The following is a 57,362-nucleotide window of genomic DNA, read 5'->3' as shown; positions in this document are numbered from 1 at the left end:
CCCGCGAGCTCACCGCGCAGTGACTCCGAGAACGTGTTGACGAAGGCCTTCGTCGCGGCGTAGGTCGCGTTGTTGGGGATGGCCATGTTGCCCGCCGCAGAACCGGTGATGAGGATGCCGCCTGCTCCGCGGCCGATCATGCCGGGCATGACCGCCAACGTGAGGTCGTGTACGGCAACGGCATTGAGCTCCACCTGATCGCGCTCGTACGCGGGATCGAGCCCGGCCACTGGTCCGAACGTCGCGATGCCTGCGTTGTTGCACAGGATCGAGATCTCACGCTCGGAGAGCTCGGTGACCAGCTCCTGGCGCTGCTCGCGGTTGGACAGATCCGACGCCCGCACCTCGACGGTGACGCCGTGCTCGGCGGTGAGCTTCGAGGCCAGCGCCTCGAGCAGTTCGCCGCGTCGGGCCACGACGATCAACGAGTGACCACGGGTGGCGAGTTCGGTGGCCAGGGCTTCACCGATACCGGAGGAGGCTCCGGTGACGACGGCGCGGGCATCGGGGCTGGGCTTGGGCAGGCTCACGGTGAGACAGGCTAGCGGACAGATCAGATCGTGGCCGCGAGCCGGGTGCCCTGCTCTATCGCCCGTTTCGCGTCCAACTCTGCCGCCACGTCCGCACCGCCGATGATGTGTGTGGTGGTGCCCGCGGCCTTCAGCTCGTCGACCAGATCGCGGACCGACTCCTGGCCCGCGCAGATCACGATGGTGTCGACCTCGAGCAAGCGTGGGCGTTCGTGCTTCTCGCCGAACGAGATGTGCAGGCCCGCACCGTCGATCTTCTCGTAGTTCACCCCCGAAAGCTGATGCACGCCTTTGGCTTTCAATGCTGCGCGGTGGACCCACCCGGTGGTCTTCGCGAGACCGGCCCCGATACGTCCCGGCTTGCGTTGCAGGAGGTAGACCTCCCGAGGAGATGCGGCAGGCACCGGGGTGGTCAACGCGCCCGGCGCGGCCTCGGGCTCGGTGACTCCCCACTCCTGCTTCCATTCCTTCAGATCCAGCGTGGGGGAGGCGTCGGTGGTGAGGAACTCGGAGATGTCGATGCCGATACCGCCGGCACCGATGACCGCGACCCGGTCGCCGACGGCCCTACCGTCGCGTACCAGTTCCGCGTACGAGAGCACGGACGGGTGATCGATACCTGGGATCTGCGGCATTCGGGGAGTGACACCGGTGGCCAGGACCACCTCGTCGAATTCGCCCGCGGCGAGTTCTGCGGCGGTAACCCGAGTATCGAGGTGTACCGCAACATCCGCGTCGCGCAGAGCGGTGGAGAAGTAGCGAATGGTCTCGGCGAACTCTTCCTTGCCGGGAATCAGACGGGCGATACCGAATTGGCCGCCGATCTCGCTCCTGGCCTCGAACAGGCTGACGGCGTGTCCGCGTTGCGCAAGGGTGAGCGCCGCAGACAGTCCGGCGGGCCCGGCCCCGACGACCGCCACCTTCTTGGTCTTCTTAGTCGGCAACAACTGCAGGTCGATCTCGCGACCGGCGCGAGGGTTGACCAGGCACGAGACCTTCTTGTGTACGAAGGCATGGTCGAGGCAGGCCTGATTGCAGGCGATGCAGGTGTTGATTCGATCCGCGGAATCGGAAGCAGCCTTCTCGACCCAGAACGGATCGGCGAGCATCGGCCTGGCCATCGCGATCAGCTGCGCGTCGCCGCGGGCGAGGATGTTCTCGGCGATCTCGGGCATGTTGATGCGGTTGGACGCGGCGACGGGGATGCTCACGTATTTTTCGAGCTTGCCGGTGATGTCGGCGAACGCCGCCCTGGGGACGGAGGTGACGATGGTCGGCACCCGCGATTCGTGCCAGCCGATGTCGGTGTTGATGATGTTCGCGCCTGCGGCCTCGACGTCCTCGGCGAGGGCAACGATGTCGTTCCAACTCTGGCCCTCCTCGACGAGGTCGGCCATCGACAGCCGGAACACGATGAGGAAGTCCGGGCCAACCGCAGCCCGAGTCTGTCGCACGATCTCGACTGCCATTCGGCGACGGTTCTCCGCAGAACCACCCCATTCGTCGCGTCGCTTGTTGGTGCGCTCGGAGAGGAACTGGTTGATGAAGTAGCCTTCGCCGCCCATGATTTCGACGCCGTCGTAGCCGGCGCTCTGTGCGAGTCGGGCGCACCGCACGAAGTTTCTGATCTGCCAGCGAACGCCCCTCGAGGTCAATCGCCTGGGCCGAAAAGGATTGATGGGAGCCTTGATCGACGATGCCGACACACTCAGCGGCTGGTAGGAATAGCGTCCGGCATGGAGGATCTGGAGCGCGATCTTGCCGCCTTCGCGGTGCACGGCAGTGGTGATCCTGCGGTGCCGACGGGCCTCGATGCGGTTGGTCAGCTTGGCCCCGAACGGCAACAGCCACCCGGTGCGATTGGGGGCGTAACCCCCGGTGATGATGAGTGCGACTCCGCCGCGGGCACGCTCGGCGAAGTAGGCTGCGAGGCGGCCGGTGTCGCGGGCGCGATCTTCGAGGCCGGTGTGAATCGATCCCATGATCACGCGGTTCTTCAGCGTGGTTGCGCCGACGTCCAACGGCGACAACAGAATCGGGTACGGACCAGTGGTCTGCTCGGTCTTCACAGTTTCTCCAATACCTCGGTGCACCATTCGGTGAATCCTTCTTCGACACGAATCCCGCCGCGGAGCACCAGGTATTGATGCAGCGCGGTACCGGTCAGGGCAGCGGGGGCCGGAAAGTCCTGCTTCTCGATCAGTCGATACACGTCGAGACGGGTGGCATGTACGTCGCGGTGGCGGGCGACTTCGACTTTCAACGCTTCGATGTCACCGTTGGCGGCACCGCGAATCTTCACTGCGAGTTCCTCGCGAAGCTGCGAGGGATCGGTCGGCGCAGCAATCCACCGATCGAGCTCGGCGCGGCCCGCAGCGCTGACCGAATAGACCTTCTTGTCGGGTCGGCCGTCCTGCGCGACTGCCTCGCCGGTGATCCAGCCCGCTCCATCCATCCGCGTCAGAGTGCGGTAGATCTGCTGATGAGTTGCACTCCAGAAGAAGCCGATGGACTTGTCGAACCGTCGGGCGAGCTCGTACCCCGAGCCGCTCAGCTCCGTGAGGGAGACCAGAATCGCGTGTTCCAAAGCCACACCCGAGAGTATGTATGCAACGTGGTGACTATGCAACTAGGTGCACCCAAACGTGGGCCCGTCGCGGGCTAGTGTTGGCAACCATGGGAACCCAGCCGGAGGCCGCTGTCGTCGGAGTCGCCACAACGCGTAAGCAGGTCACCGCCTGGGGGTTCTGGGACTGGGGATCGGCCGCGTTCAATGCCGTCATTCTCACGTTCGTGTTCTCGGTGTATCTCACCGATGCCGTAGGTGACGACCTACCCGGATCCATCTCGGCGACCACGTGGTTCAGCTGGTCCATCGCGCTGTCGAGCGTCGTCATCGCACTGCTGGCACCGGTGTGCGGGCAGTGCTTCGACGCCCGCGGCAAGAGAAAATGGCTGCTGGGGCTATTGACCGCGTTGACGGTCGTGGCCATGGCCGGCTTGTTCTTCGTACAGGACGACTACCACTATCTGTGGCTCGGGCTGCTGCTGCTCGGTCTCGGATCCATCATGTTCGAGCTGGCCAGTATTCCGTACAACTCGATGCTGCGGCAGGTCTCCACCCCGGCCAATATCGGACGTGTGTCCGGATTCGGTTGGGCGATGGGCTATTTCGGTGGCATCGTCCTATTGCTTCTGTGCTACCTCGGTTTCATCGTCGGGGACGGCGACACTCGGGGCCTGCTGGGGCTGAGCACCGACGGAGGGCTCAACATCAGGCTCGTCGCCGTGCTGGCGGCCGTCTGGTTCGCGGTCTCGGCCATCCCGGTGATGTTCGCAGTTCCCGAAGTACCCAGGGCCATCGCCGACCCCGAGGCGGCACAGGCCGGCTTCGCGGAGTCCTATCGCGTTCTCTTTCGTGATGTGCGCGAGTTGTGGAGCGCAGACCGGCGTGCCGTCTACTACCTGATCGCCAGCGCACTGTTCCGAGACGGACTGGCGGGCGTGTTCACTTTCGGAGCCGTTCTCGCCGTCAGCGTCTACGGCATCGGCGCGGCGGACGTACTGCTGTTCGGCGTCGCCGCCAATGTCATCGCAGGCCTCGGTGCCATCGTCGCCGGGCGGTTCGACGACAGAATCGGACCCAAGAAGGTCATCGTCTTCTCGCTCACGTCCATGATCGGTGCCGGAACCATTCTGCTGTTCGTGTCGGGACCGACGATGTTCTGGATCTTCGGGCTGATCCTGTGCCTGTTCGTGGGGCCCGCGCAATCGTCTGCGCGTACCTTCCTGGCCCGACTGGCACCGCCCGGGCGCGAGGGTCAGTTCTTCGGACTGTTCGCGACGACGGGTCGGGCCGCGTCGTTTCTCGCGCCCTCGCTGTTCGGGCTGTTCGTGTGGATGTTCGACGCCGACCGCGCGGGTATCGCCGGGCTGATCATCGTTCTCGCCGCCGGGCTGCTGGCACTGCTCAAAGTTCGCGCCCCGGAACAGGTTTAGACCGACCCGATACGATCCAAGATCTCGGCTGCGAGTCTGTCGGGGGCTACCTCGGGGATCCAATGGGAGATGCCGTCGAGTTCGACGAATCGGTACGGCGCATCGACGAACTCGCCACAGCGCTCCGCGCCGGCTCGACCGATGGCGGTATCGCCGTTGCTCCACAAGTAGGTGGTCGGCACCGTCACCGCAGGTAGGTTCGCGAACTCCCGCGTCATCGCGGCATACCAACTCGACGCAGCGGTCAGTGCTCCCGGCACCGTCAGATGGCGAACGTATTCGTCGTTGAGGCTCTCGGCTCCGAACATCGCGCGGAGCCGTTGGGCGTCGTTCTCGGTCAGTACTCGTTCGGCCTTCTCGGGTTCGCGAAGCAAACCGAAGTACTGTGACCGCTGTTGCTGGTCCGGGTCCTCGCGAATGGCCCAGTTGAACGCCGCGGAATGCGGAACGGATGCGGCAGTGAGGCTTCGGACGCGGTCGGGATGTTCGGCAGCGACATGCCAGGCGACCACAGCACCCCAGTCGTGACCCACCAGGTGCGCCGAGTTCAGGTCGAAGGCGTCGAGCAGGCCGAGGACGTCCTCGGTGAGACGCTCGATGCGGTAGTGCTCGACGCCGATCGGTCGGGCACCGGGGGAGTAGCCCCGCTGGTTGGGGGCCAGGACGCGGCAACCCGCGGCCGTCAATTCGGGGGTCACCCGCGACCACGACGCGTTGGTCTGTGGAAAGCCGTGCAGCGCAACGACGGGTACGCCGTCGACGGGACCTGCCTGCGCCAGCTCGAACGTGTACTCGCCGATGTGTACCTCGGTGGTCATGATGCTCCTTCGCGGCTCGCGTTCGTGCCCGACGGTCAGGCCCGTCGCGGTTCCCATTTGCTCATCCCCAGCATGATCATCCGGATCTGCTTCTCGGTGCGTTCGATGAGGTCTTTCTCGTTCTGACTACCCGGTCGGTCGATTTCCAACAGACCGACCACCGCCGTCAGCATCGTCGAGACCAGGAGGTCGGCCGTCATCTCGAGATCGGAGACGTCCCATCGTTCGAGACCGGGCATGCGAGAGAGGTCGATGGTCAGCTCGCTGACGAACAGCCGGAGCTCGGTGGCGAACGCGCGACGTACCTCGGTGACTCCGCCGTAGCGCTCGCGACTGAGGAAGCGGAACTGATCCTCGTGGCTGCGGACCTGACGAACCAGGATGCCGAAGGATTCGGTGGCCGTCTTGGTACTCGGGTTGCGTCTGGCGTCGCGCAGCATCTGGCGCAGCATGCGCATGCTGTCCTCGACCAACGCGACCCCGAGGTCTTCCATGGACGCGAAGTGTCGATAGAACGCGGTGGGGACGATGCCGGCGGACCGCGCGACCTCACGCAGGCTCACGCTCGCGAACGACCGTTCGCGAAGCAGATCGAGTGTGCCGTCGATCAAGGCCTGCCGCGTGCGCTCCTTGCGCTCCGCGCGGGTACCCGGTTCTGTCACGGCGTCCAGTTTATGGGCGGGCACTCTGTGATCTCCCCTCCGGTTGCTTCCGCGGTCCCCGTGAACTTCACATGAGGTCTGTAATGGCGGTCACATAAACGTTGACAGGTACCGGTGTCGCTCTGTCACACTCATGTTAGTGCACAATCGTTCACTGAATGGGTCGTAGGGTTCGATCCGGTTAGGGAGGATGGAATGACGCTTCAAGAACGTCCGACGCGACCCACGGGTTCGCGCAAGTTCTCGCTTCTTTCCCTGTTCGAGGCCATGGCCACGCCCCACGCGCTCGATCGGTACCTGGAGCTGGTCGACCCCATGACGACCGTTCGTGATCTGCGCGGCGAAGTGACCGAGATACACCGGTCCACCGAAGATTCGCTGACGCTCACCATCCGCCCCACCCGACAGTGGAAGGGCTTTCAGGCCGGCCAGTTCGTTCAGGTCGGGGTGGTCATCGACGGCGTACGTCAGACTCGCTGCTACTCGCCGGCCTGTTCGCAGTACCGCAAGGACGGCCGAATCGAGCTGACGATCAAGGCGCACCCCGAGGGGCTGGTCTCGCAGTATCTGCACAAGAACGCCCACGTCGGCCTCGTCGTCAGCCTGTCGCAGGCGGACGGCACGTTCAAGCTTCCCCAGCCACGCCCGGCGCGCACGCTGTTGATCAGCGGCGGCAGCGGCATCACGCCCGTGCTGTCCATGCTCAGGTCGCTGCTGGACGAGGGGTACAGCAGCGACCTGACCTTCCTGCACTACGCGTACACCGAGAACGACGTCGCGTACAAGCAGGAGCTCGAGAAGATCGCCGCCGAGCACGACAACGTGAACCTCGTCTTCGCGTACACCGAGCAGACGACCGGCGGGGACCTGCACGGGTTCTTCGGCAAAGAGCATCTCGACGCCGTGGCGCCGTGGTTCGCAGACGCGGACACCTTCCTGTGCGGTCCACCCGGGCTGATGAAGGGCGTGACGTCGTTCTTCGACGACGCAGGGCTCGGCGACCGACTGCACCTCGAGGAATTCACACCGTCCTTCGCCACCGTGAGCGACGACGTCACGGGAACCACCACGTTCTCCGGAAGTGACGTCGCCGCCGAGAACGACGGTGCAACGTTGCTCGAACAAGCCGAGGGAGCCGGTCTGTCGCCGGCCAACGGGTGCCGAATGGGCATCTGCTTCACGTGCACCTCGGTGAAGAAGTCCGGCTGCACCAAGAACATCAAGACCGGTGAGACCGACACCGAATCCGACAAGAAGATCCAGCTCTGTGTGTCCGTTGCCGTCGGCGACGTCGACATCGACATCTAGTCCCGGAGCTCCCGCCCACCACCCGATCGAATTGGAGATCAGCAGATGCTCGGAACGATTCTCTCGATCCTGCCCACCGCCGTCATTCCCTTCCGACGCAACGAAACGCTGCCCGACGAGCCGACCGTACTGACGTACGAACAGGTCGAAGAGCTCGGCCGCGAACTCGACGACCTGCGGGCCCGCACCGTCGCCAAACTGGGCGACGAGGACCGCGAATACATCTACAAGATCATCAAGGCGCAGCGCGGGCTCGAGATCACCGGACGCGCACTGATGTACCTGCCTTTCGTCCCGCCGGCATGGCTCGCCGGTGTCGGCGCACTCGGCGTCGCGAAGATCCTCGACAACATGGAGATCGGCCACAACGTCATGCACGGCCAGTACGACTGGATGCGTGAGCCGGGTCTGAACTCCGAGGTGTTCGAGTGGGACACCGTCTGCCCGGCAGACCAGTGGAAGCACTCGCACAACTACATGCACCACACGTTCACCAACATCGTCGGCATGGACCGCGACATCGGGTACGGAATCCTGCGCATGGATCAGGACCAGAAGTGGAACCCGTACTACCTGGGCAACCCCGTCTACGCATTCCTGCTCATGACGTTCTTCGAGTGGGGCGTCATGCTGCACGACCTCGAGACCGAGAACATCGTCGCCGGCAAGAGGAAGTGGCACGACGTCAAGCCGTTGCTGCAGGGAATGTGGCGCAAGGCGGGCAAGCAGGCTCTCAAGGATTACGTCATCTTTCCCGCTCTGACCGGGCCGTTCTTCGCCTCGACCGTGGTCGGCAACGTTGCTGCGAACCTGATCCGCAACGTGTGGACGTACTCGATAATCTTCTGCGGCCACTTCCCGACGGGGGTGCAGACCTTCAGTCAGGAAGAGACCGCCGACGAGAGCCGGGGCGAATGGTACGTCCGTCAGATGCTCGGATCGGCCAACATCGAGGGTTCGCCGCTGTTCCACATCATGTCCGGCAACCTCTCGCACCAGATCGAGCACCACCTCTTCCCGGATCTTCCCGCGCACCGCTACCCGCAGATCGCACCCGAGGTCAAGGCTCTGTGCCAGAAGTACGACCTGCCGTACAACACCGGCGGCTTCTTCCACCAGATCGGCACCGTGTGGGGCAAGATCTTCAAGCTCGCTCTGCCCAACTCGCTCACCGGATCGGCTGCGCCGGCCAGTGTTATCGTCGAGCGTAAGAAGACCGACGCAGCGTGACGACTTCGAAGGGGGCGGTCCTGGTGGTGGGAAGGTTCGAGCGCAACAAGGACACCGTGCAGGATTTCACCGAGTCTGCGGCGACACACGTCGGCAGAATCGTGGTGATCATCGCCGGAGCGGTCCGTGACGTCACTCGCGAGATCGGTGATCTGATCACCGATGGAATCGAAATGCGTGAGGCCGCGAAGAAGGCCGAGCGTGATGCGCCGCTGGGCACCGTGATCAACGGGGAGTTCGAGACCCGCGACCGGCACTGACTCACCGCACGATCGACGAAGCCGCCCGAGCATTGCTCGGGCGGCTTTCTCGTGTCGGGCGTGGATGGCTAGCGGCGGCGCAGTCTCCACAGTGACGTGGTCTCGCGCGACCGAGCTTCGTGCAGAACATCGGAGGCGTCGGTCGCTCGAGAATGCGATGGCACGGTGTCCATCCGGTCGACGACGGTCAGGCCGGCCTTGTCGATCGACGCGAGAAGGTCTGTGCGCGTGACCAATCCGAGCAACTCGGCGAGGTCGGACAACACCAACCAGGCCTCGCCGTCGGGCGTCAGATGCCCGCCGAGGCGGCTGAGGAACGATTTGAGCATGCGAGAACCGGGATCGTAGACGGCATGCTCGATCCCCGACGTCGGCTTGGTGGGGATCCACGGCGGGTTGCAGACGATCAATCCCGCGCGGCCGCTCGGGAAGATGTCGGTCTGCACCACCTCGACCCGATCGCTGTACCCGAGTGCGTCGAGATTGGCGCGGGCGCACGCGACCGATCGGAGGTCCTTGTCGGTCGCCACCACCGCAGGTACGCCCCGGCGCGCGAGTACCGCAGCCAGCACACCCGAGCCCGTCCCGATGTCGAAAGCCCGGTCCGTGGCAGGTAGCGGTGCGTCGGCGACGAGCTGGATGTACTCACCGCGGACAGGCGAGAACACTCCGTAGTGGGGATGAACGGACGCGTCCAGCGCCGGCACGAACACTCCCTTGCGGCGCCACTCGTGTGCGCCGATGATCCCGAGCAGTTCCCGTAGTGACAGGACGCAGGCCGAGGCATCGGGACCCAGTGCTTCCGCTACGGCCGATCGCACCTCCGGCGCTCGGCCGAGATCGAGCCGTAGGTCCGAATCGAGTTGCACCAGAAGCATTCCCAATACCCGTGCGCGCCGCGCCTGGTACTGACGATGCAGGTGGAACCGCTCGGCGGGCGACGCGTTCTCGGGCTGTGTGGCCGGTGGTACCCGCCGCGTCATGGCCGACAGGAGCTGGCGAGCGTTGTTGTAATCGCCACGCCACAGCAGAGACTCGCCGATCGTCGCCAGCTTGTAGGCCACGTCCGCCGTCGTCGCGTCGTCGACGATCCGCACCACCCGTGGTGGCGGCGCACCGTTCTCCGACTGCCATCGCGCGGACCGTTCGATGCCGTCCTCGACCCACGTGACGCTCATGCTGCAGTGTGCGGGTACTCCGCACTGCGATGTTGGAAGGCAAGGATATTGGGGTTGACGATGACACCCTCCCTGATTTCGATGGAACGCTCGATGGTGACGTCCTCGCTCCACGCTGCGGGCCCGTCGAGAACCACGCGAAGGTAAGGCAGCAACGATTCGCTGATCTCCCACGTCGCCGAATTCCACAGATAGGACGGGCTGTGGTCGACGGCGTAGTAGTGCACGTTGTCACCGACGGTGAACATCGGGTCGGCGAACGACGTGGGCCGAGCCCATTCGAATCCCATTCCCTCGTCACACGAGACGTCCACGACCAGGGTGCCCGGAGTCAATGTGGGCAGGTCCTCGTTCGTCAGGAACGTCAGTGGTGAGTTCGTATCCTGCAGTACGCAATTGACGATCACATCGTGGTCGGACAGAAACTGCGAGAGTGGGATTCGACCGTCGGGAGTCAGAGCTCGGCTCTGGCGGGGATCGGCGTCGTCGAGATCGAAATTGACGATGTTGGCCGAGTGGATCGGCGAACCCACCGCCGTGACCCCACGCTGAGTGAGGACATCGACGTCGTGAATCCCGTGTGCACTGAGCGCGGTGACCGCGCCGCGAGCCGTGGCTCCGAAACCGATGACAGCGGCCCGCAACCTGCGGCCGTAGTCCCCGGTGGAACCGATCAGCTGCAATGCGTGCAGCACCGAGCAGTACCCGGCCAATTCGTTGTTCTTGTGGAACACATGAAGATTGAACCAGCCGTCCTGCGTCCAGTGGTTCATGGCCTCGAAGGCGATCAGCGTGAGTTTGCGATCGACAGCGATCTGGGTGAGCCTTTCGTCCTGCACACAGTGCGGCCAACCCCAGAGCGTCTGGCCGGGTCGAAGAGACTCGAGATCTTCGGCCTGAGGCTTCGGCAGCAGAATCACGTCGCATAGAGCAATGAGCTCGGCGCGGGTGCCGATACCCGCGACCTGCGTGGCCAGGTGCTCGTCGGAGATTCCGAACGGTTCGCCGTAGCCGGATTCGAGGAACATTCGGCCTCGAATGTCGGCGTCGATGCGATCGAAATGAAGAGGATGAATCGGTAGTCGACGCTCATCGGGCTTGCGCGAACGTGAGAGGACTCCGAGAGTGAGCTGATGCACGTGTAACCCTTCGTTACGCGAAGTCAACCACAGTAACGCGAGTCGGCCAGCGTTCGCGCTGGTCAGAGGGTGCCCCCGGCAGGATTCGAACCTGCGACCAAGGGATTAGAAGGCCCTTGCTCTATCCCCTGAGCTACGGAGGCTGGCACGCGCGGACAGGCCCGCTCGAGCACGGTTGACGAGTGTACCTTTCCGCCTACGGCGATCACACCGGCATGGGTTGAGGGAGCAGTGCAGGGGGAAGCCTGTGATGTCGTAGACGTTCCGGCCGGCACCCGAAGGAGGTTCGATGCACGACATTCTGGACGAGCTGCTGTACGCCTGGCAGACCGGCGACGCGGCCGCGGTGGCAACGGTCGTGCAGACATTCGACTCCGCGCCGCGTCCTGTGGGTGCGTCGATGATGGTCGGCCAGGACGGTGCGGTCGCCGGTTCGGTGTCCGGCGGCTGCGTCGAGGGTGCCGTGTACGAGTCGGCGCAGGACGTGATGCAGTCCGGTACCCCGATACTCACTCGATACGGGGTGTCGGACGACGACGCATTCGCAGTCGGGCTCACGTGTGGGGGAACGCTGGATGTGTTCGTGCAGGCGGTGTCGAAGCACACCTTTCCCGAGTTCGGTGACGTCGTGGCGAACGTGCGCCGCAACGTCCCGGTTGCAGTGGCCACCGTGATCGCTCATGCCGACGCAACACGGGTCGGTCGGAGAGCAGTTCTGACGGAGTCGGGTATTCGCGGTTCCCTCGGCAGCTCGCGGGCCGACGCCGCCATTGCCGACGACGCGAAAGGGCTACTTGCAGCGGGACGTTCGACTGTTCTGACGTATGGAACCGACGGCCAGCGCCGCGGTCGGGGAATGCAGGTGTTCGTGTCCAGTCATGCGCCGTCGCCGAGAATGCTCGTGTTCGGTGCCATCGACTTCGCTGCGGCGGTTGCGCAGCAGGGTGCCTTTCTGGGCTACCGCGTCACCGTCTGCGACGCCCGATCCGTGTTTGCGACCCCGCAGCGCTTTCCCGCTGCCGAGCAGGTGGTGGTCGCGTGGCCGCACGACTACCTGAACCAACAGTGGGCGGCGGGGGAGTTGGACGAGAGGACCGTGGTCTGTGTGTTGACTCACGACCCGAAGTTCGATGTGCCACTGCTCGAAGTGGCGTTGCGGATTCCGGCCCTGGCGTTCGTCGGAGCGATGGGCTCGCGGCGAACCCATGACGACCGCATCGCCCGGTTACGGGCGGCAGGAGTGACCGAGACCGAACTCGCGCGATTGTCGAGCCCGATCGGACTCGACCTGGGTGCACGCACGCCGCAGGAGACCGCGGTGTCCATTGCGGCGGAGATCATCGCCCAGAGATGGGGCGGGAGCGGCACGCCTCTCCGGCAGCAGCACGGACGCATCCACCACGACTCGCTGGACGCCGAGGACGGGGCAAAGTACGACGCTGTGTAGGACTCGCGTTTCGAGTACTGCCGAACACCTCTTACTCTGGTGGTATGGCCACACCGGATCTCGACAAGACCGACCCGTCGCACGCCGGGGACTCCACCGGCGATGTGCGGTCGGACGAGGGTACGGGCAGTGCAGATCCCCGCTCGACAACCACGTCGGTGTTCGTCACTGCCGGCGTCATCGCCGGTGTCGTCGCTGCCCTGATCGTCATGCTGTCCGCGTCGGACGCGTTGGTCCTGCTCGGTATCCCTGATCCCGGCCCGGCCACCACCTACGGACTGCCCGCCCTGCGTGCGATCGGTGAGATCGCAGCGGTCATCGCGGTCGGCTCGTTCCTGCTGGCGGCGTTCCTGGTTCCGCCGCAGAAGAACGGCGTGCTCGACGTGGACGGTTACCGGGCGGTTCGCACCGGCTCGGTCGCATCCATCGTCTGGGCCGTATGTGCGCTTCTCCTCGTGCCGTTGACGCTGTCCGACACCTCCGGCCAGCCGTTCGCCGAGGCCGTGAAGCCGGCGAATCTGTGGATCGCGCTGGATCAGGTGGAGATCGCCAGTGCATGGCGGTGGACGGCCATCATGGCCGTCGTCGTCGCCATTGCATCGAGGACGGTACTGCGGTGGTCCTGGACGCCTGCGCTGCTCGGATTCTCGCTGGCCACCCTGCTGCCCATTGCGCTCAGTGGTCATTCCTCGGCGGGCGGATCGCACGACATCGCGACCAACTCGCTGATCCTGCACCTCGGTGCCGCGTCGTTGTGGGCGGGCGGGCTGTTCGCACTGCTTGCACATATTCGCAGACGCGGCGCGCACACCGACGTCGCTGCTCGGCGGTTCTCCACGATCGCCGGCGTCTGCTTCGTCGTCATGGGCATCAGCGGAGTCATCAACGCCCTGGTTCGGGTGTCTCTCGCCGACCTGTTCACCACGACGTACGGCCTGCTGATCGTGGGCAAGATTCTCGCGTTGATCGTGCTCGGCGGATTCGGCTGGATGCAGCGGCGTCGCGCTCTGCCCGCACTGATCGCCGATCCCACCGCCCGTGGACCGCTGCTCCGGTTCGCCGGGGCCGAGGTGCTCGTTCTCGCCGCGACCGTCGGTCTGGCCGTCGGGCTCGGGCGAACACCTCCGCCCGCCGAGATCGACCCGAACCTGACGCCGACCGAGGCCGCGCTCGGATACGACCTCAGCGGACCGCCGACGTTCGCTCGTATGGCTTTCGATTGGCGCTTCGACCTGATCTTCGGCACCGCCGCGATCGTGATGGCCGTGGTGTATCTGATCGGGGTCCGTCGGCTGCGACTGCGCGGCGACGCGTGGCCCGTCGGTCGCACCGTCGCCTGGGTCCTGGGCTGCCTCACACTGCTGATCAGTACGTCTTCGGGCATCGGACGGTATTCCACGGCAGTGTTCAGCGTGCACATGACCGGACACATGATGCTGTCGATGCTTGCGCCGGTTCTGCTCGCGCTCGGTGGTGCACTGACGTTGGCGTTGCGTGTCCTGCCCGCGGCAGGCAAGGACGGCGTCCCGGGGATGCGCGAGTGGTTGCTGATGGGCCTGCACAGTCGACTGTCGCAGTTCGTCACCCACCCGCTCGTCGCGGCGCTGATCTTCGTGGGCGGCTTCTACGTGCTCTATCTCGGCGGAATCTTCGGGGCCGTACTGGACAGTCACGGAGCTCATCTGTTGATGAACCTGCACTTCGTGCTCAGCGGATACCTGTTCTACTGGACGGTCATCGGCGTCGATCCGTCTCCGCGCAAGATTGCTCCGGTCACCAAACTCGCCGTGGTGTTCGGCTCACTGCCGTTTCATGCGTTCTTCGGTGTGGCGCTGATGAGCATGAACACCGTCATGGGTGCCTGGTTCTACCGCACGCTCGGCCTCGACTGGAACTCCGACCTACTGGGGGACCAGAAGCTCGGTGGCGGCATCGCGTGGGCAACCGGCGAGGTGCCTCTGGTGCTGGTCATGCTCGCACTGCTGATCCAGTGGTCCCGCAGCGACGATCGCGATGCCAGGCGCGGCGACAGAGCCGCCGAGCGTGACCACGACGCCGACCTGGCCGCGCACAACGCGATGTTCGCCGAGCTGGCCCGTCGTGATCGGGACGGCAGGCAGTAGCTTCGTTTCAGTCGCTGCCGGCGATCTTGTGCAGAAGCCGGTCGAGTTCGGTGCGTTCGGCCGGCTCGAGGCCGTCGAACATGTCCGCGGACACCTGACGTCGTGCCTCGTCGACGCGGTCGAGCAGGGCGCGGCCGGCGTCGGTCAGCTCGACCAGGACAGCGCGTCGATCACTCGGGTCCGGCGCTCGCGTCACCAGTTCTGCCGCTTCGAGCGAGTCGACGATGTCGGTGGCCGATCGCGCGACGATGCGGAGGTGCTCGGCCAGATCACGCAATCGGACCGATTCTCGTTCGCGCGCCAAGACGTGCATGGCCCTGCTCTGCGACGGGTTGAGTCCGAACGGTTCCAGCGCAGTCATGTGGCTTCGCCGAATTCTTCGGGCAACGGCCATGAACGAATCGCTCAGGTTGGGCGAGTGTCCGGTGTCCATACGACGGATCATAGCGAGGCTTGCTCGCAACCTCATAGTGAGGTAACCTCTGCATATTACTTCAGCTACCACGGAGGTCTACTTGGAAAGCCGTCCCGAACGCGTACCACTCGCTTCCGATCCAGCGCCCGTCCGGCGAGTCCTGGCTTTGTTCACGCCCTACCGGCGCAAGATCGCTGTCGTCAGCGCGATCATCGTGGCCAGCGCCATCATTGCGCTCGCCTCACCTCTACTTCTTCGCGAACTCCTCGATCATGCAATTCCCGACCGCGACGTCACGCTCGTCAGCCTCATCGCGGTCGGCATGATCGCTGTTGCAGTCGCCACCAACACTCTCGGCGTGGTGCAGACCTGGATGTCCAACGGCGTCGGTCAGCAACTCATGCACGATCTGCGCGTGCAGGTCTATTCGCACCTGCAGAGACAGTCCCTCGGATTCTTCGCGCGAACGCGCACCGGTGAGGTGCAATCGCGTATCGCGAACGACATCGGCGGCATGCAATCCGTCGTCACCAACACCGCGACGTCCATCGCGCAGAACGCCACGACGGTCGCTGCGACCGTGGTCGCGCTCTTCCTGCTCGATTGGAAGCTCGCCACGTTCTCGCTGATCATCCTGCCGATCTTCGTGCGAGTCGCTCGACGTATCGGCGACGAGCGTCGCAAGATCTCGACCAAGCGGCAGAAATTGCTCAGCGATCTGTCCGTCCAGATCGAGGAATCACTGTCCGTCAGTGGAATTCTTCTGGGCAAGACCACCGGTTCCGCCCAGGCGCTGACCGACAAATTCGCCGACCGATCGCACGAGGTGGCCGGTGTCGAACTGGCCGCGATGATGGCGGGCAAGTGGCGGATGGCGACAATTCAGATCAGCTTCGCCGTGATGCCCGCTCTGGTGTACTGGTTCGCCGGCATCACCATCGGTCAGGGGAGTGCGTTGACGATCGGCACCCTGGTCGCGTTCACCGCATTGCAGACCCAATTGTTCCGGCCCACCATGCAATTGCTCAACACCGGCGTCGAAGTACAGGCATCCTTGGCGTTGTTCGGCAGAGTCTTCGAGTATCTCGATCTGCCCATCGATGTCGCCGAACCCGAGCACCCGGTCACACTCTCGCGAGAGAGCGTGCGCGGCGATGTCGCATTCCGCGGCGTCGACTTCACCTATGCCGCCGCGACTGTCCCGACGTTGTGCAACATCGATCTCGACGTACCGGCCGGGAGCACGCTCGCGCTCGTCGGCGCAACCGGATCGGGCAAGACCACGCTGGGATACCTCGTTGCCCGCCTGCATGATCCGACAGCCGGCTCGGTGACCATCGACGGTGTCGACTTGCGGCATCTGGCGTCGGAGAACATTGCCGACCTGGTGGGCGTCGTCTCTCAGGAGACCTACCTGTTCCACGCCACCATCAGGGAGAACCTGCGGTTCGCCAAACCCGACGCCACCGACGACGAGATCGTGGCTGCCGCTCGGACGGCCCAGATTCACGACTTCATCGACGGCCTCGACGACGGTTACGACACGATGGTCGGCGAGCGCGGCTACCGATTCTCCGGCGGTGAGAAGCAGCGCATCGCAATCGCCCGAACTGTCCTGCGCAACCCGCCGATTCTGGTGCTCGACGAAGCGACGAGCGCCCTGGACAATCGCACCGAACGCGCAGTGCAGACAGCGCTCGACGGTTTGATGCACGGCCGTACCACCATTCTGATCGCCCATCGCCTGTCCACCGTGCGTGCAGCAGACGCCATCGCGGTACTCGACCACGGCATCGTGCGCGAGGTCGGAAACCACGAGGCTCTGCTCGCCGAAGACGGTATGTACGCCCAATTGGTCCGTGCCGCAGATGATGTCGTGGACAGCGTTGCTGCATGATCAGGGTTGTTGCATGATCAGGGTTGTTGCATGATCAGGGTTGTTGCATGAGTTGGGCTGCCGCGTGAGCGAGCTTCGAACTATCGCCGGCCGGGTTGTGTGCGAGACCGAGGTCAAGAGATCGCGGTTCGTCACCGTGGTGGACAGGGCGAGCACCGAGGCCGACGCTCGCGCGGTCATCGCTGCGGCACGTAAAGCGGATCCGACTGCCGGACATCACTGTTCGGCATTCATCGTCGAATCCTCGGCTGCAGGCATCGTTGTCGTCCACGAAGACTCGACCCACCGCATCGAGCGATCCAACGACGACGGCGAACCGAGCGGCACGGCAGGAACGCCGATGCTCGAGGTGTTGCGCGGTCATGGGCTGACCAACGTGGTCGCGGTGGTCGGCAGATATTTCGGCGGCACCAAGCTCGGTACCGGCGGATTGGCCCGCGCGTACGGCGGTGCGGTCACCGAGGCACTTGCCCAGGCTCGGTTTCTCACCCGAGAGCGACGCGACGTGCTGACCCTCGAACTCGACCACGCCGAGGTGGGACGGGTCGAATCGGAGTTACGCGGACACGGGGCCTTGGTGCTCGATACCGCCTACGACACTCGAGCCGTGCTCACCGTCGCCGTCGCAGACGCCGATTCGACTGCAGCGCTGTTGGCGTCGCTCACCGCCGGACGGGTGGTGCCGGCTCTCGGTGGGCACGTTTACGTAGAAACAACCGAGTAGCACACCGGTCCGACACGAGTGGCGTCATGACCAGCCGATCCTGGACGTTCATCCACAGGCTCAGCGGTTGTCCACATTTCGCGAACACGTCCGTCACGGGCGGCTCCGGCGTAGCAGTGTCGATCTCGATCGCAATCACGCGACATTCATCGAGAGGAAGACACCATGTACGAAGCTCAGTGCGCTGTTGTGGGCACCGTCATCACCAATCCCGTCAAGCGCTCCACGCCCACCGGCGACGAGGTCCTCAGCTTCCGGATGGCGAGCAATGCCCGACGGCAGGACCGCAACACCGGTGAATGGACCGACGGCGGCACCCTCTATCTCACGGTCACGTGCTGGCGTCGACTCGTGCGCGGCGTCGGCGCATCGTTGATGAAGGGCGATCCGATCATCGCCTACGGACAGCTGCGCACCAACGAATACACCAATCGCGACGGCGTCGAACGATCCGACCTCGAGATGCGGGCCAGCGCCGTCGGGCCGGACCTTGCGCGCTGCAACGTGGCAATCCATCGGACCAGGACGGTCGCGCCCGAAGTACCTGCAGACGAGGCACTCACCGACGACGATCGGGGTGCCGCCGAACCACCGGAGGACGAGCCGGATCGCGATCGAATCGGTGACGACGTCCGCGAGGCGGTACCCGCCTGACGGCCCGCCGACGTCCGTCGTCCCCGGTGGATGCAACCCGCGCACGACCGCGGACGACGGATGTGGGCTCGGCGCGGACTCGGTCGATGGTGTTCCGACGCGGCCGCACCGATAAGCTGGGCGGCATGGCTGAATTCATTTACACCATGAAGAAGGTGCGCAAGGCGCACGGCGACAAAGTCATCCTCGACGACGTGACGATGAGCTTCTACCCGGGAGCGAAGATCGGCGTCGTCGGCCCGAACGGCGCCGGTAAGTCGAGCATCCTCAAGATCATGGCGGGAATCGATCAGCCCGGAAACGGTGAGGCGTTTCTCGATCCCGGTGCCTCGGTCGGCATCCTCATGCAGGAGCCGATTCTCGACGACACCAAGACCGTTCGCGAGAACGTCGAGGACGGTCTCGGCGAGACGATGGTCCAGCTCAAGCGCTACAACGAGATCGCCGAGCTGATGGCAACCGACTACTCCGACGAGCTCATGGAAGAGATGGGCGAGCTGCAGGAAAAGCTCGACCACGCCGACGCCTGGGAGATCGACTCCCAGCTCGAGCAGGCGATGGACGCGCTGCGCTGCCCGCCGCCCGAGTCCCCGGTCACCAACCTCTCCGGTGGTGAGAAGCGTCGCGTGGCCCTGTGCAAGCTGCTGCTCAGCAAGCCCGACCTGCTGCTGCTCGACGAGCCGACCAACCACCTCGACGCCGAGAGTGTGCTGTGGCTCGAGCAGCACTTGGCCGCCTACGCCGGTGCCATTCTCGCCGTGACTCACGATCGATACTTCCTCGATCACGTCGCGCAGTGGATTTGCGAGGTCGACCGCGGTCGACTGCACGCGTACGAGGGCAACTACTCGACTTACCTGGAGCAGAAGGCAGCGCGCCTCGAGGTCTCGGGCAAGAAGGACCAGAAGCTGCAGAAGAGGCTCAAGGACGAACTCGCCTGGGTTCGCTCCGGTGCCAAGGCTCGTCAAGCCAAGAGCAAGTCTCGTCTCGCGCGCTACGACGAGATGGTGGCCGAGGCCGAGAAGACCAGGAAGCTCGACTTCGACGAGATCCAGATCCCCAACCCGCCGCGCCTCGGCGATGTCGTGGTCGAGGTCAAGAGCCTGGACAAGGGCTTCGACGGCCGCGTGCTGATCAAGGATCTGTCGTTCACGTTGCCGCGCAACGGAATCGTCGGCGTCATCGGACCCAACGGTGTCGGCAAGACGACGCTGTTCAAGACCATCGTCGGGCTCGAGGAGCCGGACGGCGGCGAGGTGAAGATCGGGCAGACCGTCAAGCTCAGCTACGTCGACCAGAACCGCTCGGGCATCGACTCGAAGAAGACGGTCTGGGAAACGGTCTCCGACGGCCTGGACTTCATCACCGTGGGCAACTCGGAATTCCCGTCGCGCGCGTACATCAGCTCGTTCGGATTCAAGGGCCACGATCAGCAGAAGCCCGCCGGAGTTCTCTCCGGCGGTGAGCGCAACCGTCTCAACCTGGCAATGACGCTCAAGCAGGGCGGCAACCTGATCCTGCTCGACGAGCCGACCAACGACCTCGACGTCGAGACACTCGGATCGCTCGAGAACGCGCTCGAGGAATTCCCCGGTTGCGCCGTGGTCATCTCGCACGACCGGTGGTTCCTGGACCGCACCTGCACCCACATCCTGGCGTGGGAAGGCGGCTTCGGAGACAACGAGGCTGCCTGGTACTGGTACGAGGGCAACTTCGAGGGCTACGAGGCCAACAAGGTCGAGCGGCTCGGCCCCGACGCGGCGCGTCCCCACCGCGTCACGCACCGGAAGCTGACCCGAGACTGACATGTCGGCACAGACCTTCACCTGCACACTTCAGGTGCGGTGGGGTGATTCCGACCGCCTCGGGCACGTCAACAACACCCGGTTCGTCGAGTACCTCCAGGAAGGCCGCGTTCAGTTTCTGAACGCGGTCCTGGGGGGCTCGAAAGGTCGCGGCGCGGTGGTGGTTCGTACGTTGACCACCAACTTCCTGCACCCGATCCTGGACGACTCCGGCCCGCTGGTGATCGAGCTGTGGATCACTCGTATCGGAACCACCTCGTACGGCGTCCGGCACGTCGTCACCGATCGAAACGGAACGGTGTGTGCAGACGCGGAGGCACTGATGGTGGCCTTCGACCTCGACACCTCCTCGTCCAGGCCGCTGCGCGAACACGAACGAACTGCACTGAGCGAGTATCTCCACAGCGATTCGTCGTGACTGCCGGATCGGCCTGACGCGCTGGTTCCCGAGATCTCTGCGGTTGCGGGGTCACCCGCACTAGGGTCGAGGGGTCATCGACGACCGGCGATCGGCGGGCGTCGGGAAATCCTCACGAAGGAGTACTCGAAAACAATGTCACGCTCGCTTGACCTGACCGACGACGACTGGGCCGACGGGCTCGACGACAGGCTTGTGGCCGAGTTGGCGACATTGCGTACGGAGTATTTCGAGCACACCGACGCCACTGCGGTCGCAGTGTCCGCGCATACCCCCGACATCACCTCTTTTCGGCGGCACGTTCGGCTCGCCGCAGAGCGGCTGCCGGGGACGGCGAATGTGGCGGTCCACCGACCGAACGAGTCTGCAGCACAGCAGGGTGCGGGAAGCTACCTACAAATCGTCACCGACGATATGCCGTTGCTGGTCGAATCGATCATGTCGCTGCTCTCGCGTCTCGGCATCGAATACACCGACGTGGTCCATCCCATTCTCTCCGTCGATCGGAACGCAGAAGGAGTGCTCGTCGGGCTGAGCTCGGCCGGCATCGCCGAGTCCTGGATACACGTGCAGCTGCACCCGTCCACCTCCGACGATGCCGTCGCGCAGTTGGAAGAGGAGACGAGTCGAGTACTCGCCGATGTGCGTCAGGTCGTCGGCGACACCGACGAGATGCGTCGCGTGCAGGCTGCCGTGGCCGATCGGTTGGACGGTGTCGCCGCAGCGTCCGGCGACACCGACTCCGAACCAGCCGTCGCACACCGGGATGCGGCTGCCTTGCTGCGTTGGCTGGGCGACGGCCATTACACCTTGCTGGGTTACCGCAGATACACGATCGACGGTAGCGACGGCGACCGAACCGCAACCGGTGTGGAATCGAGCAGCCTGGGTGTGCTGCGCGATGCCGGTCAACATGGAGACGGACCCGAACCGGTCGGTGAGCGCGATCTGGTTGCTCTGACGCAGGGGCCGAACCCCGCCACGGTCCATCGTGCTGTCTACCCCTATTTCGTCAGTGTGATCGACGCCGACGACTCCGCCGAGCATCGATTCGTCGGTGTCTTCACCGTCACCGCGCTGCACGAGAACGTCCTCGACATTCCGGTGATCGAGCGTCGAGTGCGGTCGGTGATCGCCAAGGCCGGCCATGATCTCGGGTCCTTCTCCGGCCAGGCCATGCTCGAGGTGCTGCAGTCGATGCCGCGGTCGGAACTGTTCGCGACCTCTGCTTCGTGGCTGTTCGAAACGGCGAGTGCTGTTCTGGCGCTGGGTCGCCGGCGCAAGGTCAAGCTGTTCGTGCGACCCGATGCGAGTGGGTCCTTCGTCAGTGCTCTGGTGTACCTGCCGCGAGATCGCTACACCACTCGCGTCCGACTCGCGATCCAGGACCGACTGCTCCGAGAGCTCGGTGGTACCTCGCTCGACTACACCGCACGCGTCACCGAATCGGATCTCGCGCTGCTGCACGTGACGGTGCGCCGCGCACCGGGCACCGTCTCTCCCCACCTGTCCGCCGACGACATCACCCGGATCGAAGCGGCGCTGACCGAGACCACCCGGACGTGGGAGGACTCGTTGGGTGACGCCGTGTCCCTCGACCGAGCCGTCGACCCGGCGCGCATTCAGCGCTACACCGAGGCTTTTCCCGAGGCGTACAAGCAGGACTTCAGTCCGGCCAGGGCCGTCACGGACATTGCCCGCCTCGAAGCACTCGGCGACGAAGCGATCGACATGCAGCTCTACCGAAACGAGCGTTCGGCCGTGGGGAGTTGGCGCTTCTCGCTGTACATCGGCGGTGCGGGCGTATCACTGTCCCAGGTGTTGCCCATTCTGCAGAGTCTCGGTGTGGAGGTCGACGACGAGCGGCCGTACCCGGTGGTGCGTCCGGACGGAATGTCTTGCTGGATATACGATTTCGGTCTCTCTGCCTCGCGTGAGATGTTGCGCTCGGCCATCGACGGGGACCTCGACGCCGAGCTGTCCGAGGCAGGCACGGCCGATCGCGAGAGCCGGGTCCAGCATCGATTCACCGACGCATTCGCGGCCGTGTGGAGCGGCGCGGCAGAAGCGGATCGTTTCAACGAACTGGTGATGCGTGCAGGTCTGCACTGGCGGCAGGCCGTGGTGTTGCGTGCATACGCCAAGTACCTGCGGCAGGCGGGTTTTCCCTACAGTCAGTTCAACATCGAGGGCGTCCTCCTGGCGCATCCGCGTACCGCGCGGCTGCTCGTCGGACTGTTCGAGGCGCAGTTCGACCCCGAGACCAGTGCCGAGGCGGACGCGCAGGCCATCGGAACCCAGCTCGGCGAGCTGATCGACGAGGTCGTCAGCCTCGATGCCGACCGCATTCTGCGCAGCATGTTCGAGCTCATTCGAGCGACGTTGCGCACCAACCACTTCGTGGTGGGATCCGACGGTGCACATCGCCCGTACCTCTCGCTCAAGTTCGACCCGCAATCCATCGCAGAGCTGCCCAAACCGAAGCCCACGTTCGAGATCTTCGTGTACTCCCCGCGCGTCGAGGGGGTGCATCTGAGGTTCGGTGCGGTGGCCCGAGGCGGGTTGCGCTGGTCCGATCGACGGGAGGACTTCCGGACGGAGATTCTCGGGCTCGCCAAGGCTCAGATGGTCAAGAACGCAGTCATCGTGCCCGTCGGGGCCAAGGGTGGATTCGTCGTCAAGCGTCCTCCGGTGACCACCGGTGAAGCCGACCGAGATCGACAGGCATACGCCGAGGAAGGCAAAGCCTGCTACCGACTGTTCATCGCCGGGTTGCTCGACATCACCGACAATCTCGACCGCGCTACCGGGTCGGTATCGGTACCTACCGGGGTGGTGCGCCGCGACGGAGACGACACCTACCTCGTCGTCGCGGCGGACAAGGGCACCGCGACCTTCTCCGACATGGCCAACGGCATCGCTGCCGAGTACGGATTCTGGCTCGGTGACGCCTTCGCGTCCGGTGGATCCGCCGGATACGACCACAAAGCCATGGGAATCACCGCCAAGGGTGCGTGGGAGAGCGTCAAGCGGCACTTCCGTGAGCTCGGGATCGACACTCAGAGTCAGGATTTCACGGTCGTCGGCGTCGGCGACATGAGCGGAGACGTATTCGGTAACGGCATGCTGCTGAGCCGACACATTCGATTGCTCGCGGCGTTCGACCACCGGCACATCTTTCTCGACCCCGACCCCGATCGGGAGTCGTCGTTCGCCGAGCGGGAGCGCTTGTTCGCCCTGCCGCGGTCGTCGTGGGCGGACTACGACACCTCGCTCATCAGTGCCGGCGGAGGGGTGTGGGAGCGGACCCGCAAATCCGTACCCATCAGCGCCGCAGCACGTTCGGCCCTCGGGTTGGACGAATCGGTTGCTGCACTGTCACCACCAGAGTTGGTGAACGCGATCCTGAAGGCTCCCGCGGATCTGCTGTGGAACGGCGGAATCGGCACCTACATCAAGGCATCCAGTGAGAGCAACGCCGAAGTCGGCGACAAGGCTAACGACGCAGTGCGGGTCGACGGCGTGGATGTGCGGGCGGCCGTGGTGGGGGAGGGCGGAAACCTCGGTGCCACCGCACTGGGCAGGATCGAGTACGCCGCAGCCGGCGGCAAGATCAACACCGACGCCGTCGACAACTCGGCGGGCGTCGACTGTTCCGATCACGAAGTCAACATCAAGATCCTGCTCGAGACTGCCATCACCAACGGAAACCTGGCGCGCGAAGACCGCGATGAGCTGCTTGCGTCCATGACCGACGAGGTCGGGCGATTGGTGTTGTGGGACAACATCATGCAGAACGAGTTGCTCGGTACGTCCAGATTCGACGCACCCCATCTGGTGACGGTGCACAGCCGAGTGATCGAGGATCTGGAGACGCGTCGAGGGCTCGATCGGGAGCTCGAGGCTCTGCCCACCGAGGCCGATCTCCGTCGTCGCAAGCAAGACGGGCGTGGACTGACGTCGCCGGAACTCGCGACGTTGATGGCGCACGTGAAATTGGCACTGGAAGCTGAACTGCTCGACAGCGAGCTTCCCGACAGCGACGTCTTCGCCCCCCGGCTACCCAAGTATTTCCCCGAGCCACTGCGGGATCCGTACGCAGATGCCATCAAGGCGCATCCGCTACGGCGTCAACTGGTGGCGACGACGCTGGCCAACGAGGCCATCGACTGTGGCGGAATCACCTACCCGTATCGGTTGACCGAGGACTCCGGTGCCGCAGGCACCGACGCCATCCGGGCATTCGCCGCGGCCACCGAAATCTTCGGCCTCGACGAGGTGTGGGATTCGATTCGCGCGGCAGACGTACCCACCGCAGTGTCGGCCGAGCTGCTGCTCGAATCGCGTCGCATGCTCGATCGAGTATCCCGGTGGCTGTTGGCCAATCGGCCGCAGCCGTTGGCGGTCGGGGCCGAGATCAGTCGCTATGCCGGGCAGGTTCGCGCTCTGCAGCCGCGGGTCGCGTCGTGGATCTCCGGTCACCAGGCGGTCGATTTGGACCGGCGTTCGGGGGCCGCGATGGAACGAGGTGCTCCGGCCGAGCTGGCACGTCGGATCTACGGCTTGCTCGACGTGTATTGCCTGCTCGACATCATCGATATCGCCGACATCGTCGACCGGGACGGGGCGGAGGTGGCCGAGCTCTACTTCGCGCTCGACGCACACATCGGCATCGACTGGTTGCTCACCGCGGTCTCGAAGCTTGCCCGCGGCGATCGATGGCATTCGTTGGCGCGCTTGGCTCTTCGTGACGACCTGTACGCCTCCCTTCGCGGAATCACCAAGGCCGTGTTGGCCGCGGGCGAACCGGACGAGTCGGTCACGGAGAAGATCGCCGAATGGGAATCGACCAATTCGTCGCGGTTGGCCCGCTCGCGTGCAGCGCTCACCGAGATCGCCGAGACGGGGACGCTGGACCTGGCCACACTCTCGGTTGCCGCCCGACAGGTGAGAAACATGGTTCCCTGACAGCATGGAACTTTCGTTCGATCGAGAAGAGGTAGTAAGCGCGTGAGTGTGCCCGACGACCATCTGTCCGACAAGCGACCCGCCACCGAGCGGGTGGGCTTTCACGCCGCTGTGGATGTGCGGTGGTCGGATATGGATGTGTATCAACACATCAACCACGCGCGAATGGTGACGTTGCTCGAAGAGGCGCGGATCCCGTGGCTGCTGGTGGACGGCAGGCCGACTGCGAATCTGCGTCACGGTGCCGTCATTGCCGATCTGCACGTGAAGTATCGCGGGCAGCTGCGACACGAGGACGGACCCCTCGACGTCTTCATGTGGATCGATGCGGTCCGCGCGGTGGACTTCGTCGTGGGGTACGAGGTGCGGGCACGCGGGGCGTCGCTGGATACGCCGGCAGCGGTGGTGGCGTCGACGCAGATCGCGGCGTTCGACATCGATGCGCAGCGACTGCGTCGGCTCACTCCCGCCGAGCGCGAGTTCCTGGTGAGTTGGCAGCGTGTATGAGCGCGTTCTGACCGTTCCCGATGCGGTCGAGCGGGAGAACCTCCAGACGTTCTGCAGCAGGGCATTGCGCTTGGACGAGGCTGCTGTCGTTCGGTTGCGCACTCGGGCCGGCGGGGGCGTGTCGTGTTGGGCGGCAACCGGTTTCGATGCGCTGGCCGCGCGGGTGATTGCGGGAACCATCGTGCCCGACGACACCAGTGCGGGTGCCGATGTGTTGGTGTCCGCTCTGCAGAACGCGGACGACGGCGTGATCGACCCGGGTTTCTCGATGGACTCCGCCTGGCGTGGCACCCTTCCTCCCGACGGCGGATTCGAGCATCTCGACGACGTCCCCGCGCGGGTGCTCATCGGACTCGCACAGCGCGGTGCCGCACTGGCGAAGGAACACGGCAGCAGTCACGGGCCGCCGAGCTCGTTGCTCGAACAGCAGGTGTTGCACGTGACGGGTGACGGCGACGACGTCTCGGTCACGATGCGCACTGTATTCGCTTTGACTGCAATGGGTTTCGTGCCGCACGACGGTAACGATCCGTTGACGATCGACGTCGACCCGGAGAGGATCGCCGCCGCAGAGGTGGTGCGAGTACGCGCCACCAAGGTGTGGTTGCGCCTCGATGCCAGGTTCGGGTCGGTGTTCGTTCGCCGCCCGGGCCAACAGTTGTCGCTCACCGTCGAACGCTGAGCGTGGCCGGTCGGCCGGTTCGGATGAGCCGGCCGGCCGGCCGGCTCAGACGAGCCAGGCGGCCGCGTTCGCGGGAAGCATCCCGTCGACCAGCGGAGTGCTGGTCAGCAACACTTCGCCGGGTGGGAGTGGGATCGACTCGTCGGAGGCGTTGAGGGCGCAGATCAAGCCCCCGCGGCGCCGGAAGGCCAGGCACCCGGGAGGGGCACCGTACCAATCGATTCCGCCGCCGGTGAACTCCGGCCGCAGGGTGCGCAATTCGAACGCCGTGCGGTACAGGCTGAGCATCGAATCGACCTCTTCGAGCTGCGCCTCGGCGGTCAGCCCCTTCCACTCCGGCGGCATCGGCAACCAGGTGCGATCGGTGGTGGAGAACCCGAACGGAGGGGCATCACCCTCCCACGGCATGGGGACTCGGCAGCCGTCGCGTCCGCGCTCGGTGTGCCCGGACCGCTCCCACACCGGGTCCTGCAGGGCGCTGTCGGGCAGCTGCACGTTCGGTAGCCCGAGCTCGGCACCGTTGTATACGAAAATTGTTCCAGGAAGGGCCAATTCGACGAGAATCATGGCCCGGGCCCGGTGGTAGCCCAGGTCTCCGTCGCCGTATCTGGTGACCTCGCGTTCGACGTCGTGGTTCGACAGTGTCCACGTCGGGGTGCCGCCGACCAGTTCGACGGCCGCGAGCGAGTTGGAGATCGCATCGCGGATGGTCTCGGCGTCGAAATCGACACTGGCCAAGCGGAAGTTGAAGCCCAGGTGCAGCTCGTCGGGGCGGATGTATTCGGAGAACCGGACGTTGTCCTGGACCCAGATCTCGCCGACCGTCACCGCGTGGGGGTATTCGTTCATGACGGCTCTGATGCGGCGGTGCAGTTCGTGGACTCGGGGGTTGTTGAACCGGGGATCGTCGTCGTCGTTCTTCATCAGTGCGTTGAACTCGAGGCTCATGTCGGCCAACTCGGCAGGTTTTGCCATGCCGTGGGCGACGTCGAGTCGAAATCCGTCGACGCCTCGGTCCAGCCAGAATCGAAGTGTGCGCGCGAAGTCGTCGAAGACCTCGGGGTTGTCCCAGTTCAGGTCCGGTTGTTCGGGCGCGAAGATGTGCAGGTACCACTGACCGGGGGAGCCGTCATTCTCGTCGACTCGCGTCCAGGCGGGACCCCCGAAGATGCTCGGCCAGTTGTTCGGCGGCTGCGAACCGTCGTCGCCGAGCCCGTCGCGAAAGATGTAGCGCGCTCGCTCGGCGCTGCCACGAGGGGCGTTCAGAGCCGCCTGGAACCACCGGTGTTGGTCACTGGTGTGATTGGGCACCAGATCCATCGTGACCTTGATGTCGCGGGCGTGCGCCTCGTCGAGCAACGCGTCGAAGATCTCGAGACTGCCGAACATGGGGTCGATGTCTCGGGGGTCGGAAACGTCGTAGCCGTGATCGGCCATGGGCGACCGCGTGATCGGTCCGATCCAGATGGCGTCGATACCGAGCAATTCGAGGTAGCCGAGCTTGTCTCTGATGCCGTCGAGATCACCGATTCCGTCACCGTTCGCATCTGCGAACGACCGGGGATAGATCTGGTAGAAGACGGCGTCCTGCCACCACGACAACTCGGTGCTTTCGATCGGATCGGTCACAACTGGCAATAGTGCCAAACGAATGGGCTGCGAACGATTCGAGGGCGCTGAGGTGCTACCTGCACCCGGTCGAGGCGGACCATCCGAAAGTAAAGGATTGTGCTCATTCACATGACCGACACGTATCCCCACGTTTGGAAAGTGTTGTATGTTCTGCAACGTGAAACGTGTCGCGGCCGGTGCCGCGCCCGACGGTGAGGACGCGACGACACCATGAGAACCTCGACCATTGCTGTGCGGCTGGAAGATATTTCGCTCTCCGACAGTCCCATCGAACCCACGTGGATCCTCGAGGGAAACCCGCGGGCGCGCGTCGCGGAGTGGTCCAGAAGCACCGACGGCACCACGACCACCAATGTGTGGGATTGCACGGCCGGTCGCTTTCGGTGGTACTTCGCAGTCGACGAGATCATCCACATCATGGACGGGTCGGTCGTGGTGTCCAGCGAAGACCACGCGCCCCGGACTCTGGTCGCCGGCGACGCAGCGTTGTTCCGGGCCGGCACATGGTCGGAGTGGCACGTCGAGAACTACGTGCGCAAGCACGCCATCTTGCGGCAGCACCTGCCCGCGCCGCTGAGCTTCGTGCTCGGGGTAGCCGACTCGCTCCGCCGCCGGCTCGGCCGCCTCCGAGGTGGCGCAGCGGGCCTGCGGCGAGGCGCATCGCTGTAGTTCGTGACGCTGTAGTTCGTGACGCCGTAGTTCGTGACGCCGTAGCTCTCAGATTGCCGAGTTCATCATCGAATTGGCGGCCATCTCCATGTAGTCGACGAGTTGCGTTCGGTGCGCAGAATCCAGGACGGCTGGGTCGATCGAGGCGATCGCGATGTGCATGCATCGAAGCCAGGCGTCACGTTCGAGCGGCCCGATCCGAAACGGGTTGTGCCGCATCCGCAGTCGTGGATGACCACGTTCGTCGGAGTACGTACGAGGCCCGCCCCAGTACTGCTCGAGGAACATTCGCATCCGCCGTTCGGCCGGTGCCAGGTCCTCCTCTGGATACAGGGGCCGCACGATCTCGTCCTTGGCCACTTCCTCGTAGAACTTCGCCGTGAGCAACCGGAACGTCTCCGCACCGCCGACCGCGTCGTAGAACGTCTGCTGCGGTTCGGTCATCACACTCTCTCTGTTCGTTCCTCGTCGGCGTCGGTCACGCTCATTGTCCCTCAGCTGCTGCTCTCGACTGCAACCCCACCCGGACGGCCCAGCGCGTACGGGGCTTTGATACCGGCATCGTCGAACGACTGCAGGATGTCGCGGTGGAGGCGACGCTGCACCGCCCATTGGCGGCCGGGTCGGGTCTTGATCGTGATTCGGATGGTCACGGTATCGGCGCTGACGGCATTGACGCCGAGCATCTCCGGGGGTTCGAGGATGTCACTGTCGAAGTCGCCGGAGTCCACGACCTCGTTGGTGGTTCTCTCGGCCACCGCGCAGGCCTCGTCGATGTTGGCCGTGTGGGAGACGGGGAGGTCGAGGACAGCTACCGCGAACCCTTGGCTCATGTTGCCCACCCGCAGAACTTCACCGTTTCGGCAGTACCACACGGTGCCGTTGACATCTCTGATCGTGGTGACGCGCAATCCCACGCTTTCGACGGTGCCGATCGCCTCACCGAGATCGACGACGTCGCCGACCCCGTACTGATCCTCGAGAAGCATGAAGATTCCGGACAGGAAGTCGCGGACGAGGTTCTGCGCACCGAAACCGAGGGCGACACCGACGATCCCCGCCGACGCGATGAACGGGGCGACGTTCACACCCACGACGTCGAGCACCGACAGCACGAACCAGGTCAGGATCATGACCGACACCGCAGATCGGAGTACCGAACCGATCGTGTTGGCCCGCTGTCTGCGCCGTTCGTTGAGTATCTCGCCCTTCACCGTTCCCGAGGACCGGTCGCGTAACGGCCGGAGAAGTGCAGGTGATCGGCCGGCGTCGTGTCGAGTGAAGCGGTCGATCATTCGGTGCAACACGAGCCTGAGCACGATCGCCAGAACCAGATAGCCGAGGATCTGCAACGGACGGTCGACCAGCCAGTCGCGTCCGGTGTCGGTCAGTTCGAATGCTCGGGTGTCGAGCTCTCGCAGCAGCGAAGGTTCGGGTAACGGCGATACGGACAGAAGGGTTGATACAGCCACCCGAAAAGTCTACGGAGACACAGAAATCTTGCCAGTCGCGCAGCGCATAGCGGTATCGATCCTCGAACTCGCCGATCGGAAACCGGAATGTTCACCGATCGGCAACAGAAAATGCGCAGAAAAAGGCTGTGCGCGGGCGGTGTATTCGTGTTCCACTGTGAACCGTGTTCCACGCAAGCCATGCGCGGGCGCCGACACTCCCTGGAGTAATGCATGAAGAACTCTCAACACCGCCACCGACAACTCCCGCCCACTGAGGGCCGCACCACGCACGACCAGCGTGAGACGGCCTCGGGGGCTTCTCCGCTGCGCGTGGTGCCGACGGCCCACAACGCCACGGGCGACGACGCCGTGCCGGCGTGGGTCAAGCGCCGTGTGCTGCTCCTCAACGCAACTTTCGAACCACTGACCGCGCTTCCGATGCGCCGGGCGGTGGTTCTTCTCGTTTGCGGCAAGGCCGACGTGATCCACGACGATCCGGAGGGGCCTTTCATCCGGTCGGCCGATTACTCCGTCCAGGTGCCGTCGGTGATTCGATTGCGCACGTTCGTCCGAGTTCCCTATCGAGCGCGGGTGCCGATGACGCGCGCGGCACTGATGCATCGCGACAGATTCCGCTGCGCCTATTGCGGCAGCAAGGCCGAGACCGTCGATCACGTCGTGCCTCGCAGCCGCGGCGGCGGCCACTCGTGGGAGAACTGCGTGGCGTGCTGCGCCTCCTGCAATCACCGCAAGGCGGACAAGCTGCTCAGTGAGATCGGGTGGACGTTGCGAGCCCAGCTCGTGCCGCCGAAGGGCCCGCATTGGCGTCTGCTGGCGACTACGAAGGAGTTGGACCCGAGCTGGTTGGCATACCTCGGTGAAGGTGCTGCCTGACTGTCGGCCGTTGGCTCTTTTCGGTCACAACACCGGCCCCGACGTGGTCCGACGGGCAATTGTCGACTAACGTCACACCCCGTGAGCATTTTGGAGACCACGCTGATATTCGGGGTGATTCCGGTTGCGGTGATCGGAATCGTCGGCGCGCTGTCCTACTTGACCGATAAGCAGCCGGGGATGGACGTCGCTCCGTACCGGCTGACGGACGAGTGGACGCGCGAGCCATTGCTGTGGAGCGCTACGGACGAGGTGACTCCGTTCGGAGGCCACGGATCGCACGACGCGGACACAGCCGATTCGATCGGAGGTGCTGCAAGTGGCAAGTGGTGAACTGGTACGTGGCGGTGACATCCGAGAAGAGGACCTGCCGTTCGGGGCTGCGCTGACGGCGAGTGGTCGCGTATCGGTGGCACACGAGTTCGGCACGCCGAGCCCGGAGCACCTGCCTTTCGCGACGCAGGATCTGGTCGCGCTCGACGACGCACTGAGCGAGGCGACCCGGAAGACGAAGATTCGGTTCAACATCTACGTCGGTGACCTGGGAGTCGATCCGGCTGCGGGAGCGGATTCGGTCTTCCCCGGCACCCCCGATGCGATTCGTTCGGTTCTGATCGCTGTCGACCCCAACCGGCACGCGCTCGAGATCCGCACCGGAAAGCGGGTCTCGAACCGTGCTACCGATCGGGTTGCTCAGCTCGGCGTCACCGCTGCGCTCGGCCCGTTCCGCGACGGCAACCTCATCGACGGTCTCGTGACCTCGGTCCGCGTGATGGCAGCATCCATCCTCGCGCCGTAGCTCGTCGCGCTCCATCCCCGTAGTTCTCGGCCGGCGGTCCCGGCGACGACGAGGGCCGGTTGCATCTCACCTTCGCGGGTGAGACGCAACCGGCCCTCGTCGTATGTGTACCTGCGATCAGCCGGCGTCGTATGCCCGGGCCGCGAGTGCCCGAACGACTCCGGCGCGGCCTTCGACCACCAGTCGGCGCAGAGCGGGTGGAAGGTCGCCATCGAGGAATCTGTCGGCTGCGGCCAACGACTGCTCGCTGATCGACCACGATGGGTAGAGGCCCACCACGACGGTCTGTGCGACTTCACTCGATCGACGAGCCCACACGCCGTCGATCGCCTCGAAGTAGCGGTCGACGTACGGCTCGAGCAGTTCGCCCTGGCCGGGGCCCGCGAAACCACCGATGATCGACCGCGCCGTGATGTTCGGAACCGCGTCGTCGTCGACGACGGTCGTCCATGCCCGCTCCTTCACCTCGGCACTGGGACGCGCAGCTCGTGCCGCGGCAGCCGACCGCGCTCCGGCGGCGGTGTTGTCCTTCTCGGCTTCCGCATCGATGACCGGCGAATCGAGCCCCTCGGCATCGATGGCTCCGGCCGCCGCAAGAGCGGTGACGATGCGCCACCGCAGATCCGTATCGATGTCGAGTCCGGCCAAGGACTGCCCCTGGGCGTCACCGTCCAGGAGAGCGCGCAATACGTCGACATGGCGCTCGCTGAGTTCGGTACCGGTGAGGGCGTTGACGAACGCCAACTGGTGATCCGAGCCCGACTCGGCACCGCGGGCCAGCTCGAGCACTGCGTCGGCGAACTCCGGGACTCCGTGTTCTGCCGCCCACGCCGGATCGGCGTAGCTGGTGACAGCCGTCTGCGCCTGGAGCAGAAGGCGTTGCACCACACCCACTTCGGTCTCGCTACCGATTCCGCGCTGGACCAGAGCCACGAAGTCGCGTGCCTTCATCTCGGCGGACCGAGTCATTTCCCATGCGGCCGACCAGGCGAGAGTGCGGGGGAGCGACTCGGCGATGTCGCCGATCCGATCGACGAGAACACCGAGCGAATCCGGATCGAGCCGCACTGCGCAATACGTCAGGTCGTCGTCGTTGACCAGCACGAGCTTGCCGCGCGATACACCTACGAGCGCTTCGACATTCGTCGATTCGGCAGCATCGAGGTCCAGCTCGACGCGGTCGGTACGCACCAACTTGCCGTCGACGTCGTCGTAGATGCCGATCGCGATGCGGTGTACGCGATGCTCGCCCGCGCCCGGTGCTGCCCCGGTCTGCGACACTGCGAACCGGGTGAACCTGCCCTCCGAGTCCACATCGAAATCGGGGCTCAGAGTGTTCAGGCCGGTGGTCCGCAGCCACTGCGCACCCCAATCGGAGAGATCGCGACCCGATGACTTCTCCAGTGCCGCAAGCAGATCCGAGAACGTTGCGTTGGCGAACGCGTGATCGACGAAGTAGGCCCGCAACCCGGCCAGGAAGTCTTCCTTACCGACGTACGCAACCAGCTGCTTGAGCACGCTGGCACCCTTGGCGTACGTGATGCCGTCGAAGTTGACCTCCACGGCGGCCAGATCGGGGATGTCCGCGGCGATGGGGTGCGTCGAGGGCAGCTGGTCCTGTCGGTATGCCCAGGCCTTCTCGACGTTGGCGAACGTCGTCCACGCGTTGGTGTACTCGGTCGCCTCGGACTGGCACAACACGGAGGCGAACGTCGCGAAAGACTCGTTGAGCCACAGGTCGTCCCACCACGTCATCGTCACCAGATCGCCGAACCACATGTGCGCCATCTCGTGCAGCACGGTCTCGGCGCGTCGCTCGTAGGAGTACCGCGTCACCTTGGACCGGAAGACGTAATCCTCGAGGAACGTGACGGCCCCGGCGTTCTCCATGGCACCGGCGTTGAATTCTGGCACGAACAGCTGGTCGTACTTGCCGAACGCATACGGGGTGCCGAAGTTCTCGTGGTAAAAACCGAAACCCTGCTTCGTCTCGGTGAACAGTCGCTCGGCATCCATGTGTTCGGCAAGCGATGCGCGGCAGTAGATTCCGAGAGGGATGGTGCCGTGATCGTCGGTGTACGAATCGGTCCACTCGGCGTAGGGACCGGCGATCAGGGCAACCAGATACGTGCTCATCAGCGGCGTCGTGTCGAACACATGCTCACCTGCGGCCGGCTCGGCACCGTGCGCTGCGTTGGAGATGACGGTCCAGCTCTCGGGAGCGGTGACCTTCAGATCGAACGTGGCCTTGAGATCGGGTTGATCGAAGCACGCGAACATGCGCTTGGCGTCCGCAGTCTCGAACTGCGAGTACAGGTACACCGAACCGTCCGACGGATCGACGAAACGGTGCAGGCCTTCGCCGGTGTGCGAGTAGACGCAGTCGGCATCGACCACGAGCTCGTTGTGTTCGGCGAGATCGACCAGAGCCAGCCCCGTCGACTCGTCGTAGTTCGTCGTGTCGAGCGCTGTGCCGTTGAGCGTCGCCGACCGGATGGTGCCTGCGACGATGTCCACGAAAGTCGACGCTCCGGCGGTCGCGGCGAACGTGATGGTGGTGAGCGAGCGGAACGTCTTCTCGCCGGGATTGCCCTCGCCGTCGGTGAGATCGAGAACGATCGCGTACTTCGTTTCCCCGATGATCGCCGAGCGCTCGGAGGCTTGGTCACGCGTCAGGTTGGGAGCAACCACTTCAGTCGACACCTCTTCGTGTAGTTATGGGTAGTGCCGTCCATCCCATCACGTCCGCCGTGTCGCGCGCTGGCTGACGGGTCGCGTGGAATGTCCGCGCGGTTGCCGGGTGTTACGACATGAAGAGACAGCGACATCGACTTTCGAGGAGCAGACAGTGGCCGGTTCAGGACAGAAAGACACCGCTGATTTTTGGTTCGACCCGCTGTGCCCATGGTGCTGGATCACCTCACGTTGGATTCTCGAGGTCCAGCAGGTGCGCGACATCGACGTCAACTTCCACGTCATGAGCTTGGCCGTCCTCAACGAGGGCCGCGACCTGCCCGAGGAGTACGCCGCGATGATGAAGAAGGCGTGGGGTCCGGTGCGGGTGGCGATCGCCGCGGCGAAGAGCAACGGCGACCAGATCCTCGCGCCGCTGTACGCGGCCATGGGCACGCGAATCCACAACGAGGGCAACAAGGATTTCGACGTCGTCATCCGAGAGTCCTTGGCCGAACTCGACTTGCCCGCCGATCTCGCCTCGGCAGCCGAGAGCACCGATTACGACGAGGACCTGCGCACCAGCCACCACGCAGGAATGGACAAGGTCGGCCCCGATGTGGGCACTCCCACCATTCACGTCAACGGCGTGGCGTTCTTCGGCCCTGTGCTCTCGCGGATTCCACGCGGTGAAGAGGCAGGCAAGTTGTGGGACGCGTCGGTGATCTTCGCGGCGTACCCGCACTTCTACGAGCTCAAGCGCACCCGCAACGAGGACCCGCAGTTCGACTGATCGCGAGACCCTCGTGCGTGGAAACTCGTAGCAGGAGCCGAGGTTTCACGCACGAGGGGCCAGTTCACGCACGAGGGGCCAGTTCGCGCACGGGGGATCAGGCGACGATTCGATCCGAGCCGCTGTCGGTGCCGAACGTCAGATGCTCGCCCAGATGGAAGCGCCTGGCCGACCACGCCGCTGCGGCGGCATCGAGGACGTCGTCGACGAGCGGCCCGCTCGGCAGGTCGTCCAGATCGAGAGCCCCGGTCCATCGGGTCAGTGCGGCCAACCGTTGCCCGACGCCGCGGCCGGTCTTCTTCGATGCGTAGACCGTGGTCGGTGACATCGCCCTGAACGAGCATTCGGGATGCACTTCGACGTACCGTTCCGGATCGAAGTCCGAATCTCGCCACGCCCGGACCGCGGGCAGGATGTGCCACGTTTGTTTACTGATCGCCTTGCCGGTCCTCGACCGCGAGATCGAGCACGCCTGTTCGTACGACACCGCGCCCAGAACATCCGCGACCGGGGTGTGAAAGATCGAACTGCGCGCCGTCCCCAGGAACTTCTTCGCCTCCAGTTCGCTGACGCGATAACCGTCCACGGGTAGCGACAGCGGCATGTCGACGCCCACTCGCGCGCAGTCTCGGGTGTGCTCCAACACGTCGGAGACGGAGGAGCAGGCCGTCCACGTCACTCTCGTGCCGTCGAACAATGCGACCACCCACGCACCCTTCGCGCCGTCGACACCGGCGAATTTCTCGGCTCGTGACATCACCTGTCAGACTCTAGGCATGCGCGTATACCTGGGTGCCGACCACGCCGGCCTCGAGTTCAAGAATCAGATCATCGAACACCTGACGGCAACCGGGCACGAGCCCGTCGACTGCGGTGCTTTCGACTACGACCCCGTCGACGACTACCCGGCCTTCTGCATCGACGCAGCACGTCGCGTCGTCGCCGATCCGGGCAGTCGCGGCCTCGTGGTCGGCGGATCCGGAAACGGCGAGCAGATCGCCGCGAACAAGGTGCCGGGCGCACGCTGTGCCCTCGCGTGGAGCGTCGAGACGGCAAAGTTGGCTCGCGAACACAACGATGCGCAGCTCATCGGCATCGGCGGCCGCATGCACACGTTGCCCGAAGCACTGGCCATCGTCGACGCGTTCCTCGGCGCCCCGTTCTCGGGCGAGGAGCGCCACCAGCGTCGCATCGACATCCTGTCCGAGTACGAGCGCAGCGGCGAAGCACCCGAGGTTCCGGGAAAGCCCGAGTAAGTGCCCGAAGGGCATACCCTGCACCGACTCGCTCGGTTGCATCAACGTCGGTTCGGCGGGGCACCGGTCGAGGCGAGCAGTCCCCAGGGACGGTTCGTTTCCGGTGCCGCGCTGATCGACGGCCTCGTCCTCGAGAAGGCCGAGGCGTGGGGCAAGCATCTGCTGCACCGCTACGAATCCGACCTGATCGTGCACATTCACCTCGGCCTGTACGGGAAGTTCACCGAACACGCTGTGCCACTGGATGATCCGGTCGGCGCGGTGCGTCTGCGCATCGTGGGGGAGAAGTACGGTGCCGACCTGCGCGGCCCGACGGCCTGCGAGATCTACACCGAGCAGCAGGTCGACGCCCTCCTGGCGCGTCTGGGGCCGGACCCGCTCCGCAAGGACGCCGACCCGGATGCGGCCTGGGCACGAATATCCAAGTCACGCACGGCCATCGGCACGTTGCTGATGGATCAGAAGGTGCTCGCCGGCGTCGGCAACGTCTACCGCGCCGAGATCCTCTTCCGGCACGAGATCAACCCGATGCGGCCCGGAAAGGACCTCGACCGAGCCGAGTGGGACGCCATCTGGCTCGATCTCGTGGACCTCATGGCCATCGGTGTCCGACGCGGTCGCATCATCACCATCCGGCCCGAGGACGATCACGGCGACACCTACGGTGCCCGCCGACCGCGTTCGTACGTCTACCGCAGGGAAGGCCTTCCGTGCCGCGTGTGCGGAGCCGAGATCCTGCACTCGACGATGCAGGCGCGAAACCTGTTCTGGTGCCCCGTCTGTCAGGCGACGTAGGGCCGGCGAGCTAGAACCCGCCGAAATCCCCTCCGCCTCCGCCGCCGTCGAAGAAGCCACCGCCGTCTCCGCTGTCGAAGAAGCCGCCGCCGTCATTGCCGTCGTAACCTGCTCCGGCGTCGCCACCGTCGTAATTGTCACCAGCACCCCCGTCGGAACCGTCCGCACCCAGGTCGCCACCCGCTGCGGTCTCGTCCGGAACCCCGGCCATGCCGGAGAACATCGCCGAGAACAGGAACATCGAGCCCATTCCCCATGCGCCGGCGACCAAGGCCGGACGCCACCACGGCTCGGAGTACCAGCCTGCGGGGACGGGTCGGCCCGCCACCCGTCCGCCGGGGTAGTAGTTCGGGGTCCGGTCCGACGGTTCCGGTGAGGCCGCGATCTCTCGTCCCTCGAAGTCGACCTTGCGTTCCTCGGTGACACGGCCTGCCTGCTGTTGGCCGTCGATGCCCTGCACCTCGGGGCCCGGGTCCATGCCCATCGCCAGGCGCGCTGCGCGAATGTAATAGAGCCCTTCCAACGCGGTCTGCTTGGCCAGCCTCGCCTGTTCGACGGTTGTCGCCTGGTCGATTTGCGAGCCTGCTGCGATATTGCGCTCGGATGCGTCGGCGAGGGCCTGCTTGGATGCGGTGTCGGAGCCGACGAGGTTGTAGACCTGGCCGCCGAGCCGTTCGATCGACTGGCGGGCGTCGGCCTTCGCATCGGCCAGTGCGGTGGCCGCGGCTGCGGCGGAGTTCTTCTTGCTGCGAAGCACCAGCAGTGCCACTACGGCCACGACGATGACGATCAGGACGATTTCCACTTCTGAGCCTTCCATCGGCGATACATGTCCAGTTCGTCCGATTCACTCGAACACTGTCGACGATACGCGGACACGAAAAAGCCCCGCACTCGTGAAGTGCGGGGCTTTCGATGGAGCCGATGACGAGAATCGAACTCGCGTAGCCTGTTTGGAAGACAGGGGCTCTACCATTGAGCTACATCGGCGTGCAAACAACAGTCGTGGGATCGCCAGTTCCGTCGCCTGCGTTTCAAGACTGTACCCAAAGCGGTTGCCGGATTCCAAACCGGCCCGTCGAGCCCGGTCTCACGGAACGTCATGGGTGGGGCGCCCATGAGGGGCTACTATCGGTTGCTGTTCAATGGTGTCCGTACGACGGGGTGTGGCGCAGCTTGGTAGCGCATCCGCTTTGGGAGCGGAGGGTCGCAGGTTCAATTCCTGTCACCCCGACAAATGAGAGCCGCGGGCACGGCTCACCGTGCTCGTGGCGAGCGGAAGACAGCAAGCCAGAACTGCCAGCAAGCAAGAATCACCACAAAGGAGCATGTCCCGTGAAGAGCACCGTCGAGCAGCTGAGCCCGACGCGAGTCCGTATCAACGTTGAGGTGCCCTTCGAGGAGCTCAAGCCTGATTTCGACCGCGCGTACAAGGCTTTGGCTCAGCAGATCCGCCTCCCCGGATTCCGTCCCGGCAAGGCTCCGGCCAAGTTGCTCGAGGCGCGAGTCGGCCGTGGTGCAGTACTCGAGCAGGTCGTCAACGACGCTCTTCCCTCTCGCTACTCCGAGGCCGTGACCAACGAGAAGGTCAAGGTCATCGGCCAGCCCGAGATCGAGATCACCAAGATCGAAGACGGCACCGAGCTCACGTTCACCGCCGAGGTCGACGTGCGTCCCGAGATCGAGCTGCCGGATTACTCGACCATCAGCGTCGTCGTCGATCCGCTCGAGATCAAGGACGAAGCCGTCGACGAGCAGCTGCAGTCGCTCCGTCAGCGTTTCGGAACCCTTACCGGTGTCGATCGCCCGGTTCAGTCCGGCGACTTCGTGTCCATCGATCTCTCGGCCACGGTCGACGGCGAGAACGTCGAAGAGGCCACCGCGAGCGGACTGTCCCACGAGGTCGGCTCCGGTCAGCTCATCGAGGGCCTCGACGACGCGATCATCGGCGTCTCGGCCGGCGAGTCGAAGGAGTTCACCTCCACGCTCGTTGCCGGTGAGTACGCGGGCAAGGAAGCCGTCGTCACGGTCAAGGTCGTCTCCGTCAAGGAGCGCGAGCTGCCCGAGGCCGACGACGAGTTCGCCCAGCTCGCCAGCGAGTTCGACACGTTCGACGAGCTGCTCGCAGACCTGAAGACGCGCGTCGAGCGAGTCGCGAAGGTCGAGCAGGCCGGTCAGATCCGCGACAAGGTGCTCGAGACGCTGCTCGAGACCCTCGAGATTCCGGCTCCCGAGGCCGTCGTCAAGGCCGAGGTCGATTCCCAGGTGCACGAGGCCATCCACGGCCTCGATCACAACGAGGAAGCGCTCGCCGAGTTGCTCGAGTCGCAGGGTTCGAGCCGCGAGGAGTTCGACAAGGACGTCAAGGAGGGTGCTGAGAAGTCGGTGCGCACCCAGCTCCTCCTCGACGCCATCGCCGAGGCCGAGAACACTCAGGTCGGCCAGGACGAGCTGACCGAGCGGATCATCTTCCAGGCCCAGCGCTACGGCATGCCGCCCGAGCAGTTCATCCAGCAGGTGCAGCAGGCCAACCAGCTCGGTGCCGTGTTCGCCGACGTCAAGCGCGGCAAGGCGCTTGCCTCGGTCGTCGAGCGCGTCACCGTGACCGACACCAACGGAGCCAGCGTCGACACCGCCGAGCTGTTCGGCAGCCCTGCCGATGCTCCCGACGAGGTCGAAGCAGCTGATTCTTCCGAGGGCGAACAAGAGAAGTAACGCTCACAGCGAACGACGGCGGTTCCGGGACTCCGGAGCCGCCGTCTTTCGTTAGTGTCTGTGTCAGGAACCAACGATTTGTTATGGAAAAGGCAGGTACCGTGACTGTTCAGAATCCGGCGGCTTCGCACGAGCAGAGTCCCGTCATGACTTCGGCCGCAGCAGGGCTGAATCTCAGCGACTCCGTGTACGAGCGTCTGCTTCAAAACCGCATCATTTTCCTCGGTACCCAGGTCGACGACGACATCGCCAACAAGTTGTGCGCGCAGATCCTGCTCCTGTCGGCCGAGGACCCCACCCGCGACATCTCGCTGTACATCAACTCGCCCGGTGGCTCGGTCACCGCAGGTATGGCGATCTTCGACACCATGGAATTTGCCGAGTGCGATATCGCCACCTACGGGATGGGCCTGGCTGCCTCGATGGGCCAGTTCCTGCTCTCGGCCGGCGCGAAGGGCAAGCGGTACGCCCTGCCGCACGCGCGCATCATGATGCATCAGCCTTCGGCCGGTATCGGCGGCAGCGCTTCGGACATCGCGATCATGGCCGAGCAGTTCGCGCACACCAAGCGTGAGATGGCCGAGCTCATCGCTCAGCACACCGGCCAGACCGTCGAGCAGATCACCGAGGATTCCGACCGTGACCGGTGGTTCACGGCACAGGCGGCCAAGGAATACGGGTTCGTGGATCACGTCGTCAGCCGCGCGCGGCAGGCCGGCGGAGTCGGCGAGTAATTCGGCCGCTACCGGCGACCCTCGATCACTCACATCTTGGAGAAACGATGACAAACCTGTTCGATCCCAACCAGTTGCCGTCCTCGCGGTACATCCTTCCGTCCTTCGTCGAGCACTCGAGCTACGGCGTCAAGGAGTCGAACCCGTACAACAAGCTGTTCGAGGAGCGCATCATCTTCCTCGGCGTTCAGGTCGACGATGCGTCTGCCAACGACGTCATGGCACAGCTGCTGGTGCTCGAGGGCCTCGACCCCGACCGTGACATCACGATGTACATCAACTCACCCGGTGGCTCGTTCACCTCGCTGATGGCCATCTACGACACGATGCAGTACGTCCGCGCCGACGTGGCGACAGTGTGCCTCGGCCAGGCGGCTTCGGCTGCCGCGGTACTGCTCGCAGCCGGCACCCCCGGCAAGCGCGCGGCTCTGCCGAACGCACGAGTGCTGATCCACCAGCCCTCGAGCGGCGGAATCCAGGGCCAGGTCTCGGACCTCGAGATCCAGGCCGCCGAGATCGAACGTATGCGTCGACTCATGGAGACCACCCTCGGCCGCCACACCGGCAAGGATCCCGACGTGATCCGCAAGGACACCGATCGCGACAAGATCCTCACCGCCGAGCAGGCCAAGGACTACGGCATCATCGACACCGTGTTCGAGTACCGCAAGCTCTCGGCTCAGAAGTAGCACGCAAGTACCACCGGTCGGATCGCCTCGCGGTCCGGCAGACGATCGGACGCCGGGCACGAGTGGACAACTCGGCCCGGCTGTCTCGATTCACGCCCCGAATGCCGTGATTGGTGAAAACGGGCGGCGAATCACCGGAAACAACCCGCCCATGTTCGGCGAACACGGGTAGCGTCGCATCCAAGAACTCGGTCGGAGCATCTCGAACTCGGCATGCCATCGATCGAGAAGTAGCCCGTCCTTCCGCGTATGCGGTCGGCCGGGTCGTACGCGGACAAGGAAGTAGGAACCTCCGAATGGCACGCATCGGTGACGGTGGCGATCTGCTGAAGTGCTCGTTCTGCGGCAAGAGCCAAAAGCAGGTCAAGAAGCTCATTGCAGGACCAGGGGTGTACATCTGCGACGAGTGCATCGACCTGTGCAACGAGATCATCGAGGAGGAGTTGGCCGAATCGAGCGAAGTCAAGCTCGACGACCTGCCCAAGCCTTCCGAGATCAAGGACTTTCTCGAGAACTATGTGATCGGCCAGGACGCTGCGAAGCGCACGTTGGCCGTCGCTGTCTACAACCACTACAAGCGCATTCAGGCCGGCGACAAGGCGCGCGATGTGCGCGGCGAATCCGTCGAGCTTGCCAAATCGAACATCTTGATGCTCGGTCCCACCGGGTGCGGCAAGACGTATCTGGCCCAGACCCTCGCCAAGATGCTCAACGTGCCGTTCGCGATCGCCGACGCCACCGCACTGACCGAAGCCGGGTACGTGGGTGAGGATGTCGAGAACATCCTGCTCAAGCTCATCCAGGCCGCGGACTACGACGTCAAGCGGGCCGAGACCGGCATCATCTACATCGACGAGGTCGACAAGATCGCTCGTAAGAGCGAGAACCCGTCGATCACCCGCGATGTCTCCGGTGAAGGCGTACAGCAGGCACTGCTGAAGATCCTGGAAGGTACCCAGGCCAGCGTCCCGCCGCAGGGCGGACGTAAGCATCCGCATCAGGAGTTCATCCAGATCGACACCACCAACGTGCTCTTCATCGTCGCCGGTGCTTTCGCCGGTCTCGAGAAGATCGTGTCCGATCGCGTCGGTAAGCGCGGTCTCGGCTTCGGAGCCGAGGTGCGTTCCAAGGCCGAGATCGACACGCAGGATCACTTCGCCGAGGTGATGCCCGAGGATCTGATCAAGTTCGGTTTGATCCCCGAGTTCATCGGTCGTCTCCCGATGATCGCGTCGGTGACCAACCTGGACAAGGAATCACTGGTCACCATCCTGTCCGAACCGAAGAACGCGTTGGTCAAGCAGTACCGTCGACTCTTCGACATGGACGGCGTCGAGCTCGAGTTCACGTCCGAGGCACTCGAGGCAATTGCCGATCAGGCGATCCTGCGTGGCACCGGTGCTCGTGGGTTGCGCGCGATCATGGAAGAAGTGCTGCTTCCGGTGATGTACGACATCCCGAGCCGGGACGACGTGGAGAAGGTCGTGGTCACGGCAGAGACGGTCAACGACAACGTCCTGCCGACCATCGTTCCGCGCAAGCCCGAACGCCCGGAGCGTCGCGACAAGTCGGCCTGACCAGCTCCGGCACGACATCGAAACGAGCCCCGATCATCGAACGCGATGATCGGGGCTCGTTCTGTGTTGTGGAGGTTCTCGATCGAGGGTGTCAGCCGAGGACCGAGATGTGCGGGTGCAGGTCCGGGTCGACCGCGGCACACCGCTGCGCCACCAACGGGTCGTGGCCCGGCACGACATGCTCGGGGCTGTCGGCGAGTTCCTTGATCCGGTCGAACGCGCCGAACATGTCCGGCAGGCAGTGCAGAATCGCGAAGGGACTGTCGGATTCGATGTTCTCGTAGAAGTGACTCGCATCCGACGCCAGCACCAGGGTCCCGCGCTCGGTGTGCACGCTGACTACCTGCATGCCCGCGGTATGTCCGCCCACCGCATGCACCGAGAGTCCCGGTGCCAGTTCGCGGTCGCCGTCGACGATGTCGAGACGCGGACTTCCCGTGACGTGGTCGATGTCGGACCGCGAGTGCAACCAGCGTTCCTGCCCGACGCGGGTCGCCCACGGACCGTTCCAGTAGTCGAGCTCTTTCTGCTGGACGACGTAGCGGGCCGACGGCAGATCTGCGACGACTCCGGTGTGGTCGTAGTGCAGATGGGTCAGCACACATACGTCGATGTCACCGGGGGAGATTCCCAGCTCTCCGATGAGGTCCACGGGGGAGCCGACGTAGTCCAGTCCCTTCATCCGTGACGCCGTCGCCGGTGCGAGACCGGCGTCGACGAGGACGGTCTCGGTGTCCGACAGCGCGAGCCACACGTAGTACGCGGTGGGGTGCGGCTCGTGACCCCGGTCGTCCGCATAGTGGAAGTGCGTGCTGCGCAGGGATGTTCGGCTCGCATAGCGCACGGCGTACACACGCCATTCACCGCTACGGTCCGGTCGCAGTCCGTCGATCATCGCGGGTCAGTTCGACGTCGTACGAGCGACCGACTCGCGCCGAGTCGTTCGAGTGGATCGCCCGAGCTCGTCGGTGGGCGTGCGATAGGTCTCCTTGGACGTGGACACGATCGCAACGTTGACGGCGCAGAACACGGCGGTGACGATGGCGACCGGCAACCACGCACCGATCTCGGCCCCGGCGATGGCACCGGCAATGGTGGGCGCGAATCCTGCTATGGCGAAACCGATCTGGGTACCCAGCGCAGTTCCGGTCAGACGGACCCGAGCCGGGAACATCTCGCCGTAGAACGAGGGCCACACACCGCCCGTCGCGCTGTGGACGAAACCGAACATGACGATGCCGAAGACGAAGATGAGCGCGTAGTTTCCGACCGAGATGGACCAGAGGTATCCGAACATGAGGATTGCGCAACCGATCGATCCGAACAGGAACACCGGCTTGCGACCGACACGATCGGACAGCGACCCGAAGAACGGGAGTGCAAACAGCGCGACGACGTTGGCGAGTACGCCGACCCACAGCATCGGAGTTCGTTCCAGGCCGACTGTGTTGACTGCGTACGACAGCGCATAGACGGTGAATATCGTACTGACCGAGGCGATCACGGCGGCAAACATGACTCGAAGAACGGCGGGCCAGTGCTCGGACAGCAGTTCGGTCAGCGGGAGACGCTGCGGCTCGGCGGACGCCACCTCTTCCTCGAAGACTGGGGTCTCGTCGAGCGAGCGCCGGATCAGGAATGCGGCGACAACGACGAATGCGCTGAGGAAGAACGGGATTCGCCAGCCCCAGCTGAGCAACTGGTCCTCGGGGAGCATGGCGACCGGGAGAAAGACTGCGGTGGCAAGGATCTGACCGCCCTGGGTGCCGCTGAGGGTGAAGCTGGTGAAGAATGCCCGTCGGTGGTCGGGTGCGTGCTCGAGGGTCATGGAGTTGGCACCCGCCTGCTCACCGCCCGCAGAGAAGCCCTGGGCCAGGCGCAGCAGGACCAGGATTATCGGGGCCGCGAGGCCGATGGATTCGTACGAGGGAAGGACGCCGACTCCGAGGGTGGCGACTCCCATCAGCAGGACGGTGGCAACCATGACCTTCTTGCGGCCGTAACGGTCACCGATGTGACCGAGCACCAATGCGCCCAGTGGGCGGGCCAGGTATCCGACCCCGAAAGTCGCCAGGGCCAACAACGTTCCGGTGGCGGGGTTGGAACCGGGAAAGAACACGCGGCCGAAGACCAGCGCAGCGGCGGTGCCGTAGATGAAGAAGTCGTAGTACTCGAGGGCGCTGCCCACCCAGGCCGCGGTTGCGGCTTTACGCGGGTTGGCTCCGGGGCGCAGGGGCGGGTGACCGGACGTGAGGGGATCCATCGGTGTCGTCTCTTTTCGTGTGACGGGAAGCCGGGCGCACAGTTCGACATCCACGACCCGATCGGCCGCTAATGTACGAAATAGTTAACTCCGGGCGCTCTTAGATATTGAACGTGATCCATGCCACGTGTCAACCCCCGATGCGATGCGGGTCGCTCGATCTCGGTGTCAGGCGTCGGTGGAGGTGAGGAACGCGATGATCATGTCGCCGAGCATGGCCCGCAGTCGTGTGCGGTGCGCCGGGTCGGTGAGGTCGCGCCCGAACAGTGCCTCGAACGTGTATCGGTTGGACAGCCGGAACACGCAGAAGCTGCTGATCGCCATATGGATGTCCAACGCGTCGACATCGGTTCGAAAGAGCCCGTCGGCCTGCCCGCGCGCAAGAATGTCGGCCAACAGCTCGGCGGCCGGATTGCCGAGATTGCTCAGCGCCTCGGAAGTGCCGATATGTTCGCCGCGCAGAATGTTCTCGGTCGATACCAGCCGGATGAAGTCCGGGTTCTGCTCGTGATGGTCGAACGTGACCGATGCGATGGCGCGGATCGCCTCGACCGGACCGAGTCCTTCGACGTCCACGGCTCGTTCGCGCTCGCGGATGCGGAGGTAGGACCGCTCCAGAACGGCCTTGTACAGGCCTTCCTTGTCGGTGAAGTAGTAGTACAGCATCCGCTTGGTCGTGTGTGTTCGTTCGGCGATCTCGTCGATGCGTGCGCCCGCGAAGCCCTTGTCCGCAAACTCCTCCGTGGCTACCTCGAGGATGTTGTGTCGGGTCAGATCGCTGTTGCGCCGACGTTTGACGGCCGGTCCGCTGTCGTCGGAGGTGTCGGTTGTACGCGGAGCCATGGGTCGACTCTATCGCCGCGAATTGCGGAGAAAGGGTGTGTGCGTGCCGTCACCGTAGTACCGTCGAGCTAACTCACCAATTAGTACATTAAAGCTCGAGGAGATCGACATGCCGGAATCCCTGCTCTGCGGGCTGATCGGGACGGGTATCGGCAAATCGCTCACGCCCGCGATGCACGAGCGAGAGGGTGCCGAGCACGGTCTGACCTACCTCTATCGGATCATCGATCTCGATCGGCGCGGGCTGACCGTGGACGACCTACCGCGGCTGGTGGCCACGGCAGCCGACCTCGGATTTCGCGGCCTCAACATCACCCACCCGTGCAAGCAACGGGTTCTTCACTGCCTCGACGATCTCTCGGAGGATGCCGCGCGTCTGGGTGCCGTCAACACCGTTGTGTTCTCCGACGGGCGCGCGATCGGTCACAACACCGACTGGTCCGGGTTCGACCGAAATTTCGGACGTGGCTTACCGGGAGCCGATCTGAGTGATGTGGTGCAACTCGGAGCCGGGGGAGCAGGTGCGGCCGTGGCATACGCGATGGCACGCCGGGGAGCCGCCAAGCTGACACTCGTCGATGCCGATCGTTCTCGGGCGCAGCAACTCCGAGACTCGCTGGCCTCGATGTTCCCCGAGTCCGAGATCTTCTCGACCGGACTCGATCGGCTCGGCGACGTGCTGAGCGCAGCGTCGGGGCTGGTGCACGCAACGCCGGTCGGAATGCTCGAGCACCCGGGATCTGCTGTGCCGCAGGAATTTCTGCGTCCGCAGATGTGGGTTTCGGAAGTCGTGTACAGGCCGGCCGAGACCGAATTGCTCATGCAGGCAGCGCGAGCGGGGTGCCGAACCCTGAGTGGCACCGGCATGGCCGTGTTCCAGGCAGCGGACGCCTTCGAGATATTCACCGGCCGAATTGCGAACGCAGATCGGATGATCGCGCACATGGGCACCCTCATCGACAGCGAAGATCGCGTCGCTGCCGCCGGGGCCTCCGCATGACGGCCATTGCCACGTCGGTGGCCACTGTCTCGCTCAGTGGGTCTCTCGACGAGAAGATGCGCGCCATCGCCGAAGCCGGGTTCGACGGCTTCGAGGTGTTCGAGCCGGATCTGATCAGCTCACCGGACCTGCCTGCAGACATTGCGAAGAAGGCTGCAGACCTGGGTCTGACCGTCGATCTCTACCAACCCTTCCGTGACGCCGACTCCGACGACCCGGACCAGTTCGCGCGCAACCTCGTTCGCGCCGAACGCAAATTCGACGTGATGGAACAGCTGGGATGCGACCTGCTGCTGGTCTGCTCGTCACCGTTGGCCGGTGCAGTGCGCGAGGACGACAAGTTGATCGAACAGATGGCAACTCTCGCCGAGCGTGCACATCGTCGCGGACTGCGGCTGGCCTACGAAGCGCTCGCCTGGGGTAGCCACGTCGACACCTACCGTCATGCCTGGGACATCGTCCGGCAGGTCGACCATCCAGCGCTCGGGACCTGTCTCGACAGCTTTCACATCCTCTCCCGCGGCGACGACCCATCCGGCATCCGCGAGATAACCGGCGAGAAGATCTTCTTCTTGCAGCTGGCCGACGCCCCGCACCTGGTGATGGACGTCCTGCAGTGGAGTCGCCATCACCGATGCTTCCCCGGTCAGGGGAACTTCGATCTGGCAACCTTCGGAGCCGACGTCGTGGCCTCGGGCTACACGGGCCCGTGGTCGCTCGAAATCTTCAACGACGTCTTCCGACATTCCGACACCGGCCGAACGGCGTCGGACGCGCACCGTTCGCTGCTCCACCTGCAGGAGCAGGTCCGCAGCGTCGACACCGTCATGCCGAATCCCGATCTGTTCTCCCCGCCTCCGCCCGGCCCGATCGAGAACATCGTGTCCCTACGTATCGCCGCGGGCCCTGCCAAGGCCGCCCAGTTGGGCACCACCTTGCGTCACCTCGGCTTCGACCTCACCGCCGCGCACAGCGAACACGGACTGTCGCTGTTCACCCAGGGCCCACTCGCCGTCGCGGTCGACACGACCGTCGACACCCTGTGGACGGCACCGGGCGTCCCCGCCCACCTGCCCGCACTGGCCCAGATCGGGGTCCGCAGCGAGCGGCCCGATCTGTGGTTGACCAGAGCCCGCGCCCTGGGGGTCCCCGCCGCGACGGTCACCATGCCGGGCGTGGCCGACGCGACCGACGCGGTGGTGCGGCTCGCCGTCACCGGTGCAACCTCGCTCGACCTACGCACCCGAGACAGCGCCGGTGCCTGGCAGTCCGCATTCGACCTCGCTCCCAGAGTGCCTGTGCCGCAGGACCAGCCCCTGGTCTCGCACGTGGACCACATCGCCCTCGCGGTCCCGGCGGAAAGCTGGGACGGCGTGATGCTGTTGCTCCGCTCGGTGTTCGGCATGGTGCCCCGGGACGGTCAGGACGTCGTGGACGCGATCGGACTGGTACGAAGCCAGGCCCTCACCCTGACGACCACGAACGGCACCATTCGCCTGTCGCTCAACATGGTTCCCGGTCGCCCATCCGATGCCGACCCCCTGCCCGCCGCCCGCCGCGGAGGCGTGGGACATGTGGCGTTCGGATGCGAGGACATCTACGCCGCGGCCGAGGCAATGACCGAACGCGGTCTCACGCCGTTGCGCATCTCGCCCAACTACTATCGCGACCTGAACGCACGGTTCGGCCTCGGTCCGGACACCCTCGACGCGATGCAGCGGCTCGGCATCCTGTACGACGCCGACTCCGCAGGCGGCGAGTTCTTCCACTTCTTCACCGGCACCGTGGGCGACGACCTCTTCTTCGAGGTGGTGCAGCGCGTAGGCGGGTACGAAGGCTACGGGGAGACCAACTCGGCTGTGCGCCTGGCTGCGCAACTACAGCAGTGAGTAGCGATCAGGACAGTCGCTCGAACACCGCGGCCAGGCCCTGTCCGCCGCCGATGCACATCGTCTCGAGTCCGTAGCGGACTTCTCGGCGGTCCATTTCACGGAGCAGGGTGGCAAGGATTCGGGCACCGGTGGCCCCGACCGGGTGGCCGAGCGAGATGCCGGAACCGTGCGGATTCAACCGCGGGTCGTCCGACTCGATACCCCAGGACCGAGTCACGGCGAGCGCCTGGGCGGCGAAGGCTTCGTTGAGTTCGATGACGCCCATGTCGTCGAGAGTGAGCCCGAGGCGTCCGAGCGCTTTCTCGCTGGCGGGCACCGGGCCGATTCCCATCGTGCGCGGAGCGACTCCGGCAACGCCCCAGCTCGCGAGCCGCGCCAGTGGTCGAAGTCCCAGCGCCGCAGCCTTTTCGGGGGTGGTGACGATGGCGATCGCGGCGCCGTCGTTCTGCCCGCTGGCATTGCCCGCGGTGACCGTCGACTCGGGATCGATCGATGCACGGATTGCCTTCAGCTTCGCCAACGACTCCACGGTCGTGTCGGCCCGTGGATGCTCGTCGGTCGAGACCAGAACCGGTTCCGACTTACGCTGGGGGACAGACACACCCACGATCTCCTCGGCGAACACGCCGCTGTTCTGCGCGGCGACCGCCCGCCGATGCGACTGCACGGCCAGCGCGTCCTGATCGGCGCGGCTGATGGAGAACTCCTGGCGAAGATTCTCGGCGGTCTCGATCATGCCGCCGGGCACCGGAAAGTTCTTGCCACCCGCCGTCACTCGGGCCCGCGCAAGTCGGTCGGAGAGGGCGACCGCCTCGGCCTTGACGCCCCACCGCATGCCGGTCGCGTAGAACTCGGTCTGGCTCATACTTTCGACGCCGCCTGCCAGCACCAGGTCGTTGCCGCCGGACTGCACCTGCATGCACGCCTGCAGTACTGCTTGTAGGCCGGAGCCGCAGCGTCGGTCGATCTGCATGCCGGGCACGTCGATGCCGAGATCGGCGTCGAGGGCGGCGATTCGACCGATGGCCGGTGCATCACCGTTAGGTGACGCCTGGCCCAGGATCACGTCGTCGATGTCCGCTCCGGAGATGCCCGTTCGCGCAACGAGTTCGGTGATGACCGTGGCAGCCAGGGCCTGGGCGGAAATGTCACGGAACTGGCCACCGAAACGGCCGACGGGGGTACGCAGGGGTTCGCAGATCACGGCTTCAGGCATGGGTGTTTCCTCGCTTGTCGTTGGCTCCGGTACTCACCCGGAGCAGATCGGTCTCGATTGCGCGGGTGGCGTCGAGCAAGGCCGGGAGTAGTTCGGCGCGCACGGCGTCCGCAGAATGACGTGCAGCTTGGGTCGAGACGTTGGCTGCGGCGACAACCACGCCGGCGCTGTCGCGGATGGGTGCGGCGATCGAACGCAGTCCCTCTTCGAGTTCTTGGTCCACCAGGCAGAAGCCGTCGACCCGCACTCGGTCGAGTTCCCGCGCGAGCGAGGCCGCGGTGGTGATCGTCTTGCCCGTCAACGGCGTCAACCGCACTCGCTCCAGGTACGCATCCAGCTCGTCCTCGGGAAGACCGGCCAACAGCACCCGGCCCATCGAGGTCGCGAACGCCGGAAATCTGGTGCCGATGTTGATGCCGACGGTCATGATGCGGCTCACCGGAACCCGGGCGACGTACACCACATCGTCACCGTCGAGTATCGACACCGAGGACGATTCACGCACTCGTTCGGCGAGCGCCTCGAGATGGGGGCCCGAGACCTCGGGGAGCGAAAGACTCGACAAGTAGCTGTACCCCAATTCGAGTACTCGCGGGGTGAGCCAGAACATCGAGCCGTCGGTACGCACGTATCCGAGTTCGACGAGCGTGAGCAGAAACCGCCGAGCGGTCGCGCGAGTCAGGTCGGTCGCTCGGGCCACGTCGGCCAGCGTTCGACGCGGATGCTCACCGTCGAAGGCTCTGATCACTGCCAAGCCGCGTCCGAGAGACTGGACGTAATCCGAGGACGGCGGTGTGTCCGCGGCACTCACGAGGTTTCGCTCTCGGTGATGGCGGCCTGAGCCAATGCGAAAGCGTTGTTGCTGTTCGGTACTCCCGCGTAGACCGCGGTGTGCAAGAACACCTCGGCGAGTTCGTCGGGTGCGATACCGGCACGCAACGCCGCTCGGATGTGCATGTCGAGTTCGTGGTGGTTACCCAGGGCCGTCAGAACGGCCAGAGTCAGCAGTCGGCGGGTGTGGTGGTCGAGTCCGGGACGAGCCCAGACGTCACCCCATGCGGTTCGGGTGATGAAATCCTGGAACGGTGCCGTGAATTCGGTCCTCGCTGCGATGCTGCGGTCGACGTGGGCATCACCGAGCACGCTGCGTCGCACCGACATGCCGGTGTCGTGGGCTGCCGACCGTCCGGCGGAGTACGCGTCCGCTCCGACGTGAGCGGCAATGGCCGCCGTGACGCGGCCGGCCTGTTCGACATTGGCCAGATGTGCGGCCGGGTCGAGTGTCAGGAACGTCGATCCTGCAACGCCGTCGGCGATGAAGCGCAGATCGTCCGGAGTGGTCGACGGATCCTGTCGTCCCGCGATCACGAGGGTGGGAGCGGCGATCCTGGCAAGGTCCGCGCGAGAATCCCACTCGGACAAAGCCTCACAGCATGCCGCGTAGCCCTCGTCGGAGGTCTCGGCGATCATGCGTCGACACCGTGCGACGAGATCGGTGTCGCGGGCGGCGAGTTCGGGCGTGAACCACCGTGCCAGTACAGCGTCCGCGAGTGCTGCTGTCCCCGAGGCGCGGACGGTCGCGGCTCGGTCGATCCACTGAGCGGGTTCACCGAACTTGGCGGACGTGCACAGCAGAGTCAGAGTGCGCACCCGCTCGGGGCGATGAATCGCAATCCATTGAGCGACGGCACCACCGAGGGAGAGTCCGACCACGTGGACGCGTTCCAGAGCGAGTGAATCCAGCAGTGCAAGAACGTCACCGGCGAGATCGGCCACGGAATAGGGGCCGGGGGGTACCGGTGATCGACCATGTCCCCGTAGATCGACCGTCAACACGTGGGCGGAAGCCGAGAGTGCGCCCACCTGCGGGTCCCACATCGATCGGTCCGAGCCGAGCGAGCCGATCAGCACGACGGTATCCGCATTGGGGTGCGGCCCCTCGGTGCGGTGGTGAGCCAGAGTGACTGTCATCAGATGTCCTTCGAGTCCGTGGGGCGTTCGGTGTCCGGTGCACACGCAGCGAGGATGTCGTCGACCAAGTCGGGTGCGTGACCCACATAGCCTGCTGGATCCAACATCTCGCGCACCGCCGCCGGCGTCAAGAAGGCGGTGATGGCGGGATCCGTGTCCAGTGGCGCACCTGCTGCGCATCGGTCGGTGACGATGTCGCGGGCGCGCTCGGTGTGCGGTGCCAGCGCCGCCGTGACCCGTTCGGCGAGAAGTGCACCACCCGTCGCTTCGAGGTTGCGCGCCATGGCATCTGGATGCACATGCAGACCCGTGAGGCTCGTCGCAATACGATGCGCACCGCCGCCGGTGAGTCGTAGCAGATCGGTGACGGTCTCCCATTCGGCGTGCCACGGGCCAGCGGCGCGCTGCTGCTCGTGGTCCATATTCGCCAGCACTGTCGCAACGGCTCCCGGCACCCGGCGGGCCGCAGCCCGCGCGGTGATGGCGGCGATCGGGTTGCGCTTGTGTGGCATTGCCGACGAACCTCCCGGCGCGTTCTCGGACACCTCGGCCAGTTCGGTGGCGGACATCGACACGATGTCCCCGGCGATCTTCGCAATGGAGCCCGCGGCAATACCCAACGCGCACGCCAGATCTGCGACGGTGACGCGGTCGGTGTGCCAGGGCGCAGTCTGTGGTGCCAGATCCAGTGCTTCCGCGAGCGCGGCGGCAATGGCCGGACCGTGCGGATGTACGGCGGCCATCGTTCCGGCGGCACCTCCGTATTGCACACAGCACGACCGCCGAACCGCAGCGAGACGGTGACTCGAACGATGCAGCGCCCCAGCCCAATTGGCGGCCACCAGCCCGAAAGTAGTGGGTAACGCCTGCTGGCCGAGGGTGCGCGCGACCATAGGAGTGGTTCGGTGCGCCAGCGCCAGGCCTCGCGCCGCGGTATGTGCATCACCGAGCGACGCCTCGACGACCGTGAGTGCGTCACGTGCGACGAGCATGGAAGCGGTGTCCATGATGTCCTGGCTGGTCGCCCCGGGGTGCACTGCAGCAGCAGGAACTCCGCGCTCGGACACCGCGTTTCGCAGTACTTTCACCAGTGGTATCACCGGATTCCCACCGGCCGCTGCAGCCGCTCCGAGTGCTGTGATGTCCAGAGATTCACCCAGCTCTGCCGCGACCGCGGTGATGATGTCCGCATGCTTCGCGTCGACCACGCCGACAGAGGCAGCGGCCCGGGAGAGGGCTGCCTCGACGTCGAACATCGCCCGAACCCAGCCTCGGTCGCCGACGATCGGTGCGATGATCTCGCTGCCGAATGTCGGATCGAACAGTGCCCCTCTATCGGAAGCCATGGTCCTCTTTCACCGCATCGTCGATCAGTTCGGGAGCGTGCATCACAGCGCGAAGAACGGGGTCTCGTCTCCGTCCGGATCGGTGTTCTGTAACACGATATCGAGGTGGTAGCCGCCGTCCACGGTGGTGGCGACGAGTCGGGCCCGCTTGTCGGCGGGCAAGGCGGACAGCACCGGATCGATTTCGTTGGCCGCGGCCTCGTCCGGGAAGTACATCCGCGTGACGACCCGCTCGAGCATTCCGCGGGCAAAGATTCCGACGTCGATGTGGGGTGCTTCGACGAGGTCGTTCTCGGCGGGCAGCGGCCCCGGCTTGATGGTCGTGATCGTCATCGTTCCCCGTGCATCGGCAAATGCTCGACCGAAGCCGCGGAAATCCGCGACACGTGGTGCCACCGCACCCCGTGGATCGTCCGGATGGTCGAAGCGTCCGTCGGAGTCGGCCTGCCAGGTCTCGATCATGGCGTCGGACACCGGTTGACGAGCCCCGTCCACGAGGGTGAACGTCAGGGTGATCGCCTCGGCGGTGCCGGGAGGTACCACGTCCTGTCCGTCCGGCCACAGCAGACCGATGTGGACGTAGGGCCCGACCGTCTGAGAGGGCGTCTGACCGAACGGTGCGGTGGTGAAATCGGCACCGGTCACCACCGGGTACCGGGGAGCGAACTCGGGGTCAGTCATCGTGGTCGTCCTCCTCGAACGGGGTGGCGTTGCGTCCGCGCAGAACGATGTCGAACCTGAACCCGAGAGCCCAGTTCGGTTGTGTTGCTTCGTAATCGAAGGTGCTGATCATGCGAGCACGCGCGTCTTCGGGGGCTGCGTTGTAGATGGGATCCTGGAAGAACATGGGGTCGTCGGGGAAGTACATCTGCGTCACCAACCGCTGGGTGAATGCGTGACCGAACAGGGAGAAGTGAATGTGGGCAGGCCGCCATGCGTTGTGGTGGTTGCCCCAGGGGTACGCGCCCGGTTTGATCGTGGTGAACCGGTATCGGCCGTCGGCATCGGTGAGTACTCGGCCCACGCCGTCGAAATGCGGGTCGAGAGGTGCAGGCCAGCGATCACCCGAGTGTCGGTAACGCCCGCCCGCGTTGGCCTGCCAGACCTCGACGAGGGTGTTCGGGATCGCTCTGCCGTCGCTGTCGAGCACTCGTCCGTGCACGATGATGCGTTGACCCTGAGCTTCACCACCTCGCGCGAGCGTCAGGTCGGCGTCGGAGCCGGTGACCCGTCCCTCGCCCAGAACCGGACCGGTGATCTCGGTCAGTCGTTGGGGGAGAAGCGTCAACGGCTGCGCCGGATGCCGCAGGGCAGTGGTCCGGTACTCGGCGAAGTCGCGTGGTGCATGGACACCCGTCTGGTCCCGGTACTCGGGCGGGAGATGAAGCATCGACAGCTCCTGACGATCGTGGTGATCAAGCGCACTCGCCACCGTATACAGGTGTTCGCATGGTGGCAACCTGTTCACATAACGCACATTGTCGGGTACCGTCGCTGCCATGTTGGACAAAGTCGTGGCCAGTGCCACAGAAGCGGTAGCGGACATCCCCGACGGGTCGTCGATCGCCGTGGGCGGGTTCGGGTTGGTGGGAGTGCCGGAGATCCTGATCGCCGCGGTGCTCGAGCAGGGAGCTACCGACCTCGAAACCATCAGCAACAACTGCGGGACCGACGGCTTCGGTCTGGGAGTGCTGCTGGCGCAGCACCGCATTCGGCGCACGATCAGCTCGTACGTGGGATCCAACAAGGAATTCGCACGGCAGTACCTCGGCGGCGAACTGGAGGTGGAGCTGACCCCGCAGGGCACCCTCGCCGAGCGGCTGCGAGCCGGTGGTGCCGGTATTCCGGCGTTCTTCACCCCCGCGGGTGTCGGGACGCAGGTGGCCGACGGCGGTTTGCCGCTGCGCTACGACGGCAGCGGCGGCATCGCCGTGGCGAGTCCGCCGAAGGAGACCCGGGAGTTCGACGGGGTCACTTATGTGATGGAGCGCGGCATCGTCGCGGACTACGCCTTGGTCCACGCCTGGAAGGGCGACAGGCACGGAAACCTGGTGTTCCATGCCAGCGCACGGAACTTCAATCCACCCGCCGCCGCGTCGGGTCGGATCACCGTGGCGCAGGTCGAGCACCTGGTCGAGCCGGGGGAGATCGGTCCGGACGAGGTGCACACCCCGGGCATCCATGTGCAGCGGGTCGTGCATGTCGGCCCGGTCGAGGTCGGCATCGAGCAGAGGACGGTACGAGCATGAGCGAGAAGATGTCCCGCGAACAGATGGCCGCCCGGGTGGCGCAGGAGCTCGGCGACGGGCAGTACGTCAACCTCGGAATCGGCATGCCGACCCTGGTGCCCAACTACATTCCGACCGACGTCTCGGTGATTCTGCATTCCGAGAACGGTGTGCTCGGCGTCGGTCCCTATCCCACCGAGGACGAACTCGATCCCGAGATCATCAACGCGGGCAAGGAAACCATCACGGTGCTTCCCGGCTCGTCCTACTTCGACTCGTCGCAGTCGTTCGGAATGATCCGCGGCGGCCAGGTCGACGTCGCCGTGCTGGGTGCGATGCAGGTCAGCGCCACCGGCGACCTCGCGAACTGGATGATCCCCGGGCACATGGTCAAGGGGATGGGTGGTGCCATGGATCTGGTGCACGGTGCCCGTCGCGTGATCGTCATGATGGAGCACGTCTCCCGGAAGGGTGAACCGAAGATTCTGCAGTCCTGCACTCTGCCGCTGACCGGAAAGGCCTGCGTGCACAGGATCATCTCGGACATGGCGGTTCTGGACGTCACCGACGACGGACTGCGCCTCGTCGAGACCGCGCCGGGGATCTCGGTGGACGAGGTCCGGAACGCCACCGCAGCCGAGCTACTCGTCGATGTCGCTGGGGAGTGGAGCCTGCGGAACGACTCAGGAGATACCGTCCGACACAAGGACGCGGTCGGCGCGGGAGTAGATGTTCATCGACCGGCCGCGGAGAAAGCCGATCACCGTCAGTCCTGATTCGGTCGCGAGATCGACCGCGAGAGACGACGGTGCGGACACCGCTGCAAGTATGGGGATCCCGGCCATCACCGCCTTCTGCGCCAGCTCGAACGAGGCGCGGCCACTGACCATCAATATCGTGCCGCGCAGCGGAACTCGATCGTGCTCGGTGGCCCAGCCGACGACCTTGTCCACCGCGTTGTGGCGTCCGACGTCCTCGCGGAGGACGAGCATGTCGCCGTCCGCAGTGAACAGTGCCGCAGCGTGCAAGCCGCCGGTGGTGTCGAAGACCTTCTGCGCTGCGCGCAGGGTGTCCGGTAGCCCGGCGAGGGTATCGGACGTCACCACGACGTCGTCTTCAGCAGGAGAATGCTTGGTGCGCAACCGAATTGCGTCGAGTG

At 64.8% G+C, this 57,362-nt stretch carries 52 protein-coding genes, 3 tRNA genes and 1 pseudogene (2 of these 56 only partly in view); 30 read left to right on the top strand and 26 right to left on the bottom strand.

Annotated features, from left to right (window positions below; all coding sequences use genetic code 11):
• The 3 genes in view from cmrA to JLZ96_RS18805 are tightly spaced (at most 23 nt apart) and all read right to left on the bottom strand, a layout consistent with a single transcriptional unit that may run on beyond the window.
• Window positions 1-530, bottom strand: partial view of a mycolate reductase gene (gene cmrA / locus JLZ96_RS18815; protein WP_027497614.1) — the 5' portion only. Its footprint begins 274 nt before the window's first position; 530 of the gene's 804 nt are visible here — the first part of the coding sequence; the start codon lies at window positions 528-530; its stop codon lies beyond the left edge, outside the window.
• A 23-nt stretch (window positions 531-553) separates the two neighbouring features.
• Complete coding sequence (locus JLZ96_RS18810) at window positions 554-2,626, bottom strand: NADPH-dependent 2,4-dienoyl-CoA reductase (RefSeq protein WP_201010947.1); 2,073 nt, start codon at window positions 2,624-2,626, stop codon at window positions 554-556.
• A complete protein-coding gene (locus JLZ96_RS18805; RefSeq protein ID WP_027497612.1) occupies window positions 2,596-3,123 on the bottom strand; it encodes a PadR family transcriptional regulator in 528 nt (175 codons plus the stop codon). Before JLZ96_RS18805 ends, JLZ96_RS18810 begins: the two co-directional genes overlap by 31 nt.
• 83 nt (window positions 3,124-3,206) lie before the next feature.
• On the opposite strand from JLZ96_RS18805, the gene JLZ96_RS18800 reads away from it, so the two are divergent.
• The gene (locus JLZ96_RS18800) at window positions 3,207-4,529 is read left to right on the top strand and encodes an MFS transporter (RefSeq protein ID WP_201010946.1); all 1,323 of its coding nucleotides are present in this window, start codon (window positions 3,207-3,209) and stop codon (window positions 4,527-4,529) included.
• Here the strand turns inward: JLZ96_RS18800 and JLZ96_RS18795 are convergent.
• Both JLZ96_RS18795 and JLZ96_RS18790 read right to left on the bottom strand, forming a co-directional pair.
• Window positions 4,526-5,347 (bottom strand): alpha/beta fold hydrolase, encoded by an 822-nt coding sequence (locus JLZ96_RS18795; protein ID WP_201010945.1) that lies wholly within the window; start codon window positions 5,345-5,347, stop codon window positions 4,526-4,528. The two genes, JLZ96_RS18800 and JLZ96_RS18795, sit on opposite strands and share 4 nt — an antisense overlap.
• A 35-nt stretch (window positions 5,348-5,382) precedes the next feature.
• Window positions 5,383-6,009, bottom strand: coding sequence for a TetR family transcriptional regulator (locus tag JLZ96_RS18790; RefSeq protein ID WP_027497609.1), 627 nt, complete (start codon window positions 6,007-6,009; stop codon window positions 5,383-5,385).
• 195 nt (window positions 6,010-6,204) lie between these two features.
• On the opposite strand from JLZ96_RS18790, the gene JLZ96_RS18785 reads away from it, so the two are divergent.
• From JLZ96_RS18785 to JLZ96_RS18775, 3 genes are read left to right on the top strand one after another with little or no spacing between them, the layout of a single operon-like run.
• Entirely contained in the window at window positions 6,205-7,317 is a 1,113-nt protein-coding gene (locus JLZ96_RS18785) for a ferredoxin reductase (RefSeq protein WP_032368224.1), read from the top strand.
• Between the two features lie 45 nt (window positions 7,318-7,362).
• Window positions 7,363-8,547, top strand: coding sequence for an acyl-CoA desaturase (locus JLZ96_RS18780; protein ID WP_032368223.1), 1,185 nt, complete (start codon window positions 7,363-7,365; stop codon window positions 8,545-8,547).
• A 23-nt stretch (window positions 8,548-8,570) separates the two neighbouring features.
• A complete protein-coding gene (locus JLZ96_RS18775; RefSeq protein ID WP_027497606.1) occupies window positions 8,571-8,807 on the top strand; it encodes a hypothetical protein in 237 nt (78 codons plus the stop codon).
• A 68-nt stretch (window positions 8,808-8,875) separates the two neighbouring features.
• Here the strand turns inward: JLZ96_RS18775 and JLZ96_RS18770 are convergent, their stop codons facing one another.
• The 3 genes from JLZ96_RS18770 to JLZ96_RS18760 form a co-directional block, all read right to left on the bottom strand.
• Complete coding sequence (locus tag JLZ96_RS18770) at window positions 8,876-9,985, bottom strand: class I SAM-dependent methyltransferase (protein ID WP_094644332.1); 1,110 nt, start codon at window positions 9,983-9,985, stop codon at window positions 8,876-8,878.
• Entirely contained in the window at window positions 9,982-11,124 is a 1,143-nt protein-coding gene (locus tag JLZ96_RS18765) for a N(5)-(carboxyethyl)ornithine synthase (RefSeq protein ID WP_094715899.1), read from the bottom strand. The genes JLZ96_RS18770 and JLZ96_RS18765 overlap by 4 nt, the downstream gene beginning before the upstream one ends.
• A gap of 70 nt (window positions 11,125-11,194) precedes the next feature.
• A tRNA-Arg gene (locus JLZ96_RS18760) sits at window positions 11,195-11,267 on the bottom strand.
• Between the two features lie 146 nt (window positions 11,268-11,413).
• Here JLZ96_RS18760 and JLZ96_RS18755 point away from each other — a divergent pair.
• On the top strand, window positions 11,414-12,571 hold the full coding sequence (locus JLZ96_RS18755) for an XdhC family protein (RefSeq protein ID WP_201010944.1): 1,158 nt from the start codon (window positions 11,414-11,416) through the stop codon (window positions 12,569-12,571).
• A gap of 209 nt (window positions 12,572-12,780) precedes the next feature.
• Window positions 12,781-14,694, top strand: a complete 1,914-nt coding sequence (locus JLZ96_RS18750) for a cytochrome c oxidase assembly protein (protein WP_374758056.1) — start codon at window positions 12,781-12,783, stop codon at window positions 14,692-14,694.
• Window positions 14,695-14,701: 7 nt separating this feature from the next.
• Here the strand turns inward: JLZ96_RS18750 and JLZ96_RS18745 are convergent, their stop codons facing one another.
• Window positions 14,702-15,127: a MarR family winged helix-turn-helix transcriptional regulator gene (locus tag JLZ96_RS18745; protein ID WP_057473278.1), complete on the bottom strand. Its 426-nt coding sequence runs from the start codon at window positions 15,125-15,127 to the stop codon at window positions 14,702-14,704.
• Window positions 15,128-15,209: 82 nt separating this feature from the next.
• On the opposite strand from JLZ96_RS18745, the gene JLZ96_RS18740 reads away from it, so the two are divergent.
• The 8 genes from JLZ96_RS18740 to JLZ96_RS18705 all read left to right on the top strand — a co-directional run bounded on the left by JLZ96_RS18740 (window position 15,210) and on the right by JLZ96_RS18705 (window position 26,764).
• Window positions 15,210-17,006, top strand: coding sequence for an ABC transporter ATP-binding protein (locus JLZ96_RS18740; RefSeq protein WP_201010942.1), 1,797 nt, complete (start codon window positions 15,210-15,212; stop codon window positions 17,004-17,006).
• A gap of 64 nt (window positions 17,007-17,070) precedes the next feature.
• Window positions 17,071-17,730 carry a YigZ family protein gene (locus tag JLZ96_RS18735; protein ID WP_094644329.1) on the top strand — a complete coding sequence of 220 codons (660 nt, stop codon included), beginning with the start codon at window positions 17,071-17,073 and terminating at the stop codon, window positions 17,728-17,730.
• A 165-nt stretch (window positions 17,731-17,895) separates the two neighbouring features.
• Complete coding sequence (gene ssb / locus JLZ96_RS18730) at window positions 17,896-18,384, top strand: single-stranded DNA-binding protein (protein ID WP_094644328.1); 489 nt, start codon at window positions 17,896-17,898, stop codon at window positions 18,382-18,384.
• Between the two features lie 125 nt (window positions 18,385-18,509).
• Entirely contained in the window at window positions 18,510-20,189 is a 1,680-nt protein-coding gene (ettA, locus tag JLZ96_RS18725; protein ID WP_032368469.1) for an energy-dependent translational throttle protein EttA, read from the top strand.
• A gap of 1 nt (window position 20,190) precedes the next feature.
• A complete protein-coding gene (locus JLZ96_RS18720) occupies window positions 20,191-20,607 on the top strand; it encodes a thioesterase family protein (protein ID WP_027497596.1) in 417 nt (138 codons plus the stop codon).
• A gap of 135 nt (window positions 20,608-20,742) precedes the next feature.
• Window positions 20,743-25,575 (top strand): NAD-glutamate dehydrogenase, encoded by a 4,833-nt coding sequence (locus tag JLZ96_RS18715; RefSeq protein ID WP_201010941.1) that lies wholly within the window; start codon window positions 20,743-20,745, stop codon window positions 25,573-25,575.
• 42 nt (window positions 25,576-25,617) lie between these two features.
• On the top strand, window positions 25,618-26,082 hold the full coding sequence (locus JLZ96_RS18710; protein WP_045841282.1) for a thioesterase family protein: 465 nt from the start codon (window positions 25,618-25,620) through the stop codon (window positions 26,080-26,082).
• Window positions 26,075-26,764, top strand: a complete 690-nt coding sequence (locus JLZ96_RS18705) for a hypothetical protein (protein WP_094644326.1) — start codon at window positions 26,075-26,077, stop codon at window positions 26,762-26,764. The genes JLZ96_RS18710 and JLZ96_RS18705 overlap by 8 nt, the downstream gene beginning before the upstream one ends.
• A gap of 45 nt (window positions 26,765-26,809) precedes the next feature.
• On the opposite strand, the gene JLZ96_RS18700 is transcribed toward JLZ96_RS18705, so the two are convergent.
• On the bottom strand, window positions 26,810-28,411 hold the full coding sequence (locus tag JLZ96_RS18700) for a glycoside hydrolase family 13 protein (protein ID WP_374758053.1): 1,602 nt from the start codon (window positions 28,409-28,411) through the stop codon (window positions 26,810-26,812).
• A 195-nt stretch (window positions 28,412-28,606) separates the two neighbouring features.
• Here JLZ96_RS18700 and JLZ96_RS18695 point away from each other — a divergent pair, with 195 nt between their 5' ends.
• A complete protein-coding gene (locus tag JLZ96_RS18695) occupies window positions 28,607-29,065 on the top strand; it encodes a cupin domain-containing protein (protein WP_201010939.1) in 459 nt (152 codons plus the stop codon).
• Window positions 29,066-29,113: 48 nt separating this feature from the next.
• Here the strand turns inward: JLZ96_RS18695 and JLZ96_RS18690 are convergent, their stop codons facing one another.
• Both JLZ96_RS18690 and JLZ96_RS18685 read right to left on the bottom strand, forming a co-directional pair.
• Entirely contained in the window at window positions 29,114-29,509 is a 396-nt protein-coding gene (locus tag JLZ96_RS18690) for a globin (RefSeq protein WP_027497590.1), read from the bottom strand.
• Window positions 29,510-29,559: 50 nt separating this feature from the next.
• Window positions 29,560-30,519, bottom strand: a complete 960-nt coding sequence (locus JLZ96_RS18685; protein WP_045841372.1) for a mechanosensitive ion channel family protein — start codon at window positions 30,517-30,519, stop codon at window positions 29,560-29,562.
• A 231-nt stretch (window positions 30,520-30,750) separates the two neighbouring features.
• On the opposite strand from JLZ96_RS18685, the gene JLZ96_RS18680 reads away from it, so the two are divergent.
• The 3 genes from JLZ96_RS18680 (at window position 30,751) to JLZ96_RS18670 (ending at window position 32,212) form a co-directional block, all read left to right on the top strand.
• The gene (locus tag JLZ96_RS18680; RefSeq protein ID WP_174557300.1) at window positions 30,751-31,413 is read left to right on the top strand and encodes an HNH endonuclease; all 663 of its coding nucleotides are present in this window, start codon (window positions 30,751-30,753) and stop codon (window positions 31,411-31,413) included.
• Between the two features lie 81 nt (window positions 31,414-31,494).
• Window positions 31,495-31,746, top strand: a complete 252-nt coding sequence (locus JLZ96_RS18675) for a hypothetical protein (protein ID WP_027497587.1) — start codon at window positions 31,495-31,497, stop codon at window positions 31,744-31,746.
• On the top strand, window positions 31,733-32,212 hold the full coding sequence (locus JLZ96_RS18670; protein WP_032368213.1) for a DUF5130 family protein: 480 nt from the start codon (window positions 31,733-31,735) through the stop codon (window positions 32,210-32,212). Before JLZ96_RS18675 ends, JLZ96_RS18670 begins: the two co-directional genes overlap by 14 nt.
• A gap of 117 nt (window positions 32,213-32,329) precedes the next feature.
• Here the strand turns inward: JLZ96_RS18670 and pepN are convergent, their stop codons facing one another.
• A complete protein-coding gene (gene pepN / locus JLZ96_RS18665; protein ID WP_201010938.1) occupies window positions 32,330-34,903 on the bottom strand; it encodes an aminopeptidase N in 2,574 nt (857 codons plus the stop codon).
• A gap of 157 nt (window positions 34,904-35,060) precedes the next feature.
• On the opposite strand from pepN, the gene JLZ96_RS18660 reads away from it, so the two are divergent.
• Window positions 35,061-35,678 (top strand): DsbA family protein, encoded by a 618-nt coding sequence (locus tag JLZ96_RS18660; protein WP_027497584.1) that lies wholly within the window; start codon window positions 35,061-35,063, stop codon window positions 35,676-35,678.
• A gap of 97 nt (window positions 35,679-35,775) precedes the next feature.
• Here the strand turns inward: JLZ96_RS18660 and JLZ96_RS18655 are convergent, their stop codons facing one another.
• The gene (locus JLZ96_RS18655) at window positions 35,776-36,435 is read right to left on the bottom strand and encodes a DUF429 domain-containing protein (RefSeq protein ID WP_201011034.1); all 660 of its coding nucleotides are present in this window, start codon (window positions 36,433-36,435) and stop codon (window positions 35,776-35,778) included.
• Between the two features lie 19 nt (window positions 36,436-36,454).
• Here JLZ96_RS18655 and JLZ96_RS18650 point away from each other — a divergent pair, with 19 nt between their 5' ends.
• Both JLZ96_RS18650 and JLZ96_RS18645 read left to right on the top strand, forming a co-directional pair.
• Window positions 36,455-36,934 carry a ribose-5-phosphate isomerase gene (locus tag JLZ96_RS18650; protein WP_201010937.1) on the top strand — a complete coding sequence of 160 codons (480 nt, stop codon included), beginning with the start codon at window positions 36,455-36,457 and terminating at the stop codon, window positions 36,932-36,934.
• Window positions 36,935-37,729: an Fpg/Nei family DNA glycosylase gene (locus JLZ96_RS18645; RefSeq protein ID WP_032368209.1), complete on the top strand. Its 795-nt coding sequence runs from the start codon at window positions 36,935-36,937 to the stop codon at window positions 37,727-37,729.
• A 10-nt stretch (window positions 37,730-37,739) separates the two neighbouring features.
• On the opposite strand, the gene JLZ96_RS18640 is transcribed toward JLZ96_RS18645, so the two are convergent.
• Both JLZ96_RS18640 and JLZ96_RS18635 read right to left on the bottom strand, forming a co-directional pair.
• Window positions 37,740-38,534, bottom strand: a complete 795-nt coding sequence (locus JLZ96_RS18640; protein ID WP_201011033.1) for a DUF1542 domain-containing protein — start codon at window positions 38,532-38,534, stop codon at window positions 37,740-37,742.
• A 111-nt stretch (window positions 38,535-38,645) separates the two neighbouring features.
• Window positions 38,646-38,719 (bottom strand) — tRNA-Gly (locus JLZ96_RS18635).
• A 170-nt stretch (window positions 38,720-38,889) separates the two neighbouring features.
• On the opposite strand from JLZ96_RS18635, the gene JLZ96_RS18630 reads away from it, so the two are divergent.
• From JLZ96_RS18630 to clpX, 5 genes are all read left to right on the top strand, one after another.
• Window positions 38,890-38,963 (top strand) — tRNA-Pro (locus JLZ96_RS18630).
• 101 nt (window positions 38,964-39,064) lie between these two features.
• The gene (gene tig / locus JLZ96_RS18625; protein ID WP_032368208.1) at window positions 39,065-40,444 is read left to right on the top strand and encodes a trigger factor; all 1,380 of its coding nucleotides are present in this window, start codon (window positions 39,065-39,067) and stop codon (window positions 40,442-40,444) included.
• An 83-nt stretch (window positions 40,445-40,527) separates the two neighbouring features.
• Entirely contained in the window at window positions 40,528-41,178 is a 651-nt protein-coding gene (locus JLZ96_RS18620) for an ATP-dependent Clp protease proteolytic subunit (RefSeq protein WP_072692168.1), read from the top strand.
• A 47-nt stretch (window positions 41,179-41,225) separates the two neighbouring features.
• Window positions 41,226-41,867: an ATP-dependent Clp protease proteolytic subunit gene (locus JLZ96_RS18615; RefSeq protein ID WP_008715342.1), complete on the top strand. Its 642-nt coding sequence runs from the start codon at window positions 41,226-41,228 to the stop codon at window positions 41,865-41,867.
• Between the two features lie 296 nt (window positions 41,868-42,163).
• Entirely contained in the window at window positions 42,164-43,444 is a 1,281-nt protein-coding gene (clpX, locus tag JLZ96_RS18610) for an ATP-dependent Clp protease ATP-binding subunit ClpX (RefSeq protein WP_027497577.1), read from the top strand.
• A gap of 91 nt (window positions 43,445-43,535) precedes the next feature.
• Here clpX and JLZ96_RS18605 read toward each other — a convergent pair whose 3' ends face one another.
• The 3 genes from JLZ96_RS18605 to JLZ96_RS18595 all read right to left on the bottom strand — a co-directional run bounded on the left by JLZ96_RS18605 (window position 43,536) and on the right by JLZ96_RS18595 (window position 46,550).
• The gene (locus tag JLZ96_RS18605; RefSeq protein ID WP_032384523.1) at window positions 43,536-44,339 is read right to left on the bottom strand and encodes an N-acyl homoserine lactonase family protein; all 804 of its coding nucleotides are present in this window, start codon (window positions 44,337-44,339) and stop codon (window positions 43,536-43,538) included.
• Between the two features lie 6 nt (window positions 44,340-44,345).
• Window positions 44,346-45,707 carry an MFS transporter gene (locus JLZ96_RS18600; RefSeq protein WP_032368463.1) on the bottom strand — a complete coding sequence of 454 codons (1,362 nt, stop codon included), beginning with the start codon at window positions 45,705-45,707 and terminating at the stop codon, window positions 44,346-44,348.
• 168 nt (window positions 45,708-45,875) lie between these two features.
• Complete coding sequence (locus JLZ96_RS18595) at window positions 45,876-46,550, bottom strand: TetR/AcrR family transcriptional regulator (RefSeq protein ID WP_027497575.1); 675 nt, start codon at window positions 46,548-46,550, stop codon at window positions 45,876-45,878.
• 109 nt (window positions 46,551-46,659) lie between these two features.
• Between JLZ96_RS18595 and JLZ96_RS18590 the strand changes: the two genes are divergently transcribed.
• Together JLZ96_RS18590 and JLZ96_RS18585 are read left to right on the top strand one after the other, a co-directional pair.
• On the top strand, window positions 46,660-47,550 hold the full coding sequence (locus JLZ96_RS18590; protein ID WP_027497574.1) for a shikimate dehydrogenase: 891 nt from the start codon (window positions 46,660-46,662) through the stop codon (window positions 47,548-47,550).
• A complete protein-coding gene (locus JLZ96_RS18585; RefSeq protein WP_201010936.1) occupies window positions 47,547-49,439 on the top strand; it encodes a sugar phosphate isomerase/epimerase and 4-hydroxyphenylpyruvate domain-containing protein in 1,893 nt (630 codons plus the stop codon). The genes JLZ96_RS18590 and JLZ96_RS18585 overlap by 4 nt, the downstream gene beginning before the upstream one ends.
• A gap of 7 nt (window positions 49,440-49,446) precedes the next feature.
• Here JLZ96_RS18585 and JLZ96_RS18580 read toward each other — a convergent pair whose 3' ends face one another.
• From JLZ96_RS18580 to pcaH, 6 genes are read right to left on the bottom strand one after another with little or no spacing between them, the layout of a single operon-like run.
• Complete coding sequence (locus JLZ96_RS18580; protein ID WP_032368206.1) at window positions 49,447-50,658, bottom strand: acetyl-CoA C-acetyltransferase; 1,212 nt, start codon at window positions 50,656-50,658, stop codon at window positions 49,447-49,449.
• A complete protein-coding gene (locus tag JLZ96_RS18575) occupies window positions 50,651-51,469 on the bottom strand; it encodes an IclR family transcriptional regulator C-terminal domain-containing protein (RefSeq protein WP_201010935.1) in 819 nt (272 codons plus the stop codon). Before JLZ96_RS18575 ends, JLZ96_RS18580 begins: the two co-directional genes overlap by 8 nt.
• Window positions 51,466-52,629 (bottom strand): 3-oxoadipate enol-lactonase, encoded by a 1,164-nt coding sequence (pcaD, locus tag JLZ96_RS18570; protein ID WP_201010934.1) that lies wholly within the window; start codon window positions 52,627-52,629, stop codon window positions 51,466-51,468. Before pcaD ends, JLZ96_RS18575 begins: the two co-directional genes overlap by 4 nt.
• On the bottom strand, window positions 52,629-53,975 hold the full coding sequence (gene pcaB / locus JLZ96_RS18565; protein ID WP_201010933.1) for a 3-carboxy-cis,cis-muconate cycloisomerase: 1,347 nt from the start codon (window positions 53,973-53,975) through the stop codon (window positions 52,629-52,631). The genes pcaD and pcaB overlap by 1 nt, the downstream gene beginning before the upstream one ends.
• Window positions 53,976-54,017: 42 nt before the next feature.
• Entirely contained in the window at window positions 54,018-54,656 is a 639-nt protein-coding gene (gene pcaG, locus JLZ96_RS18560; protein ID WP_201010932.1) for a protocatechuate 3,4-dioxygenase subunit alpha, read from the bottom strand.
• Window positions 54,649-55,365 carry a protocatechuate 3,4-dioxygenase subunit beta gene (gene pcaH, locus JLZ96_RS18555; RefSeq protein ID WP_201010931.1) on the bottom strand — a complete coding sequence of 239 codons (717 nt, stop codon included), beginning with the start codon at window positions 55,363-55,365 and terminating at the stop codon, window positions 54,649-54,651. The genes pcaG and pcaH overlap by 8 nt, the downstream gene beginning before the upstream one ends.
• A 109-nt stretch (window positions 55,366-55,474) precedes the next feature.
• Between pcaH and JLZ96_RS18550 the strand changes: the two genes are divergently transcribed.
• Both JLZ96_RS18550 and JLZ96_RS18545 read left to right on the top strand, forming a co-directional pair.
• Window positions 55,475-56,224, top strand: coding sequence for a CoA transferase subunit A (locus JLZ96_RS18550; protein WP_179271310.1), 750 nt, complete (start codon window positions 55,475-55,477; stop codon window positions 56,222-56,224).
• A pseudogene (locus JLZ96_RS18545) lies at window positions 56,221-56,853 on the top strand (CoA transferase subunit B); the annotation flags it as partial. The gene JLZ96_RS18550 and the pseudogene JLZ96_RS18545, both read left to right, overlap by 4 nt.
• Before the next feature lie 33 nt (window positions 56,854-56,886).
• Here the strand turns inward: JLZ96_RS18545 and fdhD are convergent.
• On the bottom strand, window positions 56,887-57,362 hold the 3' portion of the coding sequence (fdhD, locus tag JLZ96_RS18540) for a formate dehydrogenase accessory sulfurtransferase FdhD (protein WP_094694990.1). 364 nt of this gene lie beyond the right edge of the window; only the last 476 of its 840 coding nucleotides appear in the window; its start codon lies beyond the right edge, outside the window — the gene reads right to left on this strand; the stop codon is at window positions 56,887-56,889.

Origin of the sequence: Rhodococcus sp. NKCM2511 (genome assembly GCF_014905595.1) — a bacterium.
GTDB lineage: Bacteria > Actinomycetota > Actinomycetes > Mycobacteriales > Mycobacteriaceae > Rhodococcoides > Rhodococcoides fascians.
This window is presented reverse-complemented; position numbering and strand designations above follow the sequence as displayed.

Bases quoted from the DNA above. Each gene is read 5' to 3' on its own strand.
- JLZ96_RS18745 (WP_057473278.1), bottom strand. From the start codon at position 15,127: ATGGACACCGGACACTCGCCCAACCTGAGCGATTCGTTCATGGCCGTT.
- ettA (WP_032368469.1), top strand. From the start codon at position 18,510: ATGGCTGAATTCATTTACACCATGAAGAAGGTGCGCAAGGCGCACGGC.
- JLZ96_RS18780 (WP_032368223.1), top strand. From the start codon at position 7,363: ATGCTCGGAACGATTCTCTCGATCCTGCCCACCGCCGTCATTCCCTTC.
- pcaH (WP_201010931.1), bottom strand. From the start codon at position 55,365: ATGCTTCATCTCCCGCCCGAGTACCGGGACCAGACGGGTGTCCATGCA.
- JLZ96_RS18580 (WP_032368206.1), bottom strand. From the start codon at position 50,658: ATGCCTGAAGCCGTGATCTGCGAACCCCTGCGTACCCCCGTCGGCCGT.
- JLZ96_RS18795 (WP_201010945.1), bottom strand. From the start codon at position 5,347: ATGACCACCGAGGTACACATCGGCGAGTACACGTTCGAGCTGGCGCAG.
- JLZ96_RS18690 (WP_027497590.1), bottom strand. From the start codon at position 29,509: ATGACCGAACCGCAGCAGACGTTCTACGACGCGGTCGGCGGTGCGGAG.
- JLZ96_RS18605 (WP_032384523.1), bottom strand. From the start codon at position 44,339: ATGATCGACGGACTGCGACCGGACCGTAGCGGTGAATGGCGTGTGTAC.
- JLZ96_RS18680 (WP_174557300.1), top strand. From the start codon at position 30,751: ATGAAGAACTCTCAACACCGCCACCGACAACTCCCGCCCACTGAGGGC.
- JLZ96_RS18590 (WP_027497574.1), top strand. From the start codon at position 46,660: ATGCCGGAATCCCTGCTCTGCGGGCTGATCGGGACGGGTATCGGCAAA.
- JLZ96_RS18750 (WP_374758056.1), top strand. From the start codon at position 12,781: ATGCTGTCCGCGTCGGACGCGTTGGTCCTGCTCGGTATCCCTGATCCC.
- JLZ96_RS18695 (WP_201010939.1), top strand. From the start codon at position 28,607: ATGAGAACCTCGACCATTGCTGTGCGGCTGGAAGATATTTCGCTCTCC.
- JLZ96_RS18810 (WP_201010947.1), bottom strand. From the start codon at position 2,626: ATGGTGCACCGAGGTATTGGAGAAACTGTGAAGACCGAGCAGACCACT.
- JLZ96_RS18655 (WP_201011034.1), bottom strand. From the start codon at position 36,435: ATGTCACGAGCCGAGAAATTCGCCGGTGTCGACGGCGCGAAGGGTGCG.
- JLZ96_RS18800 (WP_201010946.1), top strand. From the start codon at position 3,207: ATGGGAACCCAGCCGGAGGCCGCTGTCGTCGGAGTCGCCACAACGCGT.
- JLZ96_RS18785 (WP_032368224.1), top strand. From the start codon at position 6,205: ATGACGCTTCAAGAACGTCCGACGCGACCCACGGGTTCGCGCAAGTTC.
- JLZ96_RS18550 (WP_179271310.1), top strand. From the start codon at position 55,475: ATGTTGGACAAAGTCGTGGCCAGTGCCACAGAAGCGGTAGCGGACATC.
- JLZ96_RS18770 (WP_094644332.1), bottom strand. From the start codon at position 9,985: ATGAGCGTCACGTGGGTCGAGGACGGCATCGAACGGTCCGCGCGATGG.
- pcaG (WP_201010932.1), bottom strand. From the start codon at position 54,656: ATGACTGACCCCGAGTTCGCTCCCCGGTACCCGGTGGTGACCGGTGCC.
- JLZ96_RS18755 (WP_201010944.1), top strand. From the start codon at position 11,414: ATGCACGACATTCTGGACGAGCTGCTGTACGCCTGGCAGACCGGCGAC.
- ssb (WP_094644328.1), top strand. From the start codon at position 17,896: ATGTACGAAGCTCAGTGCGCTGTTGTGGGCACCGTCATCACCAATCCC.
- JLZ96_RS18650 (WP_201010937.1), top strand. From the start codon at position 36,455: ATGCGCGTATACCTGGGTGCCGACCACGCCGGCCTCGAGTTCAAGAAT.
- JLZ96_RS18715 (WP_201010941.1), top strand. From the start codon at position 20,743: ATGTCACGCTCGCTTGACCTGACCGACGACGACTGGGCCGACGGGCTC.
- JLZ96_RS18620 (WP_072692168.1), top strand. From the start codon at position 40,528: ATGGAAAAGGCAGGTACCGTGACTGTTCAGAATCCGGCGGCTTCGCAC.
- clpX (WP_027497577.1), top strand. From the start codon at position 42,164: ATGGCACGCATCGGTGACGGTGGCGATCTGCTGAAGTGCTCGTTCTGC.
- JLZ96_RS18600 (WP_032368463.1), bottom strand. From the start codon at position 45,707: ATGGATCCCCTCACGTCCGGTCACCCGCCCCTGCGCCCCGGAGCCAAC.
- pcaD (WP_201010934.1), bottom strand. From the start codon at position 52,629: ATGACAGTCACTCTGGCTCACCACCGCACCGAGGGGCCGCACCCCAAT.
- JLZ96_RS18585 (WP_201010936.1), top strand. From the start codon at position 47,547: ATGACGGCCATTGCCACGTCGGTGGCCACTGTCTCGCTCAGTGGGTCT.
- JLZ96_RS18595 (WP_027497575.1), bottom strand. From the start codon at position 46,550: ATGGCTCCGCGTACAACCGACACCTCCGACGACAGCGGACCGGCCGTC.
- JLZ96_RS18615 (WP_008715342.1), top strand. From the start codon at position 41,226: ATGACAAACCTGTTCGATCCCAACCAGTTGCCGTCCTCGCGGTACATC.
- JLZ96_RS18720 (WP_027497596.1), top strand. From the start codon at position 20,191: ATGTCGGCACAGACCTTCACCTGCACACTTCAGGTGCGGTGGGGTGAT.
- pcaB (WP_201010933.1), bottom strand. From the start codon at position 53,975: ATGGCTTCCGATAGAGGGGCACTGTTCGATCCGACATTCGGCAGCGAG.